This window comes from Intestinimonas sp. RTP31139st1_F5_RTP31139_211217, assembly GCF_040226735.1.
GTDB classification, from domain to species: domain Bacteria; phylum Bacillota; class Clostridia; order Oscillospirales; family Oscillospiraceae; genus Intestinimonas; species Intestinimonas butyriciproducens.
Genome location: NZ_JBCOAQ010000022.1, coordinates 15291 through 56877, shown reverse-complemented (window position 1 = coordinate 56877; position 41587 = coordinate 15291). Strand labels below are relative to the sequence as shown.

General features: G+C 60.3%; 37 protein-coding genes and 3 tRNA genes. 15 read left to right on the top strand and 25 right to left on the bottom strand.

From position 1 onward, the window contains the following. Window positions 1–389 precede the first annotated feature (389 nt). The 7 genes from cas2 to ABUA09_RS12690 are packed head-to-tail and all read right to left on the bottom strand — an operon-like array spanning window position 390 to window position 8106. The gene (cas2, locus tag ABUA09_RS12720; protein ID WP_033116942.1) at window positions 390–680 is read right to left on the bottom strand and encodes a CRISPR-associated endonuclease Cas2; all 291 of its coding nucleotides are present in this window, start codon (window positions 678–680) and stop codon (window positions 390–392) included. Window positions 681–684: 4 nt separating this feature from the next. Continuing rightward, window positions 685–1716, bottom strand: a complete 1032-nt coding sequence (gene cas1c, locus ABUA09_RS12715) for a type I-C CRISPR-associated endonuclease Cas1c (RefSeq protein WP_033116943.1) — start codon at window positions 1714–1716, stop codon at window positions 685–687. Then, a complete protein-coding gene (gene cas4, locus ABUA09_RS12710) occupies window positions 1713–2375 on the bottom strand; it encodes a CRISPR-associated protein Cas4 (protein WP_033116944.1) in 663 nt (220 codons plus the stop codon). The genes cas1c and cas4 overlap by 4 nt, the downstream gene beginning before the upstream one ends. Continuing rightward, on the bottom strand, window positions 2365–3216 hold the full coding sequence (gene cas7c, locus ABUA09_RS12705; RefSeq protein WP_033116945.1) for a type I-C CRISPR-associated protein Cas7/Csd2: 852 nt from the start codon (window positions 3214–3216) through the stop codon (window positions 2365–2367). Before cas7c ends, cas4 begins: the two co-directional genes overlap by 11 nt. Then, window positions 3217–4983: a type I-C CRISPR-associated protein Cas8c/Csd1 gene (gene cas8c / locus ABUA09_RS12700; RefSeq protein WP_208319889.1), complete on the bottom strand. Its 1767-nt coding sequence runs from the start codon at window positions 4981–4983 to the stop codon at window positions 3217–3219. Beyond that, window positions 4983–5711, bottom strand: coding sequence for a type I-C CRISPR-associated protein Cas5c (gene cas5c, locus ABUA09_RS12695; protein WP_033116947.1), 729 nt, complete (start codon window positions 5709–5711; stop codon window positions 4983–4985). The genes cas8c and cas5c overlap by 1 nt, the downstream gene beginning before the upstream one ends. Window positions 5712–5715: 4 nt before the next feature. Continuing rightward, window positions 5716–8106: a CRISPR-associated helicase/endonuclease Cas3 gene (locus tag ABUA09_RS12690; protein ID WP_058118517.1), complete on the bottom strand. Its 2391-nt coding sequence runs from the start codon at window positions 8104–8106 to the stop codon at window positions 5716–5718. A gap of 888 nt (window positions 8107–8994) precedes the next feature. Between ABUA09_RS12690 and ABUA09_RS12685 the strand changes: the two genes are divergently transcribed. From ABUA09_RS12685 to ABUA09_RS12670, 4 genes are all read left to right on the top strand, one after another. Continuing rightward, window positions 8995–9165: a hypothetical protein gene (locus ABUA09_RS12685; RefSeq protein ID WP_156113729.1), complete on the top strand. Its 171-nt coding sequence runs from the start codon at window positions 8995–8997 to the stop codon at window positions 9163–9165. Then, window positions 9152–9349: a helix-turn-helix domain-containing protein gene (locus tag ABUA09_RS12680; protein WP_033116950.1), complete on the top strand. Its 198-nt coding sequence runs from the start codon at window positions 9152–9154 to the stop codon at window positions 9347–9349. The genes ABUA09_RS12685 and ABUA09_RS12680 overlap by 14 nt, the downstream gene beginning before the upstream one ends. Before the next feature lie 139 nt (window positions 9350–9488). Then, window positions 9489–9827: a hypothetical protein gene (locus ABUA09_RS12675; RefSeq protein WP_058118520.1), complete on the top strand. Its 339-nt coding sequence runs from the start codon at window positions 9489–9491 to the stop codon at window positions 9825–9827. Beyond that, entirely contained in the window at window positions 9772–9963 is a 192-nt protein-coding gene (locus ABUA09_RS12670) for a tyrosine-type recombinase/integrase (protein ID WP_082636195.1), read from the top strand. Before ABUA09_RS12675 ends, ABUA09_RS12670 begins: the two co-directional genes overlap by 56 nt. 130 nt (window positions 9964–10093) lie before the next feature. Here the strand turns inward: ABUA09_RS12670 and ABUA09_RS12665 are convergent. The 17 genes from ABUA09_RS12665 to ABUA09_RS12585 form a co-directional block, all read right to left on the bottom strand. Continuing rightward, window positions 10094–10169: transfer RNA gene (locus tag ABUA09_RS12665), tRNA-Val, on the bottom strand. 15 nt (window positions 10170–10184) lie between these two features. Continuing rightward, window positions 10185–10259: transfer RNA gene (locus ABUA09_RS12660), tRNA-Glu, on the bottom strand. A 27-nt stretch (window positions 10260–10286) separates the two neighbouring features. Then, window positions 10287–10363: transfer RNA gene (locus ABUA09_RS12655), tRNA-Met, on the bottom strand. Between the two features lie 186 nt (window positions 10364–10549). Continuing rightward, entirely contained in the window at window positions 10550–11242 is a 693-nt protein-coding gene (gene vanR, locus ABUA09_RS12650) for a VanR-ABDEGLN family response regulator transcription factor (protein WP_033116952.1), read from the bottom strand. Window positions 11243–11328: 86 nt separating this feature from the next. Beyond that, complete coding sequence (locus tag ABUA09_RS12645; protein WP_033116953.1) at window positions 11329–11568, bottom strand: hypothetical protein; 240 nt, start codon at window positions 11566–11568, stop codon at window positions 11329–11331. 86 nt (window positions 11569–11654) lie between these two features. Beyond that, window positions 11655–12425, bottom strand: coding sequence for a TIGR03915 family putative DNA repair protein (locus ABUA09_RS12640; protein WP_033116954.1), 771 nt, complete (start codon window positions 12423–12425; stop codon window positions 11655–11657). Between the two features lie 10 nt (window positions 12426–12435). Continuing rightward, a complete protein-coding gene (locus ABUA09_RS12635; protein ID WP_033116955.1) occupies window positions 12436–13707 on the bottom strand; it encodes a putative DNA modification/repair radical SAM protein in 1272 nt (423 codons plus the stop codon). A 143-nt stretch (window positions 13708–13850) separates the two neighbouring features. Continuing rightward, window positions 13851–14312: a VanZ family protein gene (locus ABUA09_RS12630; RefSeq protein WP_058118521.1), complete on the bottom strand. Its 462-nt coding sequence runs from the start codon at window positions 14310–14312 to the stop codon at window positions 13851–13853. A gap of 57 nt (window positions 14313–14369) precedes the next feature. After that, window positions 14370–16106, bottom strand: coding sequence for an ABC transporter ATP-binding protein (locus ABUA09_RS12625; RefSeq protein ID WP_195614969.1), 1737 nt, complete (start codon window positions 16104–16106; stop codon window positions 14370–14372). 111 nt (window positions 16107–16217) lie between these two features. Continuing rightward, window positions 16218–17660, bottom strand: a complete 1443-nt coding sequence (locus ABUA09_RS12620) for a P-loop NTPase (protein WP_279204327.1) — start codon at window positions 17658–17660, stop codon at window positions 16218–16220. Continuing rightward, window positions 17647–19149, bottom strand: coding sequence for a tyrosine-protein kinase domain-containing protein (locus ABUA09_RS12615; protein ID WP_195614968.1), 1503 nt, complete (start codon window positions 19147–19149; stop codon window positions 17647–17649). Before ABUA09_RS12615 ends, ABUA09_RS12620 begins: the two co-directional genes overlap by 14 nt. Before the next feature lie 11 nt (window positions 19150–19160). Further along, window positions 19161–19967 carry a DUF5011/hyalin repeat domain-containing protein gene (locus tag ABUA09_RS12610; protein ID WP_195614967.1) on the bottom strand — a complete coding sequence of 269 codons (807 nt, stop codon included), beginning with the start codon at window positions 19965–19967 and terminating at the stop codon, window positions 19161–19163. A 15-nt stretch (window positions 19968–19982) separates the two neighbouring features. Further along, complete coding sequence (locus ABUA09_RS12605; protein ID WP_279204325.1) at window positions 19983–20726, bottom strand: tyrosine-protein phosphatase; 744 nt, start codon at window positions 20724–20726, stop codon at window positions 19983–19985. A gap of 3 nt (window positions 20727–20729) precedes the next feature. Then, complete coding sequence (locus ABUA09_RS12600) at window positions 20730–21446, bottom strand: hypothetical protein (RefSeq protein WP_058118527.1); 717 nt, start codon at window positions 21444–21446, stop codon at window positions 20730–20732. Window positions 21447–21459: 13 nt separating this feature from the next. Continuing rightward, entirely contained in the window at window positions 21460–23370 is a 1911-nt protein-coding gene (locus ABUA09_RS12595; protein ID WP_349949408.1) for a polysaccharide biosynthesis protein, read from the bottom strand. Between the two features lie 78 nt (window positions 23371–23448). Then, complete coding sequence (locus ABUA09_RS12590; RefSeq protein ID WP_075704686.1) at window positions 23449–24693, bottom strand: sensor histidine kinase; 1245 nt, start codon at window positions 24691–24693, stop codon at window positions 23449–23451. Then, complete coding sequence (locus tag ABUA09_RS12585; protein ID WP_058118530.1) at window positions 24690–25370, bottom strand: response regulator transcription factor; 681 nt, start codon at window positions 25368–25370, stop codon at window positions 24690–24692. The genes ABUA09_RS12590 and ABUA09_RS12585 overlap by 4 nt, the downstream gene beginning before the upstream one ends. Window positions 25371–25677: 307 nt before the next feature. On the opposite strand from ABUA09_RS12585, the gene ABUA09_RS12580 reads away from it, so the two are divergent. The 3 genes from ABUA09_RS12580 (at window position 25678) to nhaC (ending at window position 28250) form a co-directional block, all read left to right on the top strand. Beyond that, on the top strand, window positions 25678–25905 hold the full coding sequence (locus ABUA09_RS12580; protein ID WP_058118531.1) for a hypothetical protein: 228 nt from the start codon (window positions 25678–25680) through the stop codon (window positions 25903–25905). 119 nt (window positions 25906–26024) lie between these two features. Beyond that, window positions 26025–26627: a SafA/ExsA family spore coat assembly protein gene (gene safA / locus ABUA09_RS12575; protein WP_075704687.1), complete on the top strand. Its 603-nt coding sequence runs from the start codon at window positions 26025–26027 to the stop codon at window positions 26625–26627. A gap of 168 nt (window positions 26628–26795) precedes the next feature. Next, the gene (gene nhaC / locus ABUA09_RS12570; protein WP_349949407.1) at window positions 26796–28250 is read left to right on the top strand and encodes a Na+/H+ antiporter NhaC; all 1455 of its coding nucleotides are present in this window, start codon (window positions 26796–26798) and stop codon (window positions 28248–28250) included. 124 nt (window positions 28251–28374) lie between these two features. On the opposite strand, the gene ABUA09_RS12565 is transcribed toward nhaC, so the two are convergent. Further along, window positions 28375–30696: an S-layer homology domain-containing protein gene (locus ABUA09_RS12565; RefSeq protein WP_349949406.1), complete on the bottom strand. Its 2322-nt coding sequence runs from the start codon at window positions 30694–30696 to the stop codon at window positions 28375–28377. A 471-nt stretch (window positions 30697–31167) separates the two neighbouring features. On the opposite strand from ABUA09_RS12565, the gene ABUA09_RS12560 reads away from it, so the two are divergent. From ABUA09_RS12560 to ABUA09_RS12525, 8 genes are all read left to right on the top strand, one after another. Further along, window positions 31168–36345: a family 20 glycosylhydrolase gene (locus ABUA09_RS12560; protein WP_349949405.1), complete on the top strand. Its 5178-nt coding sequence runs from the start codon at window positions 31168–31170 to the stop codon at window positions 36343–36345. A 17-nt stretch (window positions 36346–36362) separates the two neighbouring features. After that, window positions 36363–36608, top strand: a complete 246-nt coding sequence (locus ABUA09_RS12555; protein ID WP_033118393.1) for a hypothetical protein — start codon at window positions 36363–36365, stop codon at window positions 36606–36608. A 93-nt stretch (window positions 36609–36701) separates the two neighbouring features. Continuing rightward, window positions 36702–37550: a hypothetical protein gene (locus tag ABUA09_RS12550; RefSeq protein WP_279204316.1), complete on the top strand. Its 849-nt coding sequence runs from the start codon at window positions 36702–36704 to the stop codon at window positions 37548–37550. Further along, window positions 37547–38680 (top strand): radical SAM protein, encoded by a 1134-nt coding sequence (locus tag ABUA09_RS12545; RefSeq protein WP_227151865.1) that lies wholly within the window; start codon window positions 37547–37549, stop codon window positions 38678–38680. Before ABUA09_RS12550 ends, ABUA09_RS12545 begins: the two co-directional genes overlap by 4 nt. Before the next feature lie 3 nt (window positions 38681–38683). Beyond that, a complete protein-coding gene (locus tag ABUA09_RS12540; RefSeq protein WP_058118538.1) occupies window positions 38684–38944 on the top strand; it encodes a PqqD family protein in 261 nt (86 codons plus the stop codon). Next, window positions 38941–39828 carry a metallophosphoesterase gene (locus ABUA09_RS12535; RefSeq protein WP_195614958.1) on the top strand — a complete coding sequence of 296 codons (888 nt, stop codon included), beginning with the start codon at window positions 38941–38943 and terminating at the stop codon, window positions 39826–39828. Before ABUA09_RS12540 ends, ABUA09_RS12535 begins: the two co-directional genes overlap by 4 nt. 19 nt (window positions 39829–39847) lie before the next feature. Further along, complete coding sequence (locus ABUA09_RS12530; RefSeq protein ID WP_208319878.1) at window positions 39848–41077, top strand: nucleotidyltransferase domain-containing protein; 1230 nt, start codon at window positions 39848–39850, stop codon at window positions 41075–41077. Continuing rightward, window positions 41074–41535: a S24/S26 family peptidase gene (locus ABUA09_RS12525; RefSeq protein WP_195614956.1), complete on the top strand. Its 462-nt coding sequence runs from the start codon at window positions 41074–41076 to the stop codon at window positions 41533–41535. Before ABUA09_RS12530 ends, ABUA09_RS12525 begins: the two co-directional genes overlap by 4 nt. Window positions 41536–41587: the final 52 nt, after the last annotated feature.

The window sequence follows — 41587 nt, the reverse complement described above, 5'->3', positions numbered from 1 at the left end:
CCCCCCGGGTGGGGGGCGACGTCCGGGCTCATCATCTTCGTATGGTAGACATAATTTCAATCCACGCCCCCCGGGTGGGGGGCGACTTCGGTTGGCACGGAGCGTGCGCCCCGGTTCGCCATTTCAATCCACGCCCCCCGTGTGGGGGGCGACGGCGTCGCCATCAGCATCGGCAATAAGCTCACGATTTCAATCCACGCCCCCCGTGTGGGGGGCGACGGCAAAAACAGCTAAAAATTCAAGCTGTTCTCGTGAAAAATAGACAATTCTTACAAATATCCTCTTCTAACTCTTATCCGATTTTGAAAAATAAGGTTGCCTCCTTACAGATAATACTGCAAAATCTGGTGCGAGACCTCGGCGATTTTCTGCGCGCTTACGTTTCGCACCTAAAGCATCAATACATCTTCTGGGTTGTAGGATGCCTTTACTCCAAAATGCTCGATCTTGTTTTCATAGCGGTTTCCCAAGTAATAAAAACGAAGACTGTCCTTTTCCGGGTCCATGATCTTACACAGCTTTGCCTGTAACATGCGGCACTGGGCCGCATCCAGCAGACATTCAAAGACAGAGTTCTGCACCCGCTGTCCGTAGTTGACGCACTGCTTCGCGATTTGCCGCAGACGTTTGCGGCCAGCGGCGTCCTCGGTGTTCACATCATAGGTGATTAAAACCAGCATACTATCACTTCCACAAAAAAGGTGGGTAAGCGTCCAAGTCTCCCCGGAGATAACGGGCCAGCAGAAGTGCCTGCGTATAGGGGATCATCCCCCATGGGAGCTTTTCCTCCAGATAGGGGTGGGTCAGTGTCTCTTTTTTCTTTTCCTGCCAATGTTTCAGAAATGTTTTCCTGCCGCCGTCGGCCAGCAGCACCGCGCCGCTCTCCATATATTGAAAGTCTCCCGCCTTGACCTGGCGGTTGTTGATGAGCGTGAGCACAAAGCGGTCCGCCATGCAGGGACGCAGTTCCTCCATCAGGTCCAGGGCCAAGGAAGTCCGACCCGGGCGGTCCCGGTGCAGGAATCCCACATAGGAATCCAGCCCCACACTCTCCAAGGCGGAGGCGCAGTCGTGGGCCAGCAGGCTGTAGGCGAAGGAGAGCATGGCGTTGACGGCGTCCAGCGGAGGGCGACGGCTGCGCCCCTGGAAGGAAAACGTCTCTTTATCCCCCAGGATCATCTCGTCAAAAACGCTGAAATAGGCGGAGGCCCCCACCCCCTCCAGGCCCCGCAATTCCTCCGGAGCGCTTACCTCCTTGACCTGAGACAGCAGTCCGTAGATTTGCTTGGAGGCGGAGACCAGTTTTTCGCCGTCCACCCGCAAACCGTGGTCCCGGCGGGTGCGCTCGATGCTCCAGCGGGCGTTGAACAGCTTGCCGAAGATCATAGTGCGGCTGATCTGACAGCATTGAGTGGGATCATCCCCGGTCCGATATTGTGTCCGGCGGAGCAGGACGTTTCCGTTCCCCTCGCCGCACACCCGGGCCAGAAATTTTCCTCTGGGGGTACAGAAAGATAAGCCGATCTGACGCTGGGCGCAGACGCCCATCAGCGCGGGGGACGCCCCGGCATAGGAAAAGGTAATGATATTCTGCAAGGTATGTAGAGGATAGCGGGCGACAACCTGCTTGTCCCGATTGGCCACCACATTCTCCCCGTCCAGGGACAGGTAAATATCCTCTGAGAGGATGTAGAGGGTATTGAGCAGATGTTTCATTTCAGCTCCTCCATGGCAGCGGCCAAATAGTCCGCAACTCTTTTGCGGCCCATCAGCTTTGGAAGGCACAGGACTTTCAAAGAGCAGGCGTTACAGGCCTTGGATGGCTTGACCTTGGGTGTGTGGCGCCTTTTATACAGCTCATGCATCTCCTTCAGGTTATCTTGAACCTGCCCGCGCAGTTCAGGCGTAAAGGGGACCACCGTCCGGCGGCGGGGCTCTCCGTAATAGAGTGCCCCCTCCGGGACGGCACAGCAGAGCATCTCCTCCAGGCACATAGCCTGGGCGCACAGCTGAAGCTCGTCCGCACTGTGTTTCTTGGGCTTGCCCCGTTTGTACTCCACCGGATAAGGCAGCCACAAACCTTCACGATTTTGCAAAGCAATTCCGGCAGGGGCTCTGCGGAACTCTACCGCGTCGCACTGGCCGGAAACACCCAACTCCGTCGAGTGGATGGCCAGCCCCCTGACGGTCAGACAGTCCCCCCGGCTCTCCCGAAACTCCTGGTCGTGGACGCGCTCGTGCATGAGATGGCCGTCCACCGTGCGGTAATTCTCCGCCCACTGACCTTCAATGTGGATCAGCGCCCACTGGCGGCGGCAAAAGACAAAGTGCTGCAAACCCGAAAGCTGGAGATAATCCTCTTCCTTAAATCCCATTCAGAATCTCCGGCTCCAGTCCGGCCAAAGGCTCCAATGTAATCTTGTAATCCTCCGCGCAGGCGGGGATGGCGTCAGAAGCAATCAACTCAGCCTGGACCGAACGGTGGACCTTGGCGGAGGAATACTGCCCATCCTTGCAGTTGTGGTGGAACCAGTAGAGTCTGACCACCTCCATGGAGCCCTCCGGCCGGGCGGAAGAGGCGTCATTGACGAAGAGGGTGCGCAGACACTCCTTCAAAATATCGGCGTCCTTCTCAGTGAAGCCGGTTTTTTCCGCAAGCTGAACATTGATAGAGCCCTTGATCTTATAGAGACCGAAGCGGACAAAGTGCTTCATGCCCATGGTGTCGGAGGAACGGCCTTTGTCGTTGCTCTCACCGTTTACACTCTTGGTGATCTGCATATCCTCTATCTGCACGGGGGAGACGCTGACACCCTGATGTACAGAGACCGGGCCCCTCACACCGATGGACATGCCTTTTGTGTCCTTAAACGCAAATACCTGGCCGAAAGAACGCACGTCCAGCCATGTTTCACAGGCCTTTTGTGCATAGTCTTCTGAATCCTTGAACTCCTTTGCTTTTCCCAGAACGGCGGAGGCCCGGTCGCTGAGACTTCCGCATCCGTCGTCACACCGGTCAGCGGACTGGACAAACACGGCCTGTCCCAGATCCTGCATCCGGTTGCGCAGCTTGCGCTTGATGCACACGTCGCTCATTTCCCCTAAACCGTTGTAGTCGGTGCGGGGGCTGTTGCCGTTGAGAGGGTCGCCGTTGGGGTTTGCCATGGTGGCGGATACAAAGGCCACAAAGTCGATTTTGTTCTGTAAGATACCCATTTAAGACTCCTCCTCTGTCTCTTGTTGATCCGTTTTTTCGTTGCGGTAGGCCCGCTGATGGGAATATCCCAACAGATAGATATCATCCAACTGCTGGTTCAGTGTGCTGTCGGAAGGAGAAAAGCTGTCCAGAATATCATCAATCATACTCTGGTAATATCGGTAAAGTTTTGGTTTGGACTGTGCCAGACGCTTGTTGTAGGGCGCTAACTTGTCCCATAGGGCGGACCATGTTGCCATTGGGCGCAGCGTAAAGACTTTCTGCATTCTTATGGCGTTGGTCTCCCGCCGGTCCTCGTCGGTATAGGTGCTGTTTTCTATTGCGTCCGCGATGGCTAGCAGGCGACCGAACAGATAGCTCCGGTCGGAACAATTTTTGTCTAAAGCCATATCCCACTTCTCCTTTGAATGGTATTTTCGAATGGCCGCGCAGGCTGTGAACAGCAGTTTTTGGCGGTTCTCTCCTTCATAGAGCAGGAGATGGGAGGCTTTTTCTACCAGGGCCCGCTCAATATCCAGTGGGAATGGCGCTTTGTCCACCCTGCAGGCCACCAGCCGCTGCATCTGCTGCTTCAAGATGCGGTCATCAATTTCTGCTTTTCCGTTTCGGGGTGTCCCGAAGGCCCAGCTGACAATTTGGAACAACGAGGGTGATTGGATCCCATAGGGACCGTTTTCCCAACAGCAGGAGACCTCCCAGTCGTGCAGCCGGTCCAGAAAATCGGAGGCCAGCAGTTCGTTGTAGTAGGTGACGGCCAGACGGCCTGTGGTGGCCGCGTCGAAAGCGGCGATCACTACGCCCGCAGGCGGGCGCAGGTCCTCTTTCCAACCGGAGAGAGCCTCCCACAGTTGCTTTTGATACTGGCTGGGAGTGGCCGCCCGCTGAACGTTTCCTCCACCTTTGCGGCCCATGGGGCCTGTCACCTTGGGAATTTGGATGCCCTGGGGACTCCAGCAAACAAAGGTCCGCCCGCCAAAAGAGACGCTCTGGTTGGCCACCAGCCACCGCAAGGCGTTGTGGGCCTTCTGGGATGCGGTATAGCCTACCGTCGCGGCCTGCGCCGCATCGTCGAACCGTCCCCGGTATGTGAAGCCGCTGGAGTCATTGGCGGAGATCAGCTTGGCGTTTCCGTTGATGGGGATAATCCCTTTTGGATGCTGTCCGGCGGGAGCTTCCATTTCGCCGGAAACCATGCACAGTGCGGGCGGCGTGTCCGCCCGTTTCGCGGCGGTGTAGTCGATAAATGCTTTCATAAGCGTCTGGTCTGTCCAGCAAGGTCCGTTGAGTTTTTCCCCTAAGCCGTTGACCTCCCAGCAGACCATCGCTTTCTCTTCGGCAGTAATACCCGCCTGACTCAAATCTGCCAAAATGGTTCTATCCTGCACATAATTTAAGATGGCGTGCAGTTTTGGATGGGAAAAGGGTGAATTGACCCATGCGGACAGCTGTGACACATAGTGGCTGTACTCCACTTGGTTTTGGGGCAGCAGATACCGCAGGTAATCGCATAAGGGGTGGGGAAGTTCAGCAGCCTTGACCGTTCGTCCTGCTGATTCTTCCGTTGCGGGAATGATAATTTTGGGGACGTCCTTCTCTAACGCCTGAGCGGTGATAAAGTTTCCGTTCTGATCCAAAGTGATTTTGATTTGCGGCCGCGCCATCATGTGGGAGATTGGTGCCAGCGGCTCCTTTTCTTTCTCATACATGATTCCAACCCGGCCGGCCATCGCATCGTAGGTCTCACAGGCCTTTTGCAAAAGCCCCATCACTCCACCTCCCCAAATTCCCGCAGACCGGAGAAGTTTTCCATATCAATCCCAAAGGGCTTCATTTCCATCTTGCGCAGAGGCTTGGTGAGCGGACAGTCCTCCGGACGGGGGAAGGTGATAACTCCCTGCTTCATCACCGGATACCAAAACCGTGCAGTCATTTTTCCCTGGGTCTCGGTGGAGTAGGCCTCGTCAGCATAGGTGATACCGTGATACATCAGACCGAAACTCAACTCCGGCAGCTTGTCATAGGCGCTTGGCTCTTCTCCAAATACACAGGGCTCCACATATCCCTGGCACTCCCTGGCCCCCAGGAAGATATCCCGACGGCCGCCTTTTTCGATCATCCGTTTGGCGATATTGTGGTGCTTGTTCTCACTGCGGTCCTGAGCAAGCTCCGGGCGGTTCTCGTTCCACTCAAAATGGGCCCGTATCTGATAACGGCAGTTTTTCAAATAGGTGTAGTAGGACAGGTCGTTTTTGCCGTCCTGGTAGTGGATGGGCCGGATACCCTTTACCTCGGTTTGAATCTGGTTCATGACCCGGACCGCGTCAATGTACCAGATCAGTGTTGGTTTCCAGTACACAGAGGACAAAATGCCTTTCAATGCTTCATAGGTAGGCACCTGATAGCTGCATTTCTCCCCGCCCACCCGCATGATCGGGTCGGAGAAGAGGCCGTAATCCCCTGTGACCTGAAACTCCACAATATTTGGGTGCCGCATCGTATCACCTCCACAAGAATTCAAGATTTGATTCACCCATAGAAAAGCCGGTCTCCGCACTGTAATGTCCGCTGAGTCCCAGCGCACCGCCCTGGAGGGGAATCAGGCTGTGCTCCTCGTTCAGACGGTCAATTTGATATTGGTACAGTGAGACGGTATAGGGCTTTGCCGCCTCCAAAAGAGAGCGCAGATAAAACGGGTCCCGTTGGGCTTTTTCACTGCATAAACCGGCAATGAGCGCTTCGCTTTCTTTGTAGGGGACTACCACGTCCGTGGTGTTCTCCTCAAAAACTTCAAAAAGGGTTCCGGCCAGCCGGAATGCCTGATTGAAATAATAAGGGTGCTCCTGAGCGTATTGGCCGTTCAGCGACAGAAGGGAAAACAGTGAGGGGCGGTCTTTTACACAGTAGTCATGGTGCCCCGCCGGTTCCCGGCGATACAGCGCCCGGTAATAGTATTCGATGGAAGCATCAGAATCCAAACGGTGCTGAAACTGTTCCGGGCGAGCTGCAAATTCCGCGATGAGTTCTTGGGTGGCGTCTTTGCCCAGCTGGATGTCTGGCAAATGGGAGAGGTTCTCCTGCTGGCACTCTACCAGATAGACCGGAGCCAGGACACCGGGCCCGGCCTCGCCGCTGCGGTTGCAGCGGCCCGCTGCCTGGACCACGCTGTCCATCCCGGCGGACAGGCGGATCACACAACCGAAGGAGATGTCCACCCCGGCCTCAATGACCTGGGTAGAGACACAGACTGTTTTTTGACTACTCTGCCCCAGAGCGCTTTTCAGCTTGTTCAGCGTGTCCCTCCGATGGGTCACGCACATAGCGGCAGAAAGGGAAAACAGAGCGAAGCTCTTGTCCTTCAGGAGACTATACAGATGTTCTGATTGATTCTTCTTGTTGCAGACAATCAGCAAACTATCGACATGCTCCAGCTTTTTTACGGCAAAATCAGCGATCTGTTCCAAGGACATTGATCCGACACTTTGAATATCTGTTCGCTGGAATACCTGCCAAAGAGCGGGATCGTATGGAACAATATCACGAATAGGACCATGGATTGGATGCTCGATCTGCTCCGTACAGGGCTGGGTAGCGGAACAGAGAACCACTGTAACTCCGCAAATCTCCGCTAAAAAGTTAACCGCCAGAGAAAACATAGACAACATTTTGCTGGGAACTGTCTGCACCTCATCGATGACGATAACGCTGTTACAAAGAGAATGAAACCGCCGGATACAAGTGGTTTTTCCAGAGAATAGGATATTCAGCAGTTGAACCAGAGTAGTGATGATGACAGGGGCCTCCCAAGTCTCGGTAAGAAGTTCTCGCTCGTCCAGTTGCTCACTGTTTTCCTCTGTGCGAACCAGATTGGAGTGATGCTCCAAAATCAGGCTGTCGTCCTGAATATATTTTCTAATCTCCTTTGCGTTCTGATCCAAGATGCTGAGCAGGGGAGAGGTGAAGATGATACGCTGCTTTCGATATTTGCGGGCGTGAGCGAGAGCAAACCGGAGACCGGACAAGGTCTTGCCACCGCCGGTCGGCACACTGAGGCGGAATACGCCGCCGGCCTGTTCCGCCGCCTGTCCGCATTGGTTCGAGATCATGCGCCGGGCCTGGTCAATGGGAGTTTTTGAGGAGAACGCATTTAGCTTTTCTTCCGTCCTTGTCAAAAGAGTGAACCACATCTGTTCCAGCTCCTCGCCGCTTCGGGCAGGAGGGAACGCGGCACCATTCATGGAGATTGCCGTATCCCGTCGGTCTCCCTCAATCACTGCGGAGAGCAGCAGGCGGGCGAGGAGCCCGGAGTAAAACGCTGTTTCCTGGTCATAACGCTCATCGCTGACTTCCTCACCAGTCATAGCGCAGATGTGTTCCAGAACTGGCGTCAACTCGTTTAGGGCAGCTTGAAACTGCTGGTCAAGCTCCTCTTGGTTGATGCAGAAACGGAAAAAGTTATCCCTTGCCTCTTCATAGCCGATCTCTTTCTTAGTCAGTCGGTGCCGAAAACCGTTTTTTTGTTGGTCATCCACACAATCAAACAGACCGCCATGATGCCCGCCGACGGCTAAGGCCAACAGTTCAGCGGCGATGTCTGCCAGATCCTCTGGCGGCTCATGGTGATATCGCTCCAGAAGAAGACGTACTCCAGCGAAGGTGTGATTCACCGAGCCGCGTGTGCCAGCTCCATCCTTTATGTAGTCCTGGAACTGCTCTGAGTATTTTCCGAGATCATGCAGCAGCCCCACCGCCTCCCCAGCGGCGGAGAGGCCAACGGGCTCCAGCGCCGCTGCCGCATATCTTGCGGTATTATGGCAGTGTTTACTGACCGATTGGACGGCGATTATTTTGTCAGATGGATCCCTCTGAATGTGTGCCAGGTAGCTTTCCATTGGTCCCACTTCCAAATACGTGATTTTAGAGATAAAATACAACACCTGCTGTCCAATAAACTGGACAATCTTTTGCCTCGGAAGCAAATTTTAGATAATTGGAGATTGCCTTGATGGCAAAACTTTACCATAGGGCCTCGTTTTTGTCAATGTTTTAACACATCTTTTTCATTGAATATAAAATGGTATTTGCAAAAAAAAAAATTACGTGATATACTAAATTGGTCTCTGACAGATACAGCAGTTAGAGTGGATTGAAAAAATGAAAAAGAGGGGTTTCCCTAGCAAGGCAAGGCGGCGATAGAAAATCTATCGCCGCTATTTTATAACAAACTTGACTTAGGTGAAGAAACTTCAACTATAAAAGCCAGGTGTAAAGGGGTAAAATGGGCTTGTATTTCAGGGCGGAGTAAGTTAGGGAGGAATGGAGAGGACCAGGGGCGTAGTATGCCCTCTGCACGGCTCTTGGCGGCTTTGCCGCTTAGAGCCGTGGCGTACCCCTTGTGGGTGCCGCCGGACCGGTTTGACCTGGAAGTAAATAGAGGTAGAATATATTTTTTAGAAAAGATGTACTTCAATGTTAAAACAATATGAAAACCTTTTGCTCCATCTGGACAAACTCCACCGCCACAACCGGCAGGGCAGCTTCAAGCCCAGGGAGCGATATATGAGGCGGTGAAACGCTTTTGCCGCTTTCTGGCGGAGCGGTACCGCTCTTCTGGACCGGCTCAGATTCCATTTGCGTAATACAGCCCGCGGGCATAAGCTGTTCGTTCCCGACAACCGTTTGACCCACGAGGCGATCAAGGACTTTCAGCGATTCCTGGCAGACAACCGGCCATTGGCCCAGGACCCGGACTCCGACCGGCCTATGACCTTTCACGGGCTGTGGCACACCCGGGCGTCGGAGCGGAGTGGTATCAGGAACGCATCCAAAAGGGGAGGAGCCCCTATCAGGCCAGGAAAGAGGTTGCTAAGCTGCTGGGACATGGCCGGGATGATGTGACCCATATCTACCTCGCTTCGCTGAAGAAGAAGGGAGGCGATGGGGATGGATAGACGTCCTACCTCCTATGATGACCTTCCCCTGACGCTGTCGGTGAGAGAACTGATGCCAATACTCTCCGTCGGCAGGAATACGGCCTATGAGCTGATACATTCCGGACAGATCAGAAGTGTTAGAATCGGCAGAAGAATCTGTATCCACAAAGCGGAGGTTCTAAGGTTTTTGAAAAATAACTGAGTAGCCCTAGAAATCAAGTGCCATTATATCGCATCCGAACGCCGGATGTGATATAATGGGTTTGTAACAGCGGGTACTCTATCCTGTTGGAAAAGAGTTTTTATGACAGGAAGCCTGCAAATCAAAAAGAATAAATATTGTGCCGTCCTATCTTGGCATGAAGGAGAAAAAGGACAATAAGCGCAGAGCGGAAGCCTTTTTGAAGCAGGAGATGGACAAGCCGGAGAAGATCCAGGACCACCACTTGACCGGGACAGATCAGCCCTTCCTGCCCTTTATGGAGCAGTGGCTGAACGAGGTGGAGAGGTATTCCATCCGCGTTACGACCTTGGAGCAATATAAGGCGGTGTTCCGCAACGTGATTTCAATATTCCCGGCATTTCAGAACGTCGCGCTGCGGGGATTGGCCCGAAGTCTGCGGCCTGCCTTACATTCTCTTCCACGGGCTGCGTCACAGCGTAGCCACACTGCTCCATAGCGCTGGACGGGACATCCAGGATATTCAGGGATGGCTGGGCCACAGTGACATCTCCACCACCGCCAACATCTATTCGCACTTTCTCTACTCAGCAAAGCGGGATATGGCGGATTCCATTGATGCAGCTTTAAAGTAAGGGTTACTGCCACGTTACTGACAGAAAAATCCCGCCTGTTAGAAATCAGTTAGAAATTTTAAGAAAGCCGCCCAAAAAGTTGGACAAAAAAGAAAACACCGTCAAAACCAGCGGTTTTGACGGTGTTTTCTGGTGGAGACAACAGAACTCGAATCTGTGACCTCTCGCGTGTGAGGCGAGCGCTCTACCAGCTGAGCTATGCCTCCATATGGGGAACGTGTTGGTGACGCGTATGGGAATCGAACCCATGTTACCGCCGTGAAAGGGCGGTGTCTTAGCCGCTTGACCAACGCGCCATGGGGTGCGGTGCAGCTAGTGCTGCATGGTAGCGGCACCTGGATTTGAACCGGGGACACTGCGGGTATGAACCGCATGCTCTAGCCAACTGAGCTATGCCGCCAAATAGGCCCCGACGAACAGGGCAAGAGTTAGTATACCCGATTTGTCCACGGTTGTCAACAAGAAATATCTGATTTTTTAAAATTTTTCCGTCGCCGGGGAGGCCAAATTTTTAGGCCCGCCAGACAGCTCCTTTATTCAGCGGAAACGGCACTCCTGGGACCGCTTTCCAATATCGGGGCAGGCCCTAATCGATCTTGTAGCCCACGCCCCACACTGTTTTGATAAAGCGGGGGTCCCGGGAGGGCTCCCCCATTTTTTCCCTCAGGCGGCGGATATGCACCATTACAGTATTGTTCCGGTCCAGATACTTCTCGCCCCACACCGTCTCGAAGAGACGCTCGGCGGAGATGACCTGCCCCCGGTTTTCGCAGAGCATCCACAGGATATCAAACTCGATGGGGGTAAGATTCAGCTCCTGGTCATAGAGCGTACACTCATGGGTGCTGCGGTTGATGACCAGACCGTTAAAGTCGATCACATCCCCTGTGGGCGGTTTCTCCGTCCCATTATAGCGGGTGTATCTCCGAAGCTGCGCCTTGACCCGCGCCACCAGCTCCAGCGGATTGAAGGGCTTGGTGATATAGTCGTCGGCCCCGATGGTGAGCCCGGTGATCTTGTCCATATCCGATCCTTTGGCCGTGAGCATGATCACAGGAAAATGGTACTCCTTGCGGATCTCCCCACAGAGGACAAAGCCGGACATGTCCGGGAGCATCACATCCAGCACAGCCAGATCCAGGCTCTGCGCCCGGACGCAGGCCAGCGCCTCCGCGGCTGTGCCGCAGGTAAAGACGGTGAATCCCTCGCTTTTGAGATAGACCCCTACCAGGTCCGCGATCTCCGGCTCGTCGTCCACCACCAGGATATTGGCCTCCATATCTCTCACCTCTTCCCGGATATTATATCCACCGGGGCGCAGGCAAGTCAACGCCTCCTGAGAAAAGATAAGAAAATCATAAGGTTTTAGAAGAGCCATTTGAGAAGGCCGGCGCACAGCAGGGCCGCCCCCGCCGGAATGAGGTTCTCCCACCGGAAGGGCCGGTCCAGGAGCCCCTTGACCAGCAGCACCACGGCGGCCAGATTCAAAAACCAGGGCAGCAGGCCGAAGAGAATGGCAAACGGCAGCCCGATCAGCAGCAGCGCCACGCTGACGAGCGCCACCCCCACCACACACAGAATACTCAACGTAAGCAGCGTGATCATCGTAAGTTCCCTCCTTTGTGTTGGTCCTATCCTACCATCCTTCTCTGAAACCACCATAAAGGAAAGATTAAAAATAGGTAAAATCGTTATCGCTCTCTCAGCCCCGGCTCAGTCTGGAACTCGGTCATGGTGTTCCAGTAGCGTTTGGGCATATGGGTCATACGGCACTTGGGATGATAGCGTCCCTCGATGGAGATGGTATCGTAGAACCGCCGCCATAGCCTGCGGTAATCCAGCTCCGTCTCCCCCGGCACGCCGGCACAAAACGCCTCCAGCGGTACAATGGCCCACCGCCCTGGCTGGTAAAACAGCGCCTCCCGGTGTGTGCGGTCGTAGATGACGAACCGCTCTCCGGAGTACCGGGCGCAGAAGTGGGGCCGCAGCAGGGGGAGGACCCGGTTTTTAGGCTCAATCTCCGCCGTCAGCACGCCGCCCTGTTCGGAGAAACGGAGGAAGCCCTGTAGCTGGTGGGCCTCGCCCTTCAGATGGGTCAGAGCAGTCACCAGCGGCGCCACCCGCGGGTCCGTCAGGTCCCGCACCACAGCGGGGCCGATCCGGTACCCCAGCCGGACAAACGCATAGATCCGCTCCTCCTTTTCGGGCATACAGGTGAGGAAGCCGCGGGTCACCATGCGCTGTGCGTCCAGCGAGATCCTCTGGCTGAGAGAGCGGTACACCCGCCCGGCATGGGCTTCCTCGGTCTCCACCGCCCGTTCGGGATAGAGGGAGATGCGGGGATCCTCCGGTGTGGAGAAGCTCACAGGCAGTTCTTTTCGGACGTAGCTCTCATAGATACAGGTGAGGAAACCCGCATAAGAGCCGTCATAGAGATAGGCAAAGGGCGTTCCGTGGTCCATAAGGGCCTCCTTATCCGGCATTTTGCGCAAAGAGTGAGAGCTGCTCCGGAACGTCTCCGGCCAGCAGCGGCCGTTCCAGCGCCACCATCTGCCGCAGCACACTGTCCGGCTTCACGCGGCTCAGCCCCGGGAGCATCCGCCCGGAGCAGGTGAGGAAGTACTGCGCCCGCTTGAGCACCACGCCCAGCTTTTTGAGCCCCTCAAAGGTGAGGGGACCCACCCGCCGGGCGGTGAGGATCCGCCGCGCCGAACGCACCCCTATGCCGGGGACCCGTAGCAGCCGCTCATAGTCCGCCCGGTTTACCTCTACCGGAAATTCCTCCAGATGCCGCAGCGCCCAGCAGCATTTGGGGTCCAGGCGGGGGTCGAGATCCGGGTGGGCCTCATCCAGCAGTTCCGTCGCTTCAAAGTGATAAAACCGCAGCAACCAGTCGGCCTGATACAGCCGGTGCTCCCGGAGAAGGGGCGGCTGGAAGCCCTGCGGGGCGGGCAGGAGCTTGCTGTCGGACACGGGCAGATAGGCCGAATAAAAGACCCGCTTGAGCTGATACTTCTGATAGAGCCCCTCGGTAAGGCGGAGGATATGGAGATCAGACTCCGGCGTGGCGCCGATGATCATCTGGGTGGACTGTCCGGCCGGAGCGAACCGGGGAGCGCCCCGGTACAGCCTGAGGGCCTGCCCGGACTCCAGAATGCCCTCCCGAATCTGGGCCATGGGGGTCAGGATGGAGGCCCTGGTCTTGTCCGGGGCCAACGCTTTCAGGGATGCCTCGGAGGGCAGCTCGATGTTCACGCTCATCCGGTCCGCCAGCAGTCCCAGCCGATAGGTGAGCAGCGGATCCGCGCCGGGGATGGCCTTTGCGTGGATGTATCCGGCAAAGCCGTACTCCTCCCGGATGAGGCGCAGGGTCTCGATCATCCGCTCTGTGGTGTAGTCCGGGTCTCTCAGTACAGCAGAGGAGAGGAAAAGCCCCTCGATATAATTGCGCCGGTAGAAGCCGATGGTGAGCTCGGCCAGCTCCCGGGGCGTAAAGGCCGTGCGTGGCACGTCGTTGGAGCGGCGGTTCACGCAGTACTGACAGTCGTAACAGCACGCGTTGGTCATCAGCACCTTCAGCAGCGTCACACACCGCCCGTCGGCGGAGAAGGAATGGCAGCATCCCCCCAACACCGTAGAGCCCAGTTTTCCCGACCGCCCCGCCCGGTCCAGACCGCTGGAGGTACAGGCCGCATCGTATTTGGCCGCATCGGTCAGAATGGTCAGCTTGTCCAGCAGCTCCACAGTTCTTTTTCCTCCCGTTATGAAACATTTGTACTAGTATTATAGTTCTCGAACAAATGTATGTCAACAGGAAAATTTCTCCCTCTATGCAGCCGCGCCGCCCAGGCCCTGGAGGGCCGGAGCGGCGCGGAACATTGTCTTTTTTATGCGGCGTACCTTTTCTTCCTCCACAGCACCCCCGCCGCCAGTGCCAGCAGCAAGCCCAGCGCCGCACCCCCCAGGTCCACCCAGATGTCGGACACCTTTCCCGCCCTCCCTTCCACAAAGAGCTGGATGGTCTCATCGATCAGGGCGCAGAAGAGCGACGCGGAGAGTACCCCGGCACACAGGCCCCGCCCGGTCCGGTCCCGGTTTCGCAGGCTCCCAGTGAGCAGCGCCGCGAGCACCAGATACTCCGCCATATGGGCGCCCTTGCGTACCAGCGTCTCGGTGAGAAAGGGGGGAAGGCACAGCGCCTCCAGCAGCGCCGACAGGCCCGAGAGCACCGCACCGCTCTCCTGTGAGGAGACGGCGGCGGGCTGGAGGGAGTGCCCCCAGATAACGCCCAGCCACAGCAGGGTCAGCACGGGGTAACATCCGATCCTTGACTTGGAGACGTTTTGCATGCCGGGATCCTCCTTTTTTGAGATGCCTGGGGCCTGTTTGAACTATGGAAACACGCCCTAGCACGGACCCTCCTCCACCCTGCCCTCCCGGATCTGGTAGACCCGGTCGGCCATGGCAAAGACCGTGGGCCGGTGGCTGGTGACAATGCAGGTGCGTCCCCCCTGCCCTGTGAGCAGGTTCCGGAGCACCCGGGCCTCGGTCTCCGCATCCAGCGCCGAGGTGGCCTCATCCAGCAGCAGGACCGGAGCGTCCCGCAGCAGCGCGCGGGCGATGGAGAGGCGTTGGTTCTGCCCCTCGGAGAGCCCCGCCCCCTGTTCCCCCAAAGGGGTGTGTATCCCCTGAGGAAGCCGGCTGACGAATTCGTAGGCGCAGGCGGTCCTGAGGGCCTCCTCCAGCATCTGGTCGTCGGCATCCGGCCGCAGCAGGCGCAGGCTCTCGGCGATGGTGCCGGAAAAGGCGGCCTTTTCCTGGGGCACATAGGCAAAGAGGGGACGGGTACAGGCCGACACAGGCAGGTCCTCCTCCCCCGGCGCCTGGAGGATCGCCGTCCCGCCCTGGGGTCGGATCAGGCCCAGCAACACCCGCAGCAGGGTGGTCTTACCCTCGCCGGAGGCGCCGGCCAGGGCCACCAGCTCCCCCGGACGCGCCAGGAGGGAGACCTCCTCCAGCACCGGACGGTCCGGCGCATAGCGGAAGCTCACCCGGTCCAGCCGCAGCGTAAGCCCCTTTCCCCGTCCCGCGGCGGCCATTCGCTCCACCCGCCGCGCCAGCGTAGGGGCGACCTCCGGTTCACGGGGGAGGTCCAGCACAGCCAAGATGCGCCGGGCGGCCACGGTCGCGGAGATGGCGCCGGGCACCAGCCCCACCAGGGCGGAAAACCCGGCGGAGAGCTGCCCGGCGAGCTGCAGGAACATGACCATCAGGGCAAGGTCGATGTATCCTGTCCACAGCCGGTAAACGCCCCAGGCCAGACAGGTATAGGAGACCGCCTGCCCCATCAGGGACATCAGAGAGGAGGTCAGGATGGAAAAGCGGTTGAAGTCCAGGCTGGCCTCCCGCCAGCGGGCCTGTTCCTCCCCCTCCCGCGCGGTGAACCGCCCCGTCAGGTCGAAGGCTTTGATGGCCTGCATATTCTGGAGGGCCTCCTCGTGAAAGGCCATCAACTGGGCGTTGGCTCCCCGCACCCGTTTCTGATGCTCCCGCATCCGTCCCATCAGGGCACGGGAAAACAGCAGAGTCACCGGGGCGCTGAGCAGGGCCAGCAGGGCCATCACCGGGTCATACCACAGGATCAGGATCAGGCAGGCCGAAAACTGGAACAGACGGATTACCAGGCTGGGCAGCAGTCCAAACACGCTCCCCGCCACGGTGCCGACGTCCCCGGTCACCCGGCTGAGGAGATCGCCGGAGTGGAATGCCTGGAGGGCGCTCCAATCCGCCTGGAGAAAGCGGCGGAACACGTCGGCCTGCATCTCATTCTGGATCTTCAGATTCACCTTGGTGGAAATGCGGCTGTTGAGGGCGGAGAGGCCCAGGGCCACCAGCCCCAGCAGCACATAGCCTGCCGCAAGGGCCGCCACCTCTCCCCAGGCCCGATGCGCACCCACCACGGCGGTGGTGAGGGTGCGGGAGAGAAGACTGCCACCCAGGCCCAGCCCCGCCGCCAGGAGCCCCAGAGCGATATACAGCGCGATTTGTCCCCGGTAGCGCCTGGCATAGCGGTAAATCCAGCCCAGCTCCTGGCACATTTCCTGCAGATAGCCCTCCCGCAGCTTGTCCCATATTTTTTTCATCCCCGCCAGGATACTCACCCCCTATCCGCATAGAAACGGGCCGCCGTCCCGGTCGGGACGGCGGCCCCCGTTTTTCAGCGCCGCGCGCAGAGGGGACCGCCTTCACGCCCCCTATTTTTCCTGCCGGTAGGCGTGATATTTCCCGTAGTGGTCACCGCCGTACCCGTACCCATAGCCATACCCGTAGCGTCCCCCACCGCCGGAGGCTCCATTGAGCACACAGCCCATCAGAGGAGTCCCGCTGCCGGCGAGAAACTGGAGGCTGTCCAGGATGTGGGAGACCTGGGCGGTCCCGGAGCGGACCACATACAGGGAGGCGTCGGCCAGTCCGGCCAGCGCCGCCCCATCGCCCAGCAGACCGCAGGGGGGCGTGTCCAGGATCACGTAGTCGGCCTCCTCCCGCAGGGTGGTGAGAAGGGCTTCCAGGCGCCTGGACTCCATCTGTCTGCGCGGATTGGACGACGGCTCATCCCCGGCCAGCAGGCGGACCTGCGTCCCCTCCAGCGTCAGCAGGTGCTCCCTGGGATCTGCGCCCCGGAGGTTCAGCAGCTCCGGCGCCCCCCTGGAGGGGACGCTCACCCCCAGGCAGCGCTTGACGGAGGGCTTGCGCAGATCCAGGTCCACCAGAATGACCCGCGCGCCGTTCTGGCTGAGGGTCAGGGCCAGGTTGACAGCCACTGTGGTCTTTCCCTCGCCGGGGAGAGTGCTGGAGACCATGATCACCTTGCGCCCCTCGGCCTCCCGGAGGAACTTGATGCGCAGGCTGCGTACATTCTCCAGGAAAGCGCCGGATATCCTAGGGTTTTGGATGGAGATGGTGCGGTCAAATTGCCCGGAGCGCCGTTTGAACCGCACGGCGGGCAGGGAGGCAAGGCATGTCTGGTTGAGTCGGCGCTTGACCTCCTCCGGCGTGCGGACGGTGCGCCGGGTCGCGGCGAAGAGCAGCACGACCGCCAGCCCCAGGGCAAGGCCCAGCAGCGCGCCCTTGCAGATGCTGCGTACCGGATCAAAAGGGGCGTCGGGCTGGGCGGCCACCGCAGGCTGGGTCAGAATGTGCATCTCAGTGCTGCCCACCACGTAATCGGCCACCCGAGGATAGATGCGGATGACCGTCTCCAGGATGTCGTAGGCATCCTGGGCGCTGGCGCTGGTGACCCGGAGGGAGAAAAGGCTTGTGTTGTCCACCGCCCGGGCCGAGATGCTGCCGTTGAGCCAGCTCACTCCCAGCTCCTGCCGGAGCAGGGACTGAAGAAGGTCGGACTGCAGCAGATAGGGGAAGGTCTTGGCCAGTTGTTCGGCCGTGGCTTTGTCATAATAACTGCCGCTCCCGGCCATGTCGCTGAGGGCGGACGCGCTGGTCTCGATGGTGAAGGTGGCTTCGGAGTGGTAGCGCGGCACATAACTCCTCCAGGCACGTACCCCCATCGCGGTGGCGCCCAGCAGCGCCAGCAGCAGCGGCACCCAGAACAGGCGGCGCAGGGCCCGTCCCAGCTCCGGCAGAAGGCGGTACAGATCAATCCGGCCCTCTTCCTGATCCAGCTTATGTTCTTCCATGGTGACTCCCCGCCTGGTCGGACGGCGCGGCTCCAGGGCCCTCCCCACCGTCTCGGTCTTTTCGGCCCGCGCTTTGGCCATAGCCGTATCCGTATTTATAGCCGTATCCATACCCATATCCGTAGCCATAGCCCCTGTGGTCGGTGGAGAAGGGCATGCTGCGCACATCGTTGAAGACACAGCCCAGCAGCCTGGCCCGGCTCTGGCGGAGCATATCCGCCGCATCGTTGATCCGCCCGGCCGGGACCCCGTCCTGCCGGACCACCAGCAGCGAGGCATCCGCCTGGTCGGCCAGGGCTTCCACGTCAGAGAAAAGGGCGATGGGGGGCGAATCGATGATGATATAATCCATCTCTGCCCGCGCCTGGCGCAGCAGAGCCGCCATGTTCTCCGAGGGGATGAGCTCCGCCGCCCGGCTGTTGGAGCGGGTGGAAAAGAGGGCGTAGAGCGGATACTGCTCCAGATATTCCGGCTCATAGGGGATCTTGCCCTCCAGCAGATCGGCCAGCTCCCGCTCCGGCTTCCGTCCGAAGAGCTTGTACTGCGCCGCCTTGTGGAGGTCGGCGTCGATGAGGAGCACCTTCTTGTTCCGCTGGGCCAGCGTCAGGGCAATGTTGGCGCAGACGGTGGATTTTCCCTCGTTCTCCGCCACACTGGTGACCAGGAGCACCTGGGCCGACTCTTTCTGGAGGGCATAGGTCAGCTTCACTCCCAGCTTATACACCGACTCGGTGAAGTGGAAGCTGGCCACCGGCATGGTGATGAGCAGCCCCTTGTTGGCCCGGCGCAGCTTTGCCCGCAGGGTCTTGTTCTTCACCTCATGGTGGAGGGTGGAGAAGAGTTTCACATCCAGCTTGCGCCGGAGGGCGGCGGTGGTCTGCACGGTGTCGGAGCAGAGGGCCGCCGCCAACAGCAGCGCCGTCATAGCCGCCGCGCCGACCAGAAAGGCCTGCCTGCGCACCCGGCTCATATCCACCGGATTGGAGGGGGCTGTCGGCACGGTGGGACTGTCCAGCTCCTTGAGGATCACGTTTTGGAACACATGCTCGGAAACGGTGTCATAGTTCTCCAGCATCAGCTTCAGGGTCTGAAAGGCGTCCTCAGGCGAGTCCGCCGTGACCCGCAGGCTGAGCAGATTGGTCTCGGGCAGCACGGTGGCTTTCAGCGTGCCCGGCAGGCTCTCTACGCCCAACTGACCGGCGGCCACTGAACCGAACATATTGCTCTCAAAAAGCTGGGTAAAGGTGTCCGCGATTTCGGCGGACATGCTCAGGTTGGAGAGCACGGTGGAGTAACTGCTCCGTTTGACACTGACGGCCAGCACGGCACCTGCGGTGTACTCTGGGGCATACAGGTTCTGGACGGCGATCTCCGTCCCCATAAGGGCGATGAGCCCTGCCGCCAGGATCAGCAGCCAGTTTTTCCACAGCCGCCGCCACAGACACAGGGGATTGAGCTCTGACATGGAAAACATCTGCTTTTCTTCCATCCCGCGCCCCCTCATTCCACAACGACGTAGAGCGCGGCGGTCCCCTCGGTCCCCGTCGGCCCGGCGCAGGTATAGCGCACCCGATAGGTCCCCGGCACGGAGGTGTCCACCTGTGCGTCCACCGTCACCGTCTCCTCGGCACCGTAGGTCACCGACTCCAGATACTCCATGGGCTGAAAAACCGCGCCCCTGGCCAGATAGACCAAATATTCCGTCAGGTAGATGCGCGGTTCCCCCTGGGCCTGGTTCCTGATGACGATGTCCGCCGTGAAGGAGGCGGTATCTCCCAGGCTGTTGGTGACCTCAAAGGTGACGGGGTAGGTCCCCTCGGCGTAAGCGGAGAGGCCACTGCTGGTCACCTTGATGCGCTCGGACACATCCCCGTCGATGAGATCCGTGGCGGTCAGCCGGTCCCGGATCTGGACCGCCGTCCCCACGGAATAGCGCAGCTCCCGGGAGAGGGCAAATTTGGGGGGCGCGTAATCGGTATAGCGCACGGTCCGGGTGCGGTGGGCGACGTGGGCGTCGCTGTCCACCACGGCATATGTAATGGTGGTTTCACTGCCCTCGATGGTTTTGGCGATCCCCTGGATGAGTACCCTCTCGGTGAGGTCTCCATCCTTGTCGTCCCAGGCGGTGACTCCCTCCAGCAGCTTTTCCCGGCTGTTTTCTCCTACAGAGATGACCAGGGGCTCATCGGGACACCGGAGCACGGGCAGGGTGCGGTCCTCCGCCCGGTAGTGATAGTACTCGGACGCGGCAAGGGCGCTCCCGGTGAGCAGAAAGAGCACCAGAGTGAAAATTTTCAGCTTTTTCATGGCATTCCTCGGTCGTTAGAATTGGGCCAGCACCGGCCTGATGGGCGCATTCTCCAACATGCGCCGGGGATTTTCCTCCAGCAGGAAATCCGCGATTTCCGGCGCGGTGTACTCCGCCACATAGCTCCGGGCGTCCTCCAGCCATGGGGTGCGCCGGTAAGGGCTGTGGGCATCGCTGCCGATGAGGTGCATGCACCCCTCCCCCAGGCACCAGTGAGCCGTCCGGGCCGCCCGGCGGCCAAACCGGCCAAAGAGGCTTCCTTTATTGATCTGGAGCGCCCACCCCGCCTCTATCCACCGGAGAAGGCACCCCCGGTCCTCCTGCGCAAAACGGTAGCGTTCCGGGTGGGCCACCACAGGGACCGCCCCGGCGGCGCTGATCTCCTCCAGCATCCGCTGGGCAAAGGAGAAGGGCGCTTCAAATCCAAACTCCACCAAGAGATACCGGCTGCCGCCCAGAGTGAGGAGCTTCCCCTCCCGGAGATGCCGTGGGGTTTCCGGGGTGACATAGACCTCCATCCCCGCATACAGCCGCAGAGGGATGTCCCGCTCCCCCAGCAGGCGGGCCAGGCACAGGAACCGCTCCTCCAACGCCTCTGTGCGGTAATTGTCAAAACAACCCGGCACATTGCAGTGCGGGGTGGCGCACACGGCGGTAACGCCGCTCTCCACCGCCAGACGGGCCATCCGACAGCTCTCCTCCTCAGAGGAGGATCCGTCGTCCACGCCGGGCAGGATGTGACAGTGCAGGTCGATCATCGCCTAACCACCCTGGAATTCCTTGAGGTAATAGGCCTTTTTCAGGCTCTTCTCCTCCTCGTAGGTCGCCTCCACCTCCTTGGCAAGCGAGTCGTCCTGTCCGATGGCCTTGAGGAGCTCCCGCAGCCGGGCCACTACAGCGGCCACCTTCTGGTCGCACTCCTTCTCCAGCGCCGTGAGCTCCTCCAGCTTGCCATACACTACCTGGGTGCGCCGCTCGGAGGTGTGCTCCCCCGCCGTATACTCGTCAATGGCGGACTGGACGATGGCCTCCAGCTTGCCCACATAAGTGGAGCGGAGCACATACATAGTGGCAATCTCTTCTCGGATCTCCTCCTCCGCCGCTTCCACAGCCGCCGTATCCCCGCCGGTGGACAGAGTGGGCGTAGGCGTCGGGGAGGCGTCTGGCGCCGGAGTGCCGGAGGGCTCCGCCCCGCCGCCGTCTAGGAGCCTGCGGGCAGCCTCCTCAGGCGCAAGACTCCCATCCGCAAGCTGCTCGATCTCCTCCTGCGAGAAACTATACTGGGTGACGTTGTATTTGACCATGGCATCGTTGAGGGCCTGCTGGTTTTCCTCCAGCCGCTGGCTGATAGAGTCCTTGTCCATGGTGAGTCCGTAGCGGGCGGCGTTGATATTGTTCCACTGCCACGCCGCCGCGGCCCCGCCGGCAGCCACCGCCACCACCAGAACACACAGCGCGATCTTCGCCCCTTTTTTCATAGCACAACTCCTTTCAGCGGCGGACTGCCGCCAGCTCTTCCAACTGGACCGCCGCCCCCTGTTCCACCGCCCGGATGGCGGCCTCGTTCACCTCGTCCGGCTCCCGGAAAGTGGGGACCAGACGGTGCAGCTCCTGAAAAATACGCTCCCGGCTGCCGCTGTCCACCGCATCGGACAGCGACTCCAGCCATCGGTCCAGCTCCGTGGGAGCCAGAGGCGCCCGTTCCTCCACAAAGATCTTTTCGTGCTCGGTACGGCGCAGGTCGGCGCTCTGGGTGAGGAGCTCCTCATAGAGCTTCTCGCCGGGACGCAGCCCGACCTCCTCGATCCTGATATCCACATAAGGGGTGTAGCCCGACAGACGGATGAGATTTTCCGCCAGCTCCAATATATGGACCGGCCGCCCCATGTCCAGCACATAGACCTCACCGCTGCGGGCAAAGGACCCTGCCTCCAGCACCAGCTGTACCGCCTCGGGTATGGTCATGAAATAGCGGATGATCCGCCGGTCCGTGATGGTAACCGGCCCGCCGTAGGCAATCTGCTTTTTAAAAAGTGGGATCACCGAGCCGCTGGACCCCAGGACATTCCCGAAGCGCACGGCGGCGAATTCAGTCCGACTCCCCTCCCGCAGGCCCTGGAGCACCTGCTCACAGAGGTACTTGGTCGTGCCCATGATGTTGGTGGGGTTCACGGCCTTATCCGTGGAAATGAGCACGAATTTTTCCGCCCCATATCGCTTGGCGGAGAGCGCGGTGTTGTAGGTGCCGAACACGTTGTTTTTCACGGCCTCCTCGGGACACTGCTCCATCAGGGGCACGTGCTTGTGGGCCGCCGCGTGAAAGACCAGCTCCGGCCGATATTTTCGGAACAACTGGTCCATTTTCTCCAGCTCACGCACCGAGGCGATCTCCACAGCCAGCTTCAGCCCGTCTCCATGGCGGTGGAGCAGATCGTTCTGCAGATCGTAGACAGCGTTCTCCGCGATATCCACCACCACCAGGCGTCGGGGCTGACAACCGGCGATTTGACGGCAGAGCTCCGCGCCGATGGACCCTGCGCCGCCGGTGACCATCACGGTCTTGCCCTGGACAAAGCTGCGGACCCGGCTGTCGTCCAGCTTGACCGCCTCCCGGCCCAGCAGGTCCTCGATCTGCACCTCCCGCACATTGGCGGCCAGGGAGCCTCTCCCCTTCTCCAACTGCATCAGAGGGTCGGAGAGGATGTGGAGGCGGCAGTTGGTGTGGGCGCACAGGTTCAGGATCTCCGACCGCCGCTGGGGCGTCAGGGTGGGAATGGCCAAAATGATCTCTGTGACCGGCGTGTTCGGAAGAATCGTCAGCAGGTCGTCGATGGGCCCTTTGATGGGCACGCCGTGGATCATCTTCCCTATCTTGTCGGGGGCGTCGTCCACCAGGCAACAGGGCGCATAGCGCCCCAGAGGGTTGCTCTGGAGCTCGGACAACAGGGCCACCGCCGCCGTACCCGCGCCGATGATGGCCGCCTGGCTGCGGCCCTCGCCGCTGCGGCCCGTGACGCGGAAGCGGTATATGCGGTAGAGAAAGCGAATAAACAGCATGGCCAGCAGCGCCAGCGCCGTGCCCGTCAGCGCCTGGACGATCCAGATAAGGCTGGCTCTCAGGGCAAGGTTGGCCACCGCGTAGAGGCCATATCCGCAGGACATCCCCATCAGCAGCACCAGATATTCCCGGCTCTCCGCATAGCGCCACAGGCTCTCATAGGTCTTGAAGGAGAGCTGGAACACCAGTACGCAGAGGGTGAGAAAGCCGATATGGAGCACCAGGTTCAAAAGCTGAATGTCACTGCGCAGCAGCGCGGGAAGAAAGAGGAAGAAATTGCAGGTAAAGATCAGCAGCACGTCGGCTGCCAGGACGATCCACCCGCGGAAACGGGATAGATGCACGATTCTCCCCTCCTTCCCCGATTTTAACCTGAATTTCAAAAATTTTACCTTTTATTATACCTCTCCCGTGCGGAAAAGTCAAACAACTCCCTTTGTTCTCGGCTCTCCCGCGCTTCCAGGGTACCCGTCCCACTTCCCCGTGGGGAGGGCGGCACAGAAGCAGCATCCTCCCCCCGGCTTCTCCTCCAGCCGGATGGTCCCTCCGTGGCGCTCCAGAATGGCGCGTGTCATGGGAAGCCCAAGTCCCGCTCCGCCCATGGCCCGGGAGCGGGACTTGTCCACCCGGTAAAAGGGTTCAAAGATCTTCTCCCTGTGTTCTTCTGGGATTCCGGGCCCGTCGTCCTCCACCCGGATCAGCACATTTCGGTCCTGGAGGCTGGCAGCCAGTACAACATGTCCTCCGTCCGCGCCGTATTTGACCGCATTTTCCGCCAGATTATAGAGGGCCCTTGCAATGAGCCTGTCGCTGCCCAGTACGGTGCCTCCCCCTTCCGTCCGGAAGCTCATACCCTTTTTCTCCGCCAAGGGCTCCAGCTCGTGGGCAATCTCGTCCATGAGAGGGGCCACGTCAATGACATCCTGCATGGGGACCTCCTCCATACAGGACATATCCAGCAGGTCCTTGACCAGCAGGCTCAGCCGCTCCGTCTGCCGGCGCAACGACCCGATGAGGGCCTGATACTCCTCTTCCGTGTGGTCCTCATGCTTGGAAAACACGTCCAGCCGGGTCTGGATGGCCGCCAGCGGGGTGCGCAGCTCGTGGGCGGCGTTTGCGGCAAAACGCTTCTGTGTCTCAAAGGCGCTGTCCAGCCGCAACCGCATTCCCTGAAAGGCGTTGGACAGGCTCTCGATCTCGTCTCCGGTCTGGGGTGCGCCGCCCTCCGGGGAGTCGGAGAGGTTCTGCGCACTGAGATTGGCGACCTGATTTTTCAAATTCACCAGAGGACTGAGACAATTCTCTGTGATCATATAGGTGGCCACACCGGCCACTGCGATGGTACAGATGACATAGACGATGCTCTCAATCCGGTATTTGAATTTCGCCCCCAGGCCCCGATCCTCCGCGTATAAAGGCCCTTTCTCCCCGGTAGGAAGGAGGATCGTGCCGCTGGCGGCGGCTCCCTTGGAGACGGTGGGTAAACCGTACCGGTCGTCCCCACGGGTGACGGTGGTCTGGGAGGCATAGATGGTATAGAGCATCTGATCCCCCGCTACGGTCATGGCGGCCGCCAGTACGATGCAGGAGAGGGCCATGGCGATCATCACCAGCAGGGTAAGGCGTTTGCCAAGGGAGAGCCTTTGAAACGGATGAACGCCCCTCATACCTCCGCCCCCTCGTCCAGATAGTATCCCACCCCCACCTTGGTTCGGATGAGGTCACATCCCAGAGCAGCACGGAGTTTTTTCCGCAGGGAGGCCATATGTACCCGCAGCGCATTGCTCAGGCTGTCCACGCCGCCGTCCCAGACATGCTCCATGAACTCCTCGGCGCTGACAACCTTGCCCCGATGGAGGAGCAGATACTCCAGGAGGGCATACTCCTTCCTGGTAAGCGTCAGGGGCTGTCCGGCCGCCTCCACCGCGTGGGCGGCGGTATCCAGCATAACGCCCCGGAAGGTGAGAAGTCGATCCTGCTGGGTAAACCGGCGGCGCAGGAGGCCCCGGACCCTCGCCTCCAGCTCTGCGAAGTGGAAGGGCTTGGTGAGATAGTCGTTGGCTCCGGCGTCCAGCCCCCGCACTTTGTCCTCCAGGCCATCCCGCGCCGAGAGGATGAGGACCTTCACCTCCGCATTCACGGTCCGTATTTCCCGCAGAAGCTGAAATCCATCCATTCCCGGCAGGTTCAGGTCCAGAACAACCAGATCGTACTCCACCACGCTGACCAGCTCATGGGCCTTGCAGCCATCGTCACAGCCGTCCACCGCGTAAGAATTGAGCCGCAGCCCCTCTACCAGAGATTCCAACAGGTCCTGCTCATCCTCCACCACCAAAATCCGCATATCCTACCCTCTCTTTCCATTGCAGGCAACATTATATCAGCAGCGCCCGCCCCTTTTCAATCCCCGCCGGGCATCCTGTTTCCCAGGGAGCGCCGTTCCTCCCATCCCGCTCAGCCGCCGCATTCCGTATACCCGCCAAAGTTTTTGATCGTCCCGCAAACTGTTTGTTCATAACAGAGATTTTTCATGTTAATTTTTGTAAAATGTTATGTCTTTCTTTTTTCTCCATAATTCGGTATGATACATATTGTGCCAAATGCCAGCGCATCCGCCTCTCTAACACGCAGGAAAGGAAGCGATCCATTCTATGTCTCTTGCAGGCTGCAGCCATTCGGGTATTTACACAGCCACTTCCTTTGCACAGCCCCATGGGCTCTCCTACGGTATCGCGTACCATGGCGCGGACGGAAAGCAGATCGTTCTGGAGGATATCTCCTGCAATCAGGAATTCGTGAGCAAGATGGCTGAGCTCTTTACACTGTGCCAGCTCCCTCCGGACAGGTTTAAACGGGCCGTAATTGAACTTCTCCCCTAAGAGGGCGAATATCCTCCCTCCGGCTGCTTTCCCGGGGGGAGGACATCTCTTTGGCAATATTTTTGCCTTGCGTCTGGCGGCGGGCCAATGTTACCCTCATAGGCAGGAGGTACATCACCATGAAGCATTTCTATTCCAAGCTGGCCGCAGTTTCACTGTCGGCCCTCGTCCTTACCACCAGCGCGTCCGCCCTGTCCCACACCGTGGTTCGCGGGGACACCATGTGGAAACTGGCCGTGCAGTATCAGGTCGGCACCAGCGAGATCATCGCTTCCAATCCGCAGGTCTCCAATCCCGACCTCATCTATCCCGGCCAGATCCTCACCATCCCCGAAGAGGACGCGGCGGTCACCCAGTACGAACAGGAGGTGATCCGTCTGGTCAACGAAATTCGGGCGCAGAACGGACTGAGCGCCCTGACCTACAACTGGGAGCTCTCCCGGGTGGCCCGCTATAAGTCCCAGGACATGGTAGACAACCGCTATTTCTCCCACACCAGTCCCACCTACGGCACCCCCTTCCAGATGATCCGCTCCTTCGGGCTCTCCTATCGGAGCGCCGGTGAGAACATCGCCTATGGCCAGCGCACCCCCCAGGCTGTGGTCAATGCCTGGATGAACTCCAGCGGCCACCGGGCCAATATTCTGAGCAGCTCTTATACGCAGATCGGCGTGGGTTATGTGGCCAACGGTCACTACTGGACCCAGATGTTCATCGGCTGAGAGGCCGGGATATTCTTACTCGCCTGACGGCCATGGCCTCGCCGGCGCAATTCCTGCGCCGGCGAGGCTTTTCTCTTAACGAAAATTTAACACCCGGTATGTTATGCTTTCCTCACGCTTGGGGCGCCCACGGCGTCCTGCGAGAACTTGAGGAAAGAGGGTCACGTTATGTCAACTGCTTCCCCCGGAGCCAAGATCAAAGTGCGAAAACAGCCTCCCCTTCTCCTTGCGCTGGTCCCCTTTATTTGTCTCATCGCCATCATGCTGCCCAGTGTGATCATTCTGGGCGCCGACCCCCAGATCCCCCTCATCATCTGTACCGCCGTTACCTCCGTCATTGCCATCTGCTTCCTGGGACGCGGCTGGCAGGAGATCGAAGACTCCATGATCGAGACCAACACAATGGCCATGCAGGCCAATTTCATCATTATGATCGTGGGCTGCCTGGTGGCCACCTGGATCGCCGGCGGTATTGTCCCCGGCATGATCTATTACGGTCTCAAGCTTTTCTCGCCCAGCGTGTTCCTGGCCCTGCTCCCTGTCATCTGCGCCATCATCGCAGTATCCACCGGCAGCGCCTGGACCACAGCGGGCACCATGGGCGCCGCCGCCATGGGCATCGCCGCCGGTTTGGGTATCCCGCCCGCCATCGCCGCCGGAGCAGTGGTCACCGGCGCCTCCTTCGGCGACAAGCTCTCCCCCCTCTCCGACAGCACCAATCTGGCCGCCGGGGTGGCGGGCACCAAGCTGTTTGACCATGTCCGCCACATGCTCTACAGCACCATTCCCAGCTTTCTTATCGCAGTGTCTATCTTTGCCGTTATCGGCAGCCGCTACAGCGCCGATTCCGTGGATACCTCTCAGATCGACGTCATCCTCTCCACGCTGGAGGCCAGCTTCAATATTACACCCCTCATCTTTATCGCTCCCCTGTCCGTCATCCTCATGATCGTCTTTAAGGTGCCCGCCATTCCCGGTATGCTGGGCGGCACGGTCATCGGCTTCTGCTTCGCTCTGGCCCAGGGAAATCCACTGGGTGACATTCTCAGTCAGATGATATACGGCGTACAGCTCTCCAGTGGAAACGAAATGGTGGATGCCCTCCTGAACCGCGGCGGCATGCAGTCCATGATGTTCACCATCTCCCTTGTCATCTGCGCACTGGCCTTCGGCGGTGCGGTCAAGGCGGCCGGCTGTCTGGACACCATCATCGCCGCCATTCTCAAGCGCTGTCATTCCCGCGGCAGCATCATGACCGCCAACGTGTTCACCTGCATCGCCATGAATTTCATGGCCGCCGACCAGTATATGTCCATCGTCATCCCTGGCCAGATGTATAAAAAGGTATATGAAAAGCTGAACCTGGCACCCAAAAACCTCTCCCGCGTCCTGGAGGATTCCGGCACTCTCACCTCCGGCATCGTCCCCTGGTCCACCTGCGGCGCGGTCTATCTGGCTACCCTGGGCATCAGTGCTTTCCAGTATGCCCCGTACTGTTTTCTGGCCATCATCAACCCCCTGATCTCCATTACCTACGCCTTCACGGGCTGGACACTGGCCCCCCTGGACCCCTCCAAGCCCATCAAGAAGTCCATCACCGTAGAGGAGATGAACCAGTCCTGACCTCCCGGCACAGTGCCCCGGCGTACGCCGCAGGCCGTCCCCGTCAAAACCGAACGGTCCGTGCCCTCGGGCGCGGACCGTTCTCTGTTTCAGTTGGGGTGTGCTGACCGTGCCCAGATATGGCTCAGGTTTCGGTCTCGATCTGTCCGCCGTCCGCGGCGGTTCCCTCGCCGGCCTCCGGCTCCGTCACCACGTCGGACACCACATCGCCGGGGTTGGAAGAGGAATTGCTCTCAGACCACTCCCGCTCCAGGGCCGCCCAGTCGCGGACCTGCAACAGACCGGTCCAGATCTCATAGAGCCCGTCTGCGCCGCTCTCCACCTCAAAGTCGTGGGAGTTGGTGGCCTCCTGCACATCGGCGTAATACCACTTGCTCTCGTCCAGATTGTCCTCCCAAGTGATCATATTGGGCAGCATGTGGTCGGCGTCGGGCTTGCGGCCCAGGGTGCGGTTGACGATGGCCATCGCCTCCGCCCGGGTGATATCGGCGTTGGGATCGAAGGTTCCGTCCCCCTTGCCGTTGATGAGCCCCAGCACGGCGGCGCGGTTGATGTACTTGTTGGCCCAGTGCCCGGCGATATCGGTGAACTGGTCCTCGCCCTCGTAATTGCCGCCGAAGAAGCGCACGGCGATGGTGGCGAATTCAGCGCGGGTGATGGGCGCGTCGGGATCAAAGACGTTCCCCGGCTTGCCCATGATGACCCCCGAGGTGGTCAGCGTGGAGACGGCGTTGTTGTACCAGGCCTCCGCCGCCACGTCGGAGTAGGGGTTTGTGGTGGTCCAAAGCTGAGCCCTGGAGTCCTCGGTGAGCATACGGAAGAAAATGGTGGCCACCTCGGCCCGGGTGATGCTGGCCTCCGGGTGGACCAGACCGTCGTCCCGCCCAATGATATAGGCAAAGTGATCGGCCATGTTCAGCTCCGGCAGGGGTCCCAAAGGCGTATCGTTCTCATCGATGACGGTATCCCCACCGCCACCGCCACCGCCGCTGCCGCCACCGCTGATGGTGTAGCCCAAGCGTGGACGTGGGAAGAGATAGCTCTCGCCCGTGTCAGACAGGGTCAGATAGGCCTCCACATTGGGATAGACGTAGTGCTCGCCTCTGGAGGTATCCCGCTCCGCCAGCCGGGCGGTATAGGTCAGGGACACCCGCTCGCTACGATGGATATCCTGTCCCAGGGTCAGCACAAAGCGCTCATCCTGACCTTCCGCCTCGGGGTAATAGGTCAATGTGGAACCGTCGGCAAAGGTGATCTGGTTGTTCTCGTCCAACTGCCCCTCCATGGGGGCGTCGCCGCCGATCTTCAGCGCAAAGTCCGCCAGTGCGGGGATCTCCTTGCTCTTGATGGACAGGTCGAAATCGTAATCCTCATCCTTGCCGATGACGTCCGTGATGGTGCTCCCGGCGGGGACCACCACGTTGACTCCGCCGCCATAGATCTGGTCCATTACGCCCTCCAGCTCGGCGGCGGTCTCCTCCAGGGAGGCGGGGCTGGCGGTAAAGACGCTCTTGCGTTCGGCGTAATCCATCAACTGCCCTGCCAGCGTGGTCAGGGCCGACAGGCCCTCCTCGTCTGCATAGTAGGGATAGCGCACGGTGATCAGCCTGACCCCCGCCTCCGTGACCTTGTCCAGCTCCTTGGCCGCGAAGTAGACGCCCTTTTCAAAATTGGTGAGGGCGCCGGAGGTCTTGATCTGACCCACCACATCGGCCAGGGCCTCGTCGCCCGCAGCGGTGTACGCGGCGGGCTGGGCGCTGACCGTCTGCCCCAGCAGAGCGGTCAGGTCCGTCAGGCTCTCATAGCCGCCCTCGGCGGCGTCGTTGTTCTGGAGCCGGGTCCCGTCATTATAGGTGTCATTGGCCGGGTTCCCGGCGTCGTCCAGCCACCAGAAGCTGCCGCCGTCGGTGATGAGCACCAGATAGCGGTTGGCCTGGGGGATCGTGTCGGGGGCCTTTTCCAGGTCGGCCAGTCCTGCCCGGATACCGGCCTGCAGGTTGGTGCCGGTGTGGCCGGCCAGCCAAAGCATCTCCTCGCCCAGACTGTAGTCGAACGTGCTCTCCGCGGTCAGTTGGGACATCTCATAGACCGTCTTGGCGTCGTTTGCAAAGACGGTGAGGCCCGCGTAGACATTCTTATCCGCCATGGCGCCGCGGATCTCCTCGGCCCAGGACTGGATCATGATCTCGTCTCCGGAGCTGAAAAGACTGCTGGTGGCGTCCATGACGAACTCGACGGCCACCGGCGTCTCGTTGACCGGTGCGGAGATCTCCAGGGAGATCTTCGTCTCGCGGACGCTGTTGAGGGCGCCCGCCGTTTTCAGCAGCGTGATCCCCAGCTCGTCCGCCGCCTCCGTGGGCTGCGGCTCCGCCGCCAGCGCGACCGGCAGCATGCCAAGCAGCATCACCGCGGTCAGCGCGGCGGCCAAAATCCTGCGCTTATCCATTACCCTGATCCCTCCATTTGAAACATTCACAGAATCGGCTGTGAAAGAAACCGGGAACTGCCAATCCGCAGAAGAACGCCCAATTTCTCTTCAAGTTTATGTCATTATAGCATGGCAAATCTGGAACAGCAACTAAAAAACCGCCCGTTTTGGGAAGTTCCTCTCTAAAAACTTCTTTCAGTCACAAATTTTTCATGTAAATTTATTAAAAATATAAATTTGTAACTTTTTATTACCATGCGTTCTCCTTTCCATGTGAAATTTAGTAAATTTCCTAACTTTATCTTTAGGAATCCTTGAATTTGTCCTCCCCCCGTGCTATACTGGCACAAAGTGGTTCAATAGACACTTTTCTGTTATTCACGCTTGTCTCCCCCGCGCCAGGGTCGTTCGGCGCCGCGCTCCGGCATTTCTTCGCCGTGGCCGCGGTTGTCTGCGGAGGGGGCAGGTTCGCAAGGGAGGATGTTTGTGATGAGGACTGGAATGCGAAAGGGCTCGTCCCGGCTCGTCGCCATGCTGTTGTGCCTGGTGATGCTGTTTGGTATGCTGCCCATGAGCGCACTGGCGGACGAGGGGACCGGCACGCCCCCCGTCCAGACGGAGGCCCCTGTCTCCACACCGGAGGCTGCCCCAGAGGGTTCTCCCGCGCCTACAGCGGAGGCGAGCCCCGAGGTCTCCTCCACGCCTGCGCCGGAGACGAGCCCCGAGGTCTCCCCCACGCCTGCACCGGAGGCGAGCCCCGAGGTCTCCCCCACCCCCACGCCCAGCACGGAAGTTCCGATGGATGAGGTGCTTGACGAGTTGGAGACCGTAGAGACACCGCCCGCTGCGGTCAGCAGTGTGGAGAACGGCTTCGGCCATAAGATCCTGCACCTGGACTGCGGCCGCAAATACTTTACCAAGGAGTGGATCATCGCCCTGATCCATGAGATGGCCGCCGCCGGGTACAATGAACTGGAGCTGGACTTCTCCAATAACGAGGGCTTCCGCTTCGCGCTGGACGATATGGATGTCACCTTTATGACTGCGTCCGGAGTGGAGAGGAGCATCGATCTGACCCCCGCCCTGGGTGGCGATGCAGATGGTTCCGCTACGGATACCCCCTGGCTGACCCAGGCCGACATGGACGAGATTCTGTCCGTGGCGAGAGGCGAGGACATCGCCATCGTGCCCCTGCTCAATTCCCCCGGCCATCTGGGACGGATCCTGGACACCGTCGCCCCAGAGTACCGCTACCAGAACTCCAATTCCCTGGACATCACCAGCGACGACGCCAAAGCCTTCGGCATCGCCCTGATCCAAAAGTACGCCGCATACTTCGCCGACGAGGGTTGCGAGTACTTCAACATGGGCTGCGACGAGTTTGCCAATGATCTCTACTCCTCCGGCGGCATGGGCTTTGGCCATTTGGTCAGCGCCGGGCGGTACGGCGACTTTGCAGACTATGTTAATTCCCTGGCCGGCGTCCTCAAGAGCCTGGACCTGACCCCCCGGGCCTTCAATGACGGCATCTACTATAATAATGATACCTCCGTGTCCTTTGACCAGGACATCCAGGTCTGCTACTGGTCCTCCGGGTGGAACGGATATGCCGTGGGCTCCGCGGCGACCATTGTGGAGGAGGGCCACGCCGTTATCAACACCAACGGCGACTACTACTACGTGTTGGGCAAGAGAGACAAATTTGACGGCGACAAAACCGGCAGCGGTGCGGACAGCTTCCGCAATTATACGTTTATGGGCACCACGTTTGACGAGGACGAATCGCTGGTCATCGGCTCCATGTTCTGCATCTGGTGCGATTACCCCGCCGCCGAGAGCGAGACGGAGATTGCCGCCAACGTCCGCCAAGCCCTGCGGGTCATGGGCGGGCGGATGGATAAGAAGAACGGCGCTGACCTCACCTCCGCCACTGTCAGCAACGAGGCGGTGCCCGGCGGCTTCAACGCCGACGGGACCATTTATGCAGTCCTGGCATATACCTACGAACTGGGCGAACTGACCATGGGCGCCCCTACCGTGAACGCCAGCGGCAGCCTGACCCTCACCTGGAGCGAACCGCTCATCACAGCCACGGGCGATGTTGCCGCCCTGGCCCTTCCCGCCGTGACCTATACGGTCTCCAGAGACGGGACGGTCCTGGGCGCCACTGACGCCACCACCTATACCGTGGAGAACGCCCGAGCGGGGGCGTACACCGTATCCGCCGCGCTGGACGGCGACGCTGCCGCCCCTGTGTCCTCCGCCGTCACCGTCACGCAGGAACAGCTCGACGCGGCGGCAATCCAGAACGGCACCATCACCGGCGGCGGCACCGCAGACGCCTATGAGCTGAGCGACGTGTCCAACGGCGGCCAGTACCTCATCGTGTACCAGTCCGACTCCACCTCCGGCTATGCCCTGAAGAACGACGGCAGCGCCGTGCCGGTCACCATTGCAGACGGCCGGGTCGTCTCCGAGGTCACGGAGGATATGCTGTGGACGTATACGGAGGAGAGTAGTTTTATCTGGACCAGCTACTACCTCTCCAGCGGGGGCAAGTATTTGTATCCTTCACGGGATGGCATTATCACTTCCAGTCAAAGCAGCATTACGCTTTCCGGCCAAAATAGTACCGGCACATACACCATCAGCGGCAGCTATAGCCGGTATCTGCAATATAACCGCGGCAACTTTTCTGCCGCCCGGAATTCTTCTTCCACCCTCTATTTTTATGAGTACACGGCGGGCACCGAGGCCTGGCATGTGGACACTGAGGCGCTGGACGCCAAGCTGGCCGCGCTGGCTGCGGAGGGCCTTCAGGCGGACGACTACACCTCCGCGAGCTGGAGTGCTTACACTGCCGCGCTGGACGCCGCCCAGAATCTGACCCCCAACACTACCGCTTACCCCAGCGCGGAGACCGCTCAGGCGGCGCAGGACGCCATCGACGCCGCCCTCTCCGCCCTGAACACCGCCTATGCCGGGCTGGTGAGGGTGGAGCGAGTCACTATTACCATCCACTGTGTGGATGGTAGCGGCAACCGAGTTGCCGCCGACACCACCGTACGGCTAGAAAAGGGGGGCTCCCAGACCATCACGGCCCCTGCCATCGCCAACTACACCGCCACCGGTACGACCTCCGTCACACAGACCTGGACGGCAGACAGCGAGGTCACCTTTACCTACCTCCTCACTCCCACCGGCGACCCCCTCACCATCGAGTATTGGATTACCAACGTAGTAGTCACTGGCTCCAATGGCGTCACCTCTAAGGAGATCACAGTAGCCGAAGCCTACGGTGCGGAGGGAGTAGAAGTTGCTCCTACTTACGCCCCGACAACCGGCACCTCCTCCACCTTTGGCGATATGGTCTACTGGAAGTCTGTGCGTCTGGACTCCGCCCACAAGCAGACTTCTGACAGCGGCGATGACGAGACCGCAAGCGGCACCGATCTCACCAAGGTGCGTTATTACAACGACAGTTGGCAGTATTATACCACCAGTGATGAATGGAAGTCCTTTGCAGAGGGCGACCAATTGGTAGCCTATTACCTTCAGAAAACAGAGGTAACGCAAGAAATCACTACCCTCACCAAGGACTGGGGATATGGTATTCCTTCCGAGGATACATCAGGCCAAAACGGACAGGTCGCTCTATCCTTCGCCGTGGTTTACCCGGACGGCAGCCTCTCCCCCGCCACGGAGTCCCTCATTTATGCCAACTGCACTACGATTTTCAACTACTGGTCTAATCGAGATATCGGGATCATCGCTCCCCAGAGCAATGCCGACTACGACATTGAGAAAATTACGGTCACCAGAGGTTCCCGCCACAGCAATACCAGCAGCAACACCTGGGGTGCTTCTGACAGCATTGACTGGAATAAGGTGACAGATTCTGAGGGGACCCAGTGGTATGACGAGACCACCGCTTGGGATGACTCCATGGAGACTTCTCCCGCAGTCTACGGCTCCGACGGCTATGTCTGGTCGAGAAAAAACACCGCCTTCCTGATTCTCATCTATCTCAAACCCAGGGTCACGGATACTAGTCTGACCGTCCGCTATGTAGACGACACGGACACCAGCGAAATTTACAGCTATCCCGTGGCCGTAACAAACGGTATCACCTTCCTCAATGGTCTGAAAAATACCGGTACAGTACAGTCTGGGACCATCACCCTGGATGATGGGGCCTATATCACCAACAGCTCCGGGGTCGATCAAACCTTTAATAAAAACCTGGCCACCATTCCCAATCTGGCCGGTAAGTACGCCAGCGGTTATTATCAGTATGTAAGTGCGGACGTCTCGGAGGACGGCAAAACCCTGACCCTCCACTATCAGCCCAGCGCCGAGGTTCTGACCTTCGTTGTGGACTTTGGCCTTCCCCTGAACATCACGCCAAATGATCTGGGCCTGGAGAATGCCGACGCGGTGACCGGCCTGACCTGCAATACTTCCAAGGGCACCTACGGCATCTTCTCTTCCAGCGGCACCACCGTCACCTATACGCCCAATGAGACCATCGACGGCGCGGAATCCGTGGTACTCACTATTCACTACTCCGGCAGCACCGTGACCAAGCAGATTCGCGTCCTCCCCGCCAGCGTGGTCTACTATGAGGACAGCTTCGCCACGTATGACAGCAGCTGGAGCGGGACCGGCACCCTCGCCGGTACGGCGCAGACCGCCGAGAAGCTGGGCGCCAAGCAAAATCTCTACGGCTATGATCCGGCCTACACGCCCGGCACCGGCTTCAGCATGGGCTCCGCCCACACCGTCACGGTCAATACAGCAAACGACTCCGCCACCGCCTCCTTCTCCTTTAAGGGGACCGGCTTTGACCTTATCAGCCGGACCGACAGCGATTCCGGCGTCATCTTCATCGAGGCTATGGGAACCAGAGGCACTACCAAACGGCTGATCGTGGACAACTACTATGGCTATGACTTTGTGAATGGGGCGTTTGTCACTGCGGACAAGGGTTCCATCGAGCAGGTACCCGTGGCCAAGCTGGTGGGCCTTCCCTACGACACCTACGACGTGACCGTCACCGTGGTCTACCATCAAAAACTGGACCACACCGGCGACAGCAGCTATTCCTTCTGGCTGGACGGCATCCGGGTCTATGATCCCATGGGCAGCAGCTACTCCGCTTATGCTTCGGACAGCGAGGCGGCGCCTCAGTATGTGGAGCTGCGGAAGAGCCTGCTGAATGCAGCCGCTTTGACCTCCGGCGCCGTTGTTCAGGGAACCACCTTCATCGACGGCAAGGGCGAGACGGCCGTTCTCGCTGACTATGAGAGCTACGGCCCCAACAATGAGGTCTATCTCAGCAAGGGTCAAAGCATCACCTTCACGCTGGGCAGTGTCGACTTTGCGGATATCCAGCTTGGCGCCAGCCTGACGGGCTCCGCAGCAAGCACCATTACGGTGAATGGAACGACAATCCGGCTTGACAGCGCTACCAATCTGTATTATTCTATCAAGAACGCGATCGGCACCGACAAAGTCGTTACCATCACCAACACCGGCGACGGCATGGTGGCCCTGACCAATCTGAAGGCCACCGGCGGTACCGCCACCCTCAACCTCTACTCCAGCCAGGCTGCGGTGGGCAAGGTACTCGCCGCCATGCAGACGCCCGGCACGGGCAATCAGTGAGAAAGGGGTGCTGCAAGATGAAGAAAACTTACTGCAAGCCCCAGATCGCCTTTGAGAGCTTTGAGCTCACCAGCAGCATCGCTGCCGGTTGCGCCATTCCGGCCAACCAAAACCTGGATGGCCAGTGCAGCATTACGATCGGCGGCATGGATCTCTTTGCCTGGAACGGCTGTGAGTTCGACTACAACGATCAGAAGAGCACGATGGGCGTCAAGGTCTGCTACGACATCCCCACCTGGGACACCGTCCTCTTCACCTCCTGAGCCAAACGCCGCAGCGGCCCCCCCCCCCCGGGGGGGGGGGGCCGCTTTCTCTCCTTCGGTCCTGTTTCTCCATTTTTCGGAAGGGGGCCCGCTGTGTATCAAAGGAACTACTGCTTTGGAGGCGTAGGCTTTTCTCTGTCCGCCCCCGTTCCCATCGGGGAGTCGGACGCCCTGCACCTCTTTTCCGGCGGAGAGACCGACGCGGACTACCGCGTGAAGCTCCGCCTCTCGGATGCCTTTCCTCAGCCGCCGGAGGGGCTGTATGTCCACACCCGGAGGGTCAGGGGCTGGCGGGCGGGTCCCCGTGACTGCCGCTTGCTGTATTACTACAGAAGCGCCGGGGAGCCGGAGGTCCCCTATTGCTATGTGGAGCGCTCCGGCATGGAGGTGGCCGTGGACTGGCTCCCAGCCCTCTCCTCCGGACTCCACGCCCAGCAGATCCTGGAGTCTGTGGATCTCTTCCGCTTTCTGCTGGAGCAGGGAGGCGTGGTCCTCCATGCCTCCTATATTCTGCACTGGGGGCGGGCCCTCCTCTTTTCCGCCCCCAGCGGCACCGGAAAGTCCACCCAAGCCGCCCTGTGGGCGCGGCTACGGGGGGCGGAGATCGTCAACGGGGACCGGGCTCTGCTCCGGGCGCGTGAGGGCTGTTTCCAGGCCCACGGCATCTGCTTCTCCGGCACCTCCGGTATCTGCGGGAACCGCAGCGCCCCTCTCTCCGCCCTGGTGGTGCTGGGGCAGGCGGAGCGCTCCACCTGCCGGAGGCTGGGCGGGAAGGAGGCCTTCCGCGCCCTCCTTCCCCAGTGCGCCTACCGCACCTGGAACCCGCAGGATGTGGCCGCCGCCACCGATACCCTCTCCCGCCTCATTGGAGAGACGCCGGTCCTTCGGCTGGACTGTCTCCCGGATGAGAGCGCCGTAAAGGCCCTGGAGGAATGTTTATGAGCCGACAGAACAACGCCCTTCCCCAGATGGTAGAGCCCCTCTGGTCCACCTACATCCACCAGAAGGGGGCCCGGCTGGGTCTCCCGGTGACCGGAACCTTCGAGTTGACCCCCCGGTGCAACTTCAACTGCAACATGTGCTATGTCCACCAGACCGAGGCCCAGGCGGCCCAGGGCGGCAGGCGGGAGCTCACCACGGCGGAGTGGCTCGCCATCGCTGAGGAGGCCCGGAAGGCCGGGATGGTCTTTCTCCTCCTCACCGGTGGGGAACCGCTGCTGCGCCCGGACTTTCCCGAGCTCCTCCACGCCCTCAAGAACATGGGGTTCCTGGTGTCGGTGAACTCCAACGGCTCCCTGCTCCGGGGCGAACTGCTGGAGGCCGTCAAGCAGGACCCGCCCCTGCGCTTCAACATCACCCTCTACGGCGGCTCCAACGCTACCTATGAGCGGCTGTGCGGGCGGGCCATGTTCCAGGAAGTGGTGGACAACCTCCGCGCCCTGAAGGACGCGGGCATCCCTGTGCGGCTCAACGTGTCCGTCACCCCGGACAACAAGGACGACGTGCCGGAGATCTTCCGTCTGGCCCGGGAGCTGGGCCTCCACACCAAGGCCAGCACCTATATGTACCCTCCGGTGCGGCTGGACGACGGCCGCCCCGGCGACGCCCCACACCGCTTTGCCCCGGAGGACGCAGCCCGTTATATGCTGCTGTGCCGGGAGCAGCAGTTCACCTTGGAGGAGCTGCGGGCTTCGGCCGCAGGCGTGCCCCTGTCCGACGGCGACGAGTGCACCGGAAACGCGGAGGGAGAACCCGTTCTGTGCCGGGCGGGGCGCAGCTCCTTCTGGCTCACCTGGGACGGGCGGATGATCCCCTGCGGCATGATGGCCTCCCCCGGGACACCGGTGCTGGAACAGGGGTTTTCCGCCGCCTGGCGGTCCGTCCGGACGGAGGTGGAGGCGATCCGCCTGCCCGCCGCCTGCGCCGGCTGCGCCCTGCGGCGGCACTGCAATCTCTGCGCCGCCTCCTGCTTCGCCGAGACCGGCGACTACGACCGGAAGCCGGACTACATCTGTTCGCTGACCCACACCCTCTGCCGGATCACCCGGGAGAAATACGGAACGGAGGACTGAGCCATGGAGCTGAAGAAAGAATTGGTCCTGCGGGACATCGCGGGAGACTTTGTGCTGATTCCAACAGGTACTACCGTGCTTGAAAATAACGGCTTGTTTACCATCAACGAGGTGGCCGCCCGCATCTGGGAGCTGCTTCCCGGCGCGGAGAGCGCGGCCGCGCTGACCGACGCACTGGTGGAGGAGTACGACGCGGACCGGGACACGCTGGACCGGGACGTGGCGGAATTCCTGGACAAGCTGCGGTCGCTGGGCATCCTATGAGGAAACGGCCCGGGCGGCGGCTCCCGGCGATCTGCCTCTTTTCCGCGGTCCTTCTCCTGGCCGCGGTGTGCTTTTCCGTGTGGCGTTCCTACCATTCGCTCACCGTCACGACCTACCGCTTCCCCACAGACAAGGCGGAGGGGCCGGTGCGCCTGGCGGTGATGTCCGATCTCCACGAGCATGTGTTCGGTCAGGACAACGCCCCCCTCGTGGAGGCGGTGGCGGAACAGCGGCCCGACCTCATCCTTCTGTGCGGCGACATGCTCAACGCCTACTCCGCCTCCTCTCAAAACAGCACGGAGCTGGTGGGGGCGCTCTCCAAGATCGCCCCGGTCTACTACGCCTGGGGCAACCACGAGCTGGACTATCTGGCGGCGGGGACCTCCCCGCTGGAGGAGGAGCTCGTCTCGGCGGGGGCTACCGTGCTGGACCGCGCCTGGAGCGACCTGGACATCCACGGCACGCCCCTGAGGCTGGGAGGGCTCTACGATTATGCCTTCGCCCTGGACGACCGCAACTCCTGCGATCCGGACCGGATGGACCCGGAGGTCTGCCGGTTCCTGACCGATTTTCAGGATACAGAGCGGTTCACACTGATGCTCTCCCACCGCCCGGACAGCTTTGCACTGGGTGAGGCCGCCCGCACTTGGAGCATCGACTTGGTCCTCAGCGGCCACGCCCACGGCGGACAGGTGGTGCTGCCTGTGCTGGGGGGTGTGTTCGGCGGAGATCTGGGCCTGTTTTCCCCCTACCTCCATGGGATGTGCCGCAAGGACGGCCTCACCATGGCCGTGACCAGCGGGCTGGGCAGCCAGCGGGAACGCCTGCCCCGCTTCCACAATCCCCCGGAGATCATGGTGATCGACCTAACTCCGGAATCCTGACGGAGAGGAGATGTGCCCCTTGCAGGGATATGAACGGCAATTTCTGGACGCCCTGGGTGCCTCCCTCCGGGGCCTGCCCGCCCCCTCCTGTCCCAGGACGGAGGAGGACTGGCGCGCGCTGCTGCGCCTGTCGGCGGAACAAAAGGTGCTCCCCATGATCTATGATGCTCTGGCCGCAGGGGCCAGAGCATCGGGCGGCATTGGCCCGGCCCTGGGACAGGCCAGAGTGCCGGTGCTCCGCAGCGCCGCAGAGCAAGCCCGAAAGAGCCTCGCTTTTCTGGAGCTGTGCCGGGCGCTCCGGGATGCCTCCCTTCAGGCGCTGGTGGTCAAGGGTATCCTGTGCCGGAGCCTCTATCCCAAGCCGGACCTGCGCCCCTCCGCGGACGAGGACCTGTACGTCCGCGCGAAGGAATTTGTCCCCCTCCGCGACCTTCTCCTCTCCCTGGGCTTTCAGCCGCTGGGGGATACAGCGCGGGATACGGAGGAGACGGCCTATCGGGACCCGGGGAGCGGCCTCTATGTGGAGGTCCACCGCCACCTTTTCCCCGGGGACGCGGCAGCCTACCGGCGGTTCAATGCGCCCTTCCTCACCGCCTTTGACCGCGCGGAAGAAACGACAGTGGAGGATACGCCTCTGTGGACCCTGTGCCCTCAGGACCATCTGCTCTATCTCATCCTCCATAGCTGCAAGCATTTTCTCCACTCCGGCTTTGGGGTGCGGCAGGTCTGTGACATCTGCCTGTTTGCCTCCGCCCAGAGGTACCGGCTGGACTGGGAGCAGTTGTTTTCCAGTCTGGAGGCGGTGCAGGCCGGAGTATTTGCAGCCAACATCTTTCAGATTGGCCGCGAATATCTGGGTCTGGCGCTGCCCGACGGCCTTCTGTCTCAGATGGAGCGCCGCAACGGAGCGCTGGACTGTGTCCCTCTGCTGGAGGACCTGCTCTCTGCCGGCGTCTATGGCGGCAGCAGCGAGGCGAGGCGGCACAGCAGTCTGATCACGCTCCACGCAGCCGAATCCTGCGGCCGGCCCACCGGCGGCGTGCTGCGCGCGGTCTTTCCCCGTCGGGATACCCTGAAGGGCGTCTACCCCTATCTGGAGGAACAGCCCTGGCTGCTCCCGGCCGCCTGGGTTCACCGGCTGGGGCGCTATGCGCTGGGAGGACCGGGCAGGGGGGCCTCCGCCCGGGAGAGCGTTGGAATCGGCACCCGGCGCGTGGCACTGCTGAGAAAATACCGGGTGATCCCATGACTCCTATCCTTCTCACGCCCGGGGAGGCCGTCGGACGGCTGCTCCCCTTGCTGGATGCAGGCGCCTCCGTTCCGCTGCGGGTGACGGGAAACAGCATGGTCCCCTTCCTCCGGGACCGGCGGGACCTCGTCTCTCTCCGAGCGCCCCGATTCCTTCCCTATCAGCCGGGGGACATCCTGCTTTTTCGCCGGGCGGGCGGCCAGTTGGTCCTCCACCGGCTCCGCAAGGTCCGCGGGGACGGGACTCTGCTCCTCAACGGAGATGGTCAGACCTGGCTGGAAACAGCGTCCCAGGAGCAGGTCCTGGCCGTGGTGGAGCACATCCGCCGGGACGGCGGGCCGCCATTTTCACCCCGGCGCATGGATCAGCGCCTTCTTCAGCGGCTGTGGGGCGCGCTGATCCCCTTCCGCCGCCCTCTGCTGCGCCTGTTGGGCAGGTTAAGCCGTCTCCGCTCTTAAGGCTTGTCTGACAAGAGGGCTCCCTGTGGATCAAAAACCGAGTGGCGGCACG

What these genes read in the sequence shown, in the direction of transcription:
- safA (WP_075704687.1), top strand. Translation starts at nt 26,025, where the DNA reads ATGAAGCATTTCTATTCCAAGCTGGCCGCAGTTTCACTGTCGGCCCTC.
- ABUA09_RS12625 (WP_195614969.1), bottom strand. Translation starts at nt 16,106, where the DNA reads ATGAAAAAAATATGGGACAAGCTGCGGGAGGGCTATCTGCAGGAAATG.
- ABUA09_RS12620 (WP_279204327.1), bottom strand. Translation starts at nt 17,660, where the DNA reads ATGGAAGAACATAAGCTGGATCAGGAAGAGGGCCGGATTGATCTGTAC.
- ABUA09_RS12540 (WP_058118538.1), top strand. Translation starts at nt 38,684, where the DNA reads ATGGAGCTGAAGAAAGAATTGGTCCTGCGGGACATCGCGGGAGACTTT.
- ABUA09_RS12680 (WP_033116950.1), top strand. Translation starts at nt 9,152, where the DNA reads ATGGGGATGGATAGACGTCCTACCTCCTATGATGACCTTCCCCTGACG.
- cas1c (WP_033116943.1), bottom strand. Translation starts at nt 1,716, where the DNA reads ATGAAACATCTGCTCAATACCCTCTACATCCTCTCAGAGGATATTTAC.
- ABUA09_RS12565 (WP_349949406.1), bottom strand. Translation starts at nt 30,696, where the DNA reads ATGGATAAGCGCAGGATTTTGGCCGCCGCGCTGACCGCGGTGATGCTG.
- ABUA09_RS12545 (WP_227151865.1), top strand. Translation starts at nt 37,547, where the DNA reads ATGAGCCGACAGAACAACGCCCTTCCCCAGATGGTAGAGCCCCTCTGG.
- ABUA09_RS12590 (WP_075704686.1), bottom strand. Translation starts at nt 24,693, where the DNA reads ATGAGGGGCGTTCATCCGTTTCAAAGGCTCTCCCTTGGCAAACGCCTT.
- nhaC (WP_349949407.1), top strand. Translation starts at nt 26,796, where the DNA reads ATGTCAACTGCTTCCCCCGGAGCCAAGATCAAAGTGCGAAAACAGCCT.
- ABUA09_RS12555 (WP_033118393.1), top strand. Translation starts at nt 36,363, where the DNA reads ATGAAGAAAACTTACTGCAAGCCCCAGATCGCCTTTGAGAGCTTTGAG.
- ABUA09_RS12645 (WP_033116953.1), bottom strand. Translation starts at nt 11,568, where the DNA reads ATGATCACGCTGCTTACGTTGAGTATTCTGTGTGTGGTGGGGGTGGCG.
- ABUA09_RS12610 (WP_195614967.1), bottom strand. Translation starts at nt 19,967, where the DNA reads ATGAAAAAGCTGAAAATTTTCACTCTGGTGCTCTTTCTGCTCACCGGG.
- ABUA09_RS12615 (WP_195614968.1), bottom strand. Translation starts at nt 19,149, where the DNA reads ATGGAAGAAAAGCAGATGTTTTCCATGTCAGAGCTCAATCCCCTGTGT.
- ABUA09_RS12630 (WP_058118521.1), bottom strand. Translation starts at nt 14,312, where the DNA reads ATGCAAAACGTCTCCAAGTCAAGGATCGGATGTTACCCCGTGCTGACC.
- ABUA09_RS12585 (WP_058118530.1), bottom strand. Translation starts at nt 25,370, where the DNA reads ATGCGGATTTTGGTGGTGGAGGATGAGCAGGACCTGTTGGAATCTCTG.
- ABUA09_RS12580 (WP_058118531.1), top strand. Translation starts at nt 25,678, where the DNA reads ATGTCTCTTGCAGGCTGCAGCCATTCGGGTATTTACACAGCCACTTCC.
- ABUA09_RS12605 (WP_279204325.1), bottom strand. Translation starts at nt 20,726, where the DNA reads ATGATCGACCTGCACTGTCACATCCTGCCCGGCGTGGACGACGGATCC.
- cas7c (WP_033116945.1), bottom strand. Translation starts at nt 3,216, where the DNA reads ATGGGTATCTTACAGAACAAAATCGACTTTGTGGCCTTTGTATCCGCC.
- cas4 (WP_033116944.1), bottom strand. Translation starts at nt 2,375, where the DNA reads ATGGGATTTAAGGAAGAGGATTATCTCCAGCTTTCGGGTTTGCAGCAC.
- cas5c (WP_033116947.1), bottom strand. Translation starts at nt 5,711, where the DNA reads ATGCGGCACCCAAATATTGTGGAGTTTCAGGTCACAGGGGATTACGGC.
- ABUA09_RS12640 (WP_033116954.1), bottom strand. Translation starts at nt 12,425, where the DNA reads ATGGACCACGGAACGCCCTTTGCCTATCTCTATGACGGCTCTTATGCG.
- ABUA09_RS12690 (WP_058118517.1), bottom strand. Translation starts at nt 8,106, where the DNA reads ATGGAAAGCTACCTGGCACACATTCAGAGGGATCCATCTGACAAAATA.
- cas2 (WP_033116942.1), bottom strand. Translation starts at nt 680, where the DNA reads ATGCTGGTTTTAATCACCTATGATGTGAACACCGAGGACGCCGCTGGC.
- vanR (WP_033116952.1), bottom strand. Translation starts at nt 11,242, where the DNA reads ATGGAGGCCAATATCCTGGTGGTGGACGACGAGCCGGAGATCGCGGAC.
- ABUA09_RS12600 (WP_058118527.1), bottom strand. Translation starts at nt 21,446, where the DNA reads ATGAAAAAAGGGGCGAAGATCGCGCTGTGTGTTCTGGTGGTGGCGGTG.
- ABUA09_RS12535 (WP_195614958.1), top strand. Translation starts at nt 38,941, where the DNA reads ATGAGGAAACGGCCCGGGCGGCGGCTCCCGGCGATCTGCCTCTTTTCC.
- ABUA09_RS12560 (WP_349949405.1), top strand. Translation starts at nt 31,168, where the DNA reads ATGAGGACTGGAATGCGAAAGGGCTCGTCCCGGCTCGTCGCCATGCTG.
- ABUA09_RS12525 (WP_195614956.1), top strand. Translation starts at nt 41,074, where the DNA reads ATGACTCCTATCCTTCTCACGCCCGGGGAGGCCGTCGGACGGCTGCTC.
- cas8c (WP_208319889.1), bottom strand. Translation starts at nt 4,983, where the DNA reads ATGGGGCTTTTGCAAAAGGCCTGTGAGACCTACGATGCGATGGCCGGC.